Source organism: Miniphocaeibacter sp. (assembly GCF_049276255.1).
GTDB lineage: Bacteria > Bacillota > Clostridia > Tissierellales > Peptoniphilaceae > Miniphocaeibacter.
This window is the reverse complement of record NZ_JBASWB010000079.1, coordinates 1-57,671: the sequence shown is the minus strand read 5'-3', so window position 1 is coordinate 57,671 and position 57,671 is coordinate 1. Positions and strand designations below refer to the sequence as shown.

61 protein-coding genes are annotated in these 57,671 nt (G+C 28.6%); 12 read left to right on the top strand and 49 right to left on the bottom strand.

Annotated elements, in window-relative coordinates; genetic code table 11:
* Positions 1-257 precede the first annotated feature (257 nt).
* Positions 258-860, top strand: coding sequence for a nitroreductase family protein (locus WAO56_RS10870; RefSeq protein ID WP_422142948.1), 603 nt, complete (start codon positions 258-260; stop codon positions 858-860).
* A 271-nt stretch (positions 861-1,131) separates the two neighbouring features.
* On the opposite strand, the gene WAO56_RS10865 is transcribed toward WAO56_RS10870, so the two are convergent.
* The 40 genes from WAO56_RS10865 to rplM form a co-directional block, all read right to left on the bottom strand.
* Positions 1,132-1,332, bottom strand: coding sequence for a hypothetical protein (locus WAO56_RS10865; RefSeq protein WP_422142947.1), 201 nt, complete (start codon positions 1,330-1,332; stop codon positions 1,132-1,134).
* Positions 1,319-1,534: a helix-turn-helix transcriptional regulator gene (locus tag WAO56_RS10860; protein WP_422142946.1), complete on the bottom strand. Its 216-nt coding sequence runs from the start codon at positions 1,532-1,534 to the stop codon at positions 1,319-1,321. The genes WAO56_RS10865 and WAO56_RS10860 overlap by 14 nt, the downstream gene beginning before the upstream one ends.
* 75 nt (positions 1,535-1,609) lie before the next feature.
* Positions 1,610-1,900, bottom strand: a complete 291-nt coding sequence (locus WAO56_RS10855) for a CD1247 N-terminal domain-containing protein (RefSeq protein WP_422142945.1) — start codon at positions 1,898-1,900, stop codon at positions 1,610-1,612.
* A gap of 17 nt (positions 1,901-1,917) precedes the next feature.
* A complete protein-coding gene (gene efp / locus WAO56_RS10850; RefSeq protein ID WP_422142944.1) occupies positions 1,918-2,475 on the bottom strand; it encodes an elongation factor P in 558 nt (185 codons plus the stop codon).
* A 58-nt stretch (positions 2,476-2,533) separates the two neighbouring features.
* Positions 2,534-3,022: a molybdopterin adenylyltransferase gene (mog, locus tag WAO56_RS10845; RefSeq protein ID WP_422142943.1), complete on the bottom strand. Its 489-nt coding sequence runs from the start codon at positions 3,020-3,022 to the stop codon at positions 2,534-2,536.
* A gap of 8 nt (positions 3,023-3,030) precedes the next feature.
* A complete protein-coding gene (locus tag WAO56_RS10840; protein ID WP_422142942.1) occupies positions 3,031-3,378 on the bottom strand; it encodes a YraN family protein in 348 nt (115 codons plus the stop codon).
* A 1-nt stretch (position 3,379) separates the two neighbouring features.
* Positions 3,380-3,994 (bottom strand): ribonuclease HII, encoded by a 615-nt coding sequence (locus tag WAO56_RS10835; protein WP_422142941.1) that lies wholly within the window; start codon positions 3,992-3,994, stop codon positions 3,380-3,382.
* Complete coding sequence (gene ylqF, locus WAO56_RS10830; RefSeq protein ID WP_422142969.1) at positions 3,981-4,844, bottom strand: ribosome biogenesis GTPase YlqF; 864 nt, start codon at positions 4,842-4,844, stop codon at positions 3,981-3,983. Before ylqF ends, WAO56_RS10835 begins: the two co-directional genes overlap by 14 nt.
* Positions 4,845-5,293: 449 nt before the next feature.
* The gene (gene rplS / locus WAO56_RS10825; RefSeq protein WP_422142940.1) at positions 5,294-5,641 is read right to left on the bottom strand and encodes a 50S ribosomal protein L19; all 348 of its coding nucleotides are present in this window, start codon (positions 5,639-5,641) and stop codon (positions 5,294-5,296) included.
* Positions 5,642-5,732: 91 nt separating this feature from the next.
* A complete protein-coding gene (gene trmD / locus WAO56_RS10820) occupies positions 5,733-6,428 on the bottom strand; it encodes a tRNA (guanosine(37)-N1)-methyltransferase TrmD (protein WP_422142939.1) in 696 nt (231 codons plus the stop codon).
* Positions 6,428-6,922, bottom strand: a complete 495-nt coding sequence (gene rimM, locus WAO56_RS10815; protein WP_422142938.1) for a ribosome maturation factor RimM — start codon at positions 6,920-6,922, stop codon at positions 6,428-6,430. The genes trmD and rimM overlap by 1 nt, the downstream gene beginning before the upstream one ends.
* A gap of 6 nt (positions 6,923-6,928) precedes the next feature.
* On the bottom strand, positions 6,929-7,159 hold the full coding sequence (locus WAO56_RS10810) for a KH domain-containing protein (RefSeq protein WP_422142937.1): 231 nt from the start codon (positions 7,157-7,159) through the stop codon (positions 6,929-6,931).
* 23 nt (positions 7,160-7,182) lie between these two features.
* Entirely contained in the window at positions 7,183-7,461 is a 279-nt protein-coding gene (gene rpsP, locus WAO56_RS10805; protein ID WP_422142936.1) for a 30S ribosomal protein S16, read from the bottom strand.
* 30 nt (positions 7,462-7,491) lie between these two features.
* Positions 7,492-8,835, bottom strand: coding sequence for a signal recognition particle protein (gene ffh / locus WAO56_RS10800; protein WP_422142935.1), 1,344 nt, complete (start codon positions 8,833-8,835; stop codon positions 7,492-7,494).
* Positions 8,832-9,203, bottom strand: coding sequence for a YlxM family DNA-binding protein (ylxM, locus tag WAO56_RS10795; RefSeq protein ID WP_422142934.1), 372 nt, complete (start codon positions 9,201-9,203; stop codon positions 8,832-8,834). Before ylxM ends, ffh begins: the two co-directional genes overlap by 4 nt.
* Before the next feature lie 472 nt (positions 9,204-9,675).
* Positions 9,676-10,887: a carboxylate--amine ligase gene (locus WAO56_RS10790; RefSeq protein ID WP_422142933.1), complete on the bottom strand. Its 1,212-nt coding sequence runs from the start codon at positions 10,885-10,887 to the stop codon at positions 9,676-9,678.
* A gap of 149 nt (positions 10,888-11,036) precedes the next feature.
* Entirely contained in the window at positions 11,037-12,767 is a 1,731-nt protein-coding gene (ade, locus tag WAO56_RS10785; protein ID WP_422142932.1) for an adenine deaminase, read from the bottom strand.
* A 159-nt stretch (positions 12,768-12,926) separates the two neighbouring features.
* Positions 12,927-14,627, bottom strand: a complete 1,701-nt coding sequence (locus WAO56_RS10780; protein WP_422142931.1) for a DUF2207 domain-containing protein — start codon at positions 14,625-14,627, stop codon at positions 12,927-12,929.
* 36 nt (positions 14,628-14,663) lie between these two features.
* Complete coding sequence (locus WAO56_RS10775) at positions 14,664-15,521, bottom strand: hypothetical protein (protein ID WP_422142930.1); 858 nt, start codon at positions 15,519-15,521, stop codon at positions 14,664-14,666.
* 18 nt (positions 15,522-15,539) lie between these two features.
* A complete protein-coding gene (locus WAO56_RS10770) occupies positions 15,540-16,499 on the bottom strand; it encodes an NAD(P)H-dependent glycerol-3-phosphate dehydrogenase (RefSeq protein ID WP_422142929.1) in 960 nt (319 codons plus the stop codon).
* A 72-nt stretch (positions 16,500-16,571) separates the two neighbouring features.
* On the bottom strand, positions 16,572-17,930 hold the full coding sequence (locus WAO56_RS10765) for a GntP family permease (protein ID WP_422142928.1): 1,359 nt from the start codon (positions 17,928-17,930) through the stop codon (positions 16,572-16,574).
* A 12-nt stretch (positions 17,931-17,942) separates the two neighbouring features.
* Positions 17,943-18,932: a 4-hydroxythreonine-4-phosphate dehydrogenase PdxA gene (gene pdxA / locus WAO56_RS10760; RefSeq protein ID WP_422142927.1), complete on the bottom strand. Its 990-nt coding sequence runs from the start codon at positions 18,930-18,932 to the stop codon at positions 17,943-17,945.
* 12 nt (positions 18,933-18,944) lie between these two features.
* Positions 18,945-20,240, bottom strand: a complete 1,296-nt coding sequence (locus WAO56_RS10755) for a four-carbon acid sugar kinase family protein (RefSeq protein ID WP_422146363.1) — start codon at positions 20,238-20,240, stop codon at positions 18,945-18,947.
* A 10-nt stretch (positions 20,241-20,250) separates the two neighbouring features.
* Positions 20,251-21,018 (bottom strand): DeoR/GlpR family DNA-binding transcription regulator, encoded by a 768-nt coding sequence (locus WAO56_RS10750; RefSeq protein ID WP_422142925.1) that lies wholly within the window; start codon positions 21,016-21,018, stop codon positions 20,251-20,253.
* A gap of 426 nt (positions 21,019-21,444) precedes the next feature.
* Positions 21,445-22,197, bottom strand: a complete 753-nt coding sequence (locus tag WAO56_RS10745) for an ABC transporter ATP-binding protein (RefSeq protein ID WP_422142924.1) — start codon at positions 22,195-22,197, stop codon at positions 21,445-21,447.
* Entirely contained in the window at positions 22,194-23,258 is a 1,065-nt protein-coding gene (locus WAO56_RS10740) for an iron chelate uptake ABC transporter family permease subunit (protein ID WP_422142923.1), read from the bottom strand. The genes WAO56_RS10745 and WAO56_RS10740 overlap by 4 nt, the downstream gene beginning before the upstream one ends.
* Positions 23,255-24,274 carry an ABC transporter permease gene (locus WAO56_RS10735; RefSeq protein ID WP_422142922.1) on the bottom strand — a complete coding sequence of 340 codons (1,020 nt, stop codon included), beginning with the start codon at positions 24,272-24,274 and terminating at the stop codon, positions 23,255-23,257. Before WAO56_RS10735 ends, WAO56_RS10740 begins: the two co-directional genes overlap by 4 nt.
* Position 24,275: 1 nt before the next feature.
* Entirely contained in the window at positions 24,276-25,307 is a 1,032-nt protein-coding gene (locus WAO56_RS10730) for a siderophore ABC transporter substrate-binding protein (RefSeq protein WP_422142921.1), read from the bottom strand.
* Between the two features lie 484 nt (positions 25,308-25,791).
* Positions 25,792-27,780: an ABC transporter permease gene (locus tag WAO56_RS10725; RefSeq protein ID WP_422142920.1), complete on the bottom strand. Its 1,989-nt coding sequence runs from the start codon at positions 27,778-27,780 to the stop codon at positions 25,792-25,794.
* Entirely contained in the window at positions 27,777-28,460 is a 684-nt protein-coding gene (locus WAO56_RS10720) for an ABC transporter ATP-binding protein (protein ID WP_422142919.1), read from the bottom strand. Before WAO56_RS10720 ends, WAO56_RS10725 begins: the two co-directional genes overlap by 4 nt.
* Positions 28,461-28,546: 86 nt before the next feature.
* Positions 28,547-29,371, bottom strand: coding sequence for a sensor histidine kinase (locus WAO56_RS10715; protein ID WP_422142918.1), 825 nt, complete (start codon positions 29,369-29,371; stop codon positions 28,547-28,549).
* Positions 29,361-30,017, bottom strand: coding sequence for a response regulator transcription factor (locus WAO56_RS10710; RefSeq protein ID WP_422142917.1), 657 nt, complete (start codon positions 30,015-30,017; stop codon positions 29,361-29,363). The genes WAO56_RS10715 and WAO56_RS10710 overlap by 11 nt, the downstream gene beginning before the upstream one ends.
* Positions 30,018-30,208: 191 nt before the next feature.
* Entirely contained in the window at positions 30,209-30,685 is a 477-nt protein-coding gene (locus WAO56_RS10705; protein ID WP_422142916.1) for a flavodoxin domain-containing protein, read from the bottom strand.
* Entirely contained in the window at positions 30,682-31,086 is a 405-nt protein-coding gene (locus tag WAO56_RS10700; protein ID WP_422142915.1) for an FMN-binding protein, read from the bottom strand. Before WAO56_RS10700 ends, WAO56_RS10705 begins: the two co-directional genes overlap by 4 nt.
* Before the next feature lies 1 nt (position 31,087).
* Positions 31,088-31,708, bottom strand: a complete 621-nt coding sequence (locus WAO56_RS10695) for a TetR/AcrR family transcriptional regulator (RefSeq protein ID WP_422142914.1) — start codon at positions 31,706-31,708, stop codon at positions 31,088-31,090.
* Between the two features lie 152 nt (positions 31,709-31,860).
* Positions 31,861-32,670, bottom strand: a complete 810-nt coding sequence (locus WAO56_RS10690) for an endonuclease/exonuclease/phosphatase family protein (protein WP_422142913.1) — start codon at positions 32,668-32,670, stop codon at positions 31,861-31,863.
* Position 32,671: 1 nt separating this feature from the next.
* Entirely contained in the window at positions 32,672-34,321 is a 1,650-nt protein-coding gene (locus WAO56_RS10685; protein WP_422142912.1) for a PTS transporter subunit IIBC, read from the bottom strand.
* 76 nt (positions 34,322-34,397) lie between these two features.
* Positions 34,398-35,087, bottom strand: a complete 690-nt coding sequence (locus tag WAO56_RS10680) for a DUF5714 domain-containing protein (RefSeq protein WP_422142911.1) — start codon at positions 35,085-35,087, stop codon at positions 34,398-34,400.
* A gap of 238 nt (positions 35,088-35,325) precedes the next feature.
* A complete protein-coding gene (rpsI, locus tag WAO56_RS10675; RefSeq protein WP_422142910.1) occupies positions 35,326-35,718 on the bottom strand; it encodes a 30S ribosomal protein S9 in 393 nt (130 codons plus the stop codon).
* Positions 35,719-35,737: 19 nt separating this feature from the next.
* Positions 35,738-36,166: a 50S ribosomal protein L13 gene (rplM, locus tag WAO56_RS10670; protein WP_422142909.1), complete on the bottom strand. Its 429-nt coding sequence runs from the start codon at positions 36,164-36,166 to the stop codon at positions 35,738-35,740.
* Between the two features lie 283 nt (positions 36,167-36,449).
* On the opposite strand from rplM, the gene WAO56_RS10665 reads away from it, so the two are divergent.
* Both WAO56_RS10665 and WAO56_RS10660 read left to right on the top strand, forming a co-directional pair.
* Positions 36,450-37,601, top strand: coding sequence for a glycosyltransferase (locus WAO56_RS10665; protein ID WP_422142908.1), 1,152 nt, complete (start codon positions 36,450-36,452; stop codon positions 37,599-37,601).
* A gap of 83 nt (positions 37,602-37,684) precedes the next feature.
* Positions 37,685-38,089, top strand: coding sequence for a hypothetical protein (locus WAO56_RS10660; protein WP_422142907.1), 405 nt, complete (start codon positions 37,685-37,687; stop codon positions 38,087-38,089).
* Positions 38,090-38,112: 23 nt separating this feature from the next.
* Here WAO56_RS10660 and mgtA read toward each other — a convergent pair whose 3' ends face one another.
* Positions 38,113-40,827 (bottom strand): magnesium-translocating P-type ATPase, encoded by a 2,715-nt coding sequence (mgtA, locus tag WAO56_RS10655; protein WP_422142906.1) that lies wholly within the window; start codon positions 40,825-40,827, stop codon positions 38,113-38,115.
* A 186-nt stretch (positions 40,828-41,013) separates the two neighbouring features.
* Here mgtA and WAO56_RS10650 point away from each other — a divergent pair, with 186 nt between their 5' ends.
* Positions 41,014-42,252 carry a Zn-dependent hydrolase gene (locus WAO56_RS10650; RefSeq protein WP_422142905.1) on the top strand — a complete coding sequence of 413 codons (1,239 nt, stop codon included), beginning with the start codon at positions 41,014-41,016 and terminating at the stop codon, positions 42,250-42,252.
* Between the two features lie 76 nt (positions 42,253-42,328).
* On the opposite strand, the gene WAO56_RS10645 is transcribed toward WAO56_RS10650, so the two are convergent.
* Positions 42,329-42,760: a universal stress protein gene (locus WAO56_RS10645; protein WP_422142904.1), complete on the bottom strand. Its 432-nt coding sequence runs from the start codon at positions 42,758-42,760 to the stop codon at positions 42,329-42,331.
* A 236-nt stretch (positions 42,761-42,996) separates the two neighbouring features.
* Between WAO56_RS10645 and WAO56_RS10640 the strand changes: the two genes are divergently transcribed.
* From WAO56_RS10640 to WAO56_RS10615, 6 genes are all read left to right on the top strand, one after another.
* On the top strand, positions 42,997-43,203 hold the full coding sequence (locus WAO56_RS10640) for a helix-turn-helix transcriptional regulator (RefSeq protein WP_422142903.1): 207 nt from the start codon (positions 42,997-42,999) through the stop codon (positions 43,201-43,203).
* A gap of 1 nt (position 43,204) precedes the next feature.
* A complete protein-coding gene (locus WAO56_RS10635; RefSeq protein WP_422142902.1) occupies positions 43,205-43,642 on the top strand; it encodes a hypothetical protein in 438 nt (145 codons plus the stop codon).
* A gap of 17 nt (positions 43,643-43,659) precedes the next feature.
* A complete protein-coding gene (locus WAO56_RS10630) occupies positions 43,660-43,965 on the top strand; it encodes a hypothetical protein (RefSeq protein WP_422142901.1) in 306 nt (101 codons plus the stop codon).
* A 58-nt stretch (positions 43,966-44,023) separates the two neighbouring features.
* Positions 44,024-44,470 (top strand): hypothetical protein, encoded by a 447-nt coding sequence (locus WAO56_RS10625; RefSeq protein WP_422142900.1) that lies wholly within the window; start codon positions 44,024-44,026, stop codon positions 44,468-44,470.
* Positions 44,471-44,554: 84 nt separating this feature from the next.
* Entirely contained in the window at positions 44,555-45,325 is a 771-nt protein-coding gene (locus WAO56_RS10620) for a MurR/RpiR family transcriptional regulator (RefSeq protein WP_422142899.1), read from the top strand.
* Positions 45,322-46,068 (top strand): MurR/RpiR family transcriptional regulator, encoded by a 747-nt coding sequence (locus WAO56_RS10615; RefSeq protein WP_422142897.1) that lies wholly within the window; start codon positions 45,322-45,324, stop codon positions 46,066-46,068. The genes WAO56_RS10620 and WAO56_RS10615 overlap by 4 nt, the downstream gene beginning before the upstream one ends.
* 32 nt (positions 46,069-46,100) lie before the next feature.
* Here WAO56_RS10615 and WAO56_RS10610 read toward each other — a convergent pair whose 3' ends face one another.
* Positions 46,101-47,636 carry a PTS transporter subunit EIIC gene (locus WAO56_RS10610; protein ID WP_422142896.1) on the bottom strand — a complete coding sequence of 512 codons (1,536 nt, stop codon included), beginning with the start codon at positions 47,634-47,636 and terminating at the stop codon, positions 46,101-46,103.
* A gap of 23 nt (positions 47,637-47,659) precedes the next feature.
* Positions 47,660-48,985, bottom strand: coding sequence for a 6-phospho-alpha-glucosidase (locus tag WAO56_RS10605; RefSeq protein ID WP_422142895.1), 1,326 nt, complete (start codon positions 48,983-48,985; stop codon positions 47,660-47,662).
* A gap of 377 nt (positions 48,986-49,362) precedes the next feature.
* On the opposite strand from WAO56_RS10605, the gene WAO56_RS10600 reads away from it, so the two are divergent.
* Entirely contained in the window at positions 49,363-51,096 is a 1,734-nt protein-coding gene (locus WAO56_RS10600) for an ABC transporter ATP-binding protein (protein WP_422142894.1), read from the top strand.
* Positions 51,089-52,882: an ABC transporter ATP-binding protein gene (locus tag WAO56_RS10595; protein WP_422142893.1), complete on the top strand. Its 1,794-nt coding sequence runs from the start codon at positions 51,089-51,091 to the stop codon at positions 52,880-52,882. Before WAO56_RS10600 ends, WAO56_RS10595 begins: the two co-directional genes overlap by 8 nt.
* 102 nt (positions 52,883-52,984) lie before the next feature.
* Here the strand turns inward: WAO56_RS10595 and WAO56_RS10590 are convergent, their stop codons facing one another.
* The 5 genes from WAO56_RS10590 to WAO56_RS10570 all read right to left on the bottom strand — a co-directional run bounded on the left by WAO56_RS10590 (position 52,985) and on the right by WAO56_RS10570 (position 57,431).
* Entirely contained in the window at positions 52,985-53,413 is a 429-nt protein-coding gene (locus WAO56_RS10590) for a GNAT family N-acetyltransferase (RefSeq protein ID WP_422142892.1), read from the bottom strand.
* A gap of 27 nt (positions 53,414-53,440) precedes the next feature.
* Complete coding sequence (locus tag WAO56_RS10585) at positions 53,441-55,003, bottom strand: putative ABC exporter domain-containing protein (protein WP_422142891.1); 1,563 nt, start codon at positions 55,001-55,003, stop codon at positions 53,441-53,443.
* 1 nt (position 55,004) lies between these two features.
* A complete protein-coding gene (locus WAO56_RS10580) occupies positions 55,005-55,694 on the bottom strand; it encodes an ABC transporter ATP-binding protein (protein ID WP_422142890.1) in 690 nt (229 codons plus the stop codon).
* Positions 55,695-55,805: 111 nt separating this feature from the next.
* The gene (locus WAO56_RS10575) at positions 55,806-56,864 is read right to left on the bottom strand and encodes a YdcF family protein (RefSeq protein ID WP_422142889.1); all 1,059 of its coding nucleotides are present in this window, start codon (positions 56,862-56,864) and stop codon (positions 55,806-55,808) included.
* Between the two features lie 12 nt (positions 56,865-56,876).
* Complete coding sequence (locus WAO56_RS10570) at positions 56,877-57,431, bottom strand: beta-class carbonic anhydrase (RefSeq protein WP_422142888.1); 555 nt, start codon at positions 57,429-57,431, stop codon at positions 56,877-56,879.
* Positions 57,432-57,671 lie beyond the last annotated feature (240 nt).

Below are 57,671 nucleotides of genomic sequence, written 5' to 3'. Positions count from 1 at the left end.
TTGCACCTCCTAAGAAAAATTTAAACAGAGTTTTTACTCATATTCATACTTGAATAATTTACCATAAATCAGCCATTTAGTCAATATTTTATTAAGTATTTAATAAATATAAAACAATAATCAGATTTTATTTTTAATTAAATTTATTAATTTCTGTTAATAAGACATAAAATATTACTAATTAGTGTTTAAACTTTTTAAACTGGGTATACTTACTTATGTAAATGATACTAAATACTAATTAAAGGAGATTTTAAATGAATAGCAATTTATTAGAAATAGAAAGAAAGAGAAGATCAATTTATGGACTTGGAAAAAATTTACCAATTTCAGAAGATGAAGTTTTAGATTTAATAGCAGATATAGTTAAAAATGCACCTTCTGCATATAATTCCCAAACTGGTAAAATAGCAGTCCTATTAAATGAAAACCATGACGATTTTTGGAATATTGTCGAAAATACCTTGAAAAAGAAAATGGGTCCAGACAGGGACTTTTCTAGGACTAAAGCAAAAATAGATGGTTTTAAAGCCTCTTATGGAACAATTTTATATTTTGAAAATAAAAATAAAGTAAAAGAACTTCAAGAAGCTTTTTCTTCTTATGCAGATAAATTCCCACAATATAGTCAACATTCATCTGCAATATTACAAATATTAATTTGGCTAGGCCTTGCAGAACAAAATGTAGGTGCAAATTTACAACACTATAATCCAATAATAGATGAAGAAGTAAAATCCAAGTGGGATATTCCTGAAGAATTCGAACTAGTAGCTCAAATGCCATTTGGCGAAATACTAAGCCCTGCAGGAGAAAAAGAGTTTGATCCAATAGGCGATAGAATTAAAATATTTAAATAATAATTAAACCAGATGAAAATTCATCTGGTTTAATATTTTTTATCTAGTTTTTTAAAAATTATTAAACCTATAATATATTGAAAGATTAGATAAATTATAAGGTAGGCCCATAGAATTTCTATTCCTTTAATCAAGTCTAACACTAAAATTATAGTCGAAGCTATAAATGATAAAAATACTATAATTAGCCCTACTATATAGGTATATCTTCCCGATATATTCCTTAAACTCTCTTTTCTTTCGTCTTATAACTCAATCTCTCTTAACTCCCTTATTTCCTCATATTTTTTAATATTCTTACTGGTTGTCCAATATATATACCTAATAATCGCCCCAAGCCTGATGCTATAAAGGCAAATCCTAGACCAAATATTATGGACTGAAATTTAACGGTATAAAACAATGTACTAATAAGTATCAAAATCCCCAGTAATAGGTAAGTTAAACCAATTATTAAATTATTCTTCTTCATATTTTTTACCCCTTTCGTGAATAAAAACTTCTTCAACGGTTTTCCCAAAAAAATCTGCAATAATAAATGCTAACTCCAATGATGGATTATATTTTCCAGTTTCAATAGAGCTTACAGTTTGTCTGGAAACTCTAATAGCTTTTGCAAATTCTTCTTGACTTAATTTTAATTCCTTTCTAAAATCCTTAATTCTATTTTTCAAATTATCACCATCTTTGACAAGGTTCCTTTATATTATTTCCAATAAAAAAAGATGCTTTAAAAGCATCTAGTTTTATTAATCTTCAAGTACATCATCTTCTATGAATTCATCGTAGTCGTCATAATCATCATAGTCGTCATCATATTCAAATAAGCATTCTTCTACATCTGAAAGATCATCATCCATAAATGTTAAATATTCTTCAACATCTTCAATATCATATGATAAAGCTTCAACTTCCTCTGCTAAATCATCTAATACATCAATCATACCTAATAGAAGTTTACCTGTTTTGCCATCTTCTTCTACGGATATTCCTTCAGCTAGTCCTCTTAAATATGCAATATTTTCATAAATATTATCCATTTTGAACCTCCTAATTTTTATACTCTTGATAAGTATTCGTTAGTTCTTGTATCTATTTTTATTATATCTCCTTCATTAATAAACAAAGGAACTAATACTGTTGCACCTGTTTCCACTGTTGCAGGCTTAGTTGCTCCTGTTGCAGTATCTCCTTTTACCCCTGGTTCTGTATGAGTTACTTCTAACTCTACAAAATTTGGAGCAGCAACAGAGAAAGGACTTCCTTGATAGAACTTAATTGTTGCATTGTCATTTTCTCTTATATAATCTATAGCATCTGAAACTCCATCAGCATCTATTGGAACTTGCTCATAACTTACTGGATCCATAAAATAGTATAGAGAGCCATCGTTATATAAGTATTGCATCTCCTTAGTTTCTATTCTTGCTTCCTGATATTTTTCTGATGGGTTAAAAGTTATATCTTTATTAGCACCAGTCATTACTGATTTAATTTTTGCTCTAACAAAAGCAGCACCTTTTCCTGGCTTAACGTGTTGGAAATCTATAATTTGCCAAACATCGCCATCCATCTCAAAAGTAGTACCCTTTCTAAAATCTCCTGCTGATATCATATGTACCTCCTAAATGTTTTCTTAATTAATTATATCAATAGAAAGAATGCTTAACAAGTTATCTTGCACATTCCGAATCTTTTCCTGTTAATATATTTAGTCCATGGTCTAATTCTGTAATAATATATTCTAAACTTTCCCTTACTGCTTTTGGACTACCTGGTAAATTTATTATTAAAGTATTGTTTCTTATTACCGATGTTGCCCTTGAAAGCATAGCTCTTTTAGTAATTTGTAAACTATATTGTCTTATTGCTTCTGAAATTCCGGGAACTAATTTAGTCGCTATATTAATTGTAGCTTCCGGTGTAACATCTCTTTTGCTAAATCCGGTACCACCTGTAGTTAAAATTAAATCCACCTGCTTTTCATCTGCAAATTCTATTAATTTATTTTCTATAGTATTTTGCTCATCTGGAATAATTTCATAAGTTACTATTTCATATTTATTTTCTAGTAATATTTCTTTAATAACTTTACCGCTTAAATCTTCTCTTTCGCCTTTACTACCTTTATCAGATATAGTTAATATAGCTGCTTTAAACATTTTTCCTCCTATGGAAATGCATTAATAATATGTTCAATGCTTTTTTCATCTTCTATAATTTCTATTATGTCAAATCTTGGTTGTAAATCATATAGATTATTTAATTGAATAAAGGATTCTGCTGTAGAAATAATCTTTTTTTGTTTACTTAAGGTTACAAAATCCCTTGGATAACCAAATTTAGTGTTTTTTCTTAACTTTACTTCCACAAATACAAGATACTCCTTATCTTGTAAAATCAGGTCGATTTCTCCAGTTTTACTACTAAAATTTCTATCTATATAATTATACCCTTTGTCCAGTAAAAACCCCAGTGCTAGATTTTCTCCTTCATTTCCAATAGTTCTAGTATTCATACTAATTTTTCCCTAATAATTTTTTTAAAAAACTATGTCGATGTATAGGCGTTACTCCTAGCCTTAATATTGCTTCCCTATGTTTTTTTGTTCCATATCCCTTGTTTTTTAAAAAATCATAACCGGGATATTTTTCATCAAAATCAATAAACATATTATCTCTAAAAACTTTAGCGACTATTGAAGCACAAGCTATAGGATAACAAATGTCGTCTCCTTTTATTAAGGATTCCTGCCTAATATCTAAATCAATATTCTCTGCATCAATAAATGTAATATCAGGTGAAAATTTTTCTCCATTTTTATCTTTTAAATTTTCTACTGCTATTTTCATTGCAAGTCTTGTAGCTTGTTTTATATTAATTTCATCTATTGTTTTCTCATCTACTACACCTATACCTATGGCTATAGCCCTTTGTCTTATTTCCTCATTTAAAGCTATTCTTTTTTTCTCAGATAATTTTTTTGAATCCTTTACTCCTTCAATAAAATCACCATTTGGCATTATTATAGCACATGAAACTACAGGCCCTGCTAATGGTCCTCTTCCAACTTCATCAACACCTGCAATTTTAAAATTACTATTATAATATTTTGTTAAATCATAATCGAACATCTATATCCTCTACTTTTTCTAAAGTAATTTTCCCCAATACTCCCTTTCTAAATTCATCTAGTATAATATTAGCTGTTTTTGTATAATCTATTTCATTGCCTTTTAAAATAGCACCTCTTCTTAATGCTATTTCATCCATAATTTCCAATGTAGCTTTATTATCTGTATCAATATTATATCTATTAGAAAGTATTTTAGGGTCTATTTTTTGTAAAGTCTCTATTAAAGAAAATGCCAAATTATCTACATCCATTATTTCATCTTTAATAGCCCCGGTGTATGCTAAATTAAGTCCAGTTAACTTATCTTCAAATTTCGGCCATAAAACTCCTGGTGTGTCTAATAATTCCATATTTCCAGAGGTTTTAATCCATTGATTATGACGAGTTACGCCTGGTCTATTTCCTACTTTTGCAGATTTCTTTTTAGCCAGTCTATTTATTAATGTCGATTTTCCTACATTTGGTATTCCTACAATCATTAATCTTATTTTATCTGATAAAATATTTTTTTCTTTGTTTTTTTCAAATTTTTCCTTTAATTGTGACCGACATGCTTTTTCAATATTTTTAACGCCATAACCTGTTACAGAATTTATCATAACAGTTTCATGACCTTCCTTTTTAAAATACTCCATCCATTTCTTATTTTCATTTTCATCAGATAAATCCATTTTATTCATTAATATAATTCTAGGTTTATCATCTAAAATTTCATCTATTAATGGATTTCTACTTGAAATTGGTATTCTTGAATCCACTAATTCTGCAACAACATCTACTAATTTCAAAGATGATTTTAGAGAATCAATGGTTTTTTTCATATGCCCTGGATACCAATTTATATTCATATTATTCATATTTTATTCCTCACAACAAAACTAATTAACTAATTTAAGTTTAATATAAAAAATTCAATACCTCAATTAATTATATAATTCTTAAATATAAATCTTTAAAAAATATTTTACCATATACAAGGATTATTAATTTTCTCTAACTATATTGTAGGCTATCCTAATATTTTAATAAAAAACTAAATTATTTATAACCTACATCAGTTCTCTTCCTTAGCTGTGTTAGGTCATAATACAACTTTTTTTGCCAATCATTCTTCGTATTCTTGGAAAAGAATGTGTTTGACCTACATCAGCTCTCTTCTTTCGCTGTCTTAGGTCATAATACAACTTTTTTTGCCAATCATCCTTCGTATTCTTGGAAAAGAATGTGTTTGACCTACATCAGCTCTCTTCTTTCGCTGTCTTAGGTCATAAAAAAAGCGCTATTAATAGCGCTCCTATTAGAAGTTTTTATATTCTTTAACTTTTGCAGCTTTACCTACTCTATCTCTTAAGTAATATAATTTAGATCTTCTAGCTTTACCTTTTCTTGTAACTTTTAAGTTTTCGATTCTTGGTGAGTGAATTGGGAAAGTTCTTTCAATACCTGTACCATAAGCTACTCTTCTTACAGTAAAAGTTTTTCTTGAACCAGTTCCTTGAATTTTAATAACTGTTCCTTCGAATTTTTGAACTCTTTCTTTTCCACCTTCAACAATTCTATAGTCTAATACTACTGTATCACCAACATTAAAATCAAAACTGTTTTCTCTTAATTGTTCTTGTTCTATTTGCTTGATTATATCCATTTGTAAATCCTCCTAATTTATAAATGTTCATGCTATTAAGCAGAGGACCATCCGTTTTACATAACTTTGTGATTATATCATAATAAATTTTCTATTTCAATTTATTATTTTTCATATATTTTTCATATATATCCGGTCTTTTTTCCTTAGTGTTTTTTAGTGAACTTTCATATTTCCATTTTTCTATTTCTTTATGGTTTCCACTAAATAACACCTCTGGCACTTTAAGTCCATTAAATTCTCTAGGTCTTGTATATACATTATTCTGTAATAACAAATTATAGTGGGAATCTGTTACTGCACTTTCTTCATTACCTAGAACACCTTCTACTAACCTAGAAACTGAATCTATTACTACCATTGCAGCTAATTCTCCGCCAGTCATAACGAAATCTCCAATTGAAAGTTCCATATCAACATAATTATCAATAATTCTAGAATCTATTCCTTCATAATGTCCACATAATAATATTATATCATCATAATTTAATAGCTCTTTGCATAAGTTTTGATCTAAAACCCTACCTTGTGGAGACATATATATTACAATAGAATTTTCTGTTCTTACATCCATAATAGAATCATATACCGGTTGTGGAGTCATTAACATTCCTGCTCCTCCACCGTATATTTCATCATCTACTCTCTTGTGTTTATCTTTAGAATAATCCCTTATGTTTTTTACAACTAATTCTATTTTTTCTTGCTCAATTGCTTTTCCTATAACTCCATAGGTATTTAATGAATTAATAAATTCTGGAAATAAAGTTAATACTTTAAATTTCATTAGAGCATTCCTTCAATAAGTTCAACATAAACTTTTTTATTTTTTAAATCTATTTCCTTAACAAATTCTTTAACTGCCGGTATCATAAATTCTTTTTTATTTTTACTTTCACATAAATAAATATCATTTTTAGAATTAATTAGTACGTCCTTAATATAGCCAACTACCTTAGAATCGTTAATAATTTCCATACCAATTAAGTCAGAAATATAATAGGTATCTTCTGGCAATTCCATTCTGTCTTCTTCTTTTATATATATATATTTACCTTTGAACTTCAATACTTCATTTATATTATTAAAGCCTTCCAGTTTAATATACACCAATCCTCTATACAAACGACTTTTTATTATTCTAACCTTAATTTTTTCATCATCAAGATAAAAATCTATATCGTCTTCAAATCTATTTGGATTATCCGTTAGAGGATAGACTTTCAAATCACCTTTAATTCCATGTGTATTTGTAATATATCCTACTTTTACAAATTCCATAATTACCTACTGTATAATGTCCACTACTACTTTAACGCCATCTTTAATAGCCGCTGCCTTTACTACTGTTCTTATGGCCTTAGCTATTCTTCCTTCTTTACCAATAATTCTACCTAGATCATTAGGATCAGCCTTTACTTCTATTATTAAGGTATTTCCTTCTTCCCTATGTGTTACAACTACTGCATCTGGATTTTCTACTAGTTCTTTAGCAATAGTTTCTACTAATTCAACCATAATACCTCCTAATGGTAGGACTCTTATTCTGATACTTCTTCTGAATTATCGTTTTTAGTTTCGTAAACACCGTTGTTTTTAAATAATCTATTTACTGTATCAGTAGGTTTTGCACCATTTTTAATCCATTTATTAACTTTTTCAGCATCTACTTTAACTGTTTTTGGTTCTGTTAAAGGATTGTAGTATCCTATTTCTTCAATAAATTTTCCATTTCTAGGTGCTCTTATGTCTGCTACTACTATTCTATAAAATGGATTTTTCTTTGATCCCATTCTTTTTAATCTAATTTTTACTGCCATTTATAAAACCTCCAAAATATTGTTTAAAATTTATTTAAAAAAGGGAAGTCCAAATTTTCCTCTTTTTTTCATGCTTTTGCTCATATTACCCATTTGTTTCATCATTTTTCTTGTTTCTTTAAATTGCTTCAATAATTTATTTAACTCAGAAACCGTTGTTCCAGAACCTTTTGCTATTCTTTTTCTTCTACTAGAATCAATTATTTCCGGGTTTTCCCTTTCATAATTAGTCATAGATTGAATCATAGCCTCAATTCTTTTTATTTCCTTATCTCCAAAATTCAACCCCTTTAAAGCTTTTGAATTAACTCCAGGAATCATTCCTAATAGTTCGTCTAATGGGCCCATACTTCTTATTTGATCTAATTGTTCAAGAAAGTCATTAAAAGAATATTTTTGTGATCTAATTTTTTCTTCTAATTCTTTAGCTTTCTTTTCATCTATTGCTGTTTGTGCCCTTTCAATTAATGAAAGAACATCTCCCATACCTAGTATTCTTGAAGCCATTCTATCTGGATGGAAAGGTTCCAGTTCGTCTAATTTTTCTCCAACACCAATGAATTTAATTGGCTTTTCTGCAACATTTCTTATTGATAATGCCGCTCCACCTCTTGCATCACCATCAAGTTTGGTTAAAATAATTCCCGTAACATCTAATTCATCATTAAAGGACTTTGCAACATTAACTGCATCTTGACCTGTCATTGCATCAACAACTAAAAGAATTTCATCTGGATTAACTGTCGACTTAATATCCTTTAATTCCTGCATTAGTTCTTCATCAATATGAAGCCTACCTGCAGTATCTAGAATTACAACATCATTACTATTCTTCTTAGCTTCTTCTACAGCTTGTCTAGCTATTTCTACAGGACTAATTTTATCGCCTAATGAAAAAACAGGCACATCAACTTTTTCCCCTACAACTTGTAACTGTTTTATTGCTGCCGGTCTATATATATCTCCTGCAACTAACATAGGTCTTTTACCTTGTTTTTTCAAATGTAGTGCTAATTTACCGCCATGTGTAGTCTTACCAGCTCCCTGTAATCCACATAATAATATTACAGTTGGTGGACTTGAAGAAAAGTTTATTTTTGCTTCACTTTCCCCCATTAGCTTTGTTAATTCTTCATTAACAATCTTTATAACTTGTTGTCCAGGAGTAAGACTTTCCATTACCTCTGCTCCCAGCGCTCTTTCTTTAACAGTTTTAATAAAGTCCTTAACAACTTTAAAATTAACATCCGCTTCTAAAAGAGCAAGTTTTACTTCTCTCATAGCAACGTCAATATCTTTTTCTGTTAATTTTCCTTTTCCTGTTAATTTTGAAAGTGCATTTTGTAATTTGTCCGATAGGTTTTCAAATATCATAAATAATTATCTCCTGCATTTTCATCTAAGAATTTATCTATTTTAAAAATAATATCCTTATATATTATCTCTTCACTAAAGCTATATTTCAAAGCTAAATTATTTAAATCATCTTTAATGTTTTTTAATAATTTACTTGCATTGTAGCTTTTATTTATTAAATTAAGTTTTTTTTCAAAACCATACAGCCTATTAATAGCTCTTTTTAAATTTTCCGATACAGCTTGTTTAGAAATATTATTTAATTCAGCTATTTCTGTTAAAGATAAATCCTCATTGTAATACTCATCAACCATTTTAAATTGTTTTTTAGACAATAACTCACCATAATAATCAAAAAGTATTGCAACTTCCACTAGCTTTTCCATAATTACCTCTTTTGCACTGTCAACCTTTTACATTGACCTTGTATATTATACTTGCAAAATATTTAAAAGTCAATGATTTTTTTATGTTTTTTACACAAAAATAGCAACTAATAAAATAAAAAATATGCCTATTAGAAAATAATATTTGGCATATGATTTTTATTAAATAATTCCCTTGATTTTTTATACTATTACAAGTTATCCTAAAACAAATCACAGATTTGGGGTTAGGAAGCTCCTTCTTGTTTCCCTTTTTTCTTTCTTCTCTACATACTATACTTTTTACTCTAGGTTTGTGCAGACTGGTTCTTACAAGCTTCTTCGAACCTTGGGTAACTCTTGCATTAGACCTACCGCCAAATCATAGATTTGGGGTTAGGTCTTTCACTGCTTCGTTTACCAAATCACAGATTTGGACTTCGCTGTATCTGACCTACATCTTCTTGCCAAAGACGCAAGAAGTGTCAGGTCATTAATCCCTACCTGGTTGGAATTTTGGATAATATTTTATTGTTCCAAGTCTTCTTCTCCAGTAGTTTAAAAATCTTTTTAAGTTTCTATCTTCTTTATACCATTGAGTAAATTCAAAACCATTTGCTAATAATTCTTTAACATATTCCTTATCTTGTTCGTTAGCATATTTTTTAAGTACTAATGGATCTACATATAGCCATAATTTTTCATTTTTATGGTAATAAATAGGCTTATCTTCTTTATATATAAGATCATCTACAAGAAATGTAACAAAATTACAACCACCTGTAGTCATATAAAAACTGGAACGCCCCTGTCTAATATTTATTTCAAATACTTTATACTTCTTGTCCCTTATATCATATTTAAAATCAAAGTTTGCAAATCCTCTATAGTTAATATCTTCAAGGAATTTTTTACACATTTCATAAATTTCAGGGTTATCCTGTGTTACTAAGGCATTATAATTTCCAATTCCCTCCGGTAAGGATTCATCTAGTAGGCATTTTCCAAAGCACATCATTTTAACCTTACCTTTTGAATCTACATAGGCATTTAAAACAGCCATTGTAGAATGATCTCCTGGAATATAGTCTTGAACTATTAATTCGCCACTATAACCTGCATTATAAATATCATTAATAATTTGATTATATTCTTCTTCATTATTTGCCTTGTAGGCCTTCTTTTTTCCTGGAAAATCCAAATCCAAATATTCTATACTATCATTTGCCTTGACAGCTAAAGGAAATTCAAAAGGAACTTCATAATTATTTCTCATATCTTTAGAAATCACATAGGTGTTTGGATAATTTAAATTATATTTTTCACAAATTTCATAAAAATCTTTTTTATTTTCCAATTGTCTTTGTAATTCTAAGGGAACATAGTTAAATAAATAATATTTTTCCAATAGATCCCTATTTTCTGTAATAAGACTTGTATAGCCATCTGAACAGGAAATAAGTAATAATTTTTTCCCTGTACTTTTATATTTTTCGGCAATTTCTACCATTTTATTTGAAAATACATCCTGTTTATCAAAATCTTTAAAGGTAAAAACTTCTACTATTTTCGAATTCTGTGTAAATGGCAAAGCTTGTTTTCCCAAAGCAATGGATTTTATACCATAGGCTTGGTGAAAGGACCTTGCTACACCATATGCATTTATATCTGTTCCTAATATAATAGGAAGAAAAACTGTATTCATTGTAACTCCTAACAAATTAATTTTTTATACTATATTATAGTAACATAATATTTAATAAACTATTAATATAGTATATTTTATTCTTAAAAATTCCAAAGAAAGTATATACCTTCTTTGGAATTTTTACAAGATATGAAAAGTCTATATTATTATACTTCTACATCAATAAAGTTAAATTTACCTACATCAAACAAGCCTTTATCTGTAAGTTTAACTTCCGGTATTACTGCTAAGGACATAAAACATAAGGTCATTATTGGCTCTACATCTTTATTTATCTTTAAATTATCATAGGCAATTTCATGAATTTCAGATAGTTTTTCATCTACCCATTCGCCTGATTTATCGCTCATAATACCACCTAAAGGCATTGGCATACTTCCAATTACCTCTTCTTTATCTACAACAATAATTCCTCCATTTTGTTTCACCAATTCATTTACAGCAAAATACATATCCCTATCGTTAGCACCAACTACTATAATATTGTGTGAATCATGAGCAATTGATAAGGCTACTGCACCATTTTTTAGACCATATCCCTTTAATAGTCCTGTTGCAACATTTCCTGTGCCCTTGTGCCTTTCAACTACAGCAACTTTTAATATGTCCCTATCTTCTGAATAAACAAATTCCTTATTTTCATCTATAGTTACTTCTTCTACAACTTTTTTTGTTACAACACCACCTGGTTGAATTTCAATTATATTAGCCTTACCTGAAGGTATTTTTAATTTTAATTTGTCCATTGTAAAATCTTTTACATTAAAGCTACTTCTTACAATATCGCTGTTAACTTTTTCTATATCGAATAAATATTTCCCATTTTCAGCTACTTTTTCACCACTAATATATACCTGTTCTACTTTAAACTTATTTAAATCCTCAAGAACTACTAAATCAGCCTTATATCCTGGTGCAATAGCCCCTTTCCTGTATAAGTTAAAACATTCTGCCGCATTTAATGAAGCCATTTGAATTGCTGTTATAGGATCTATTCCAGATTCAACTGATATTCTTAAATGATTGTCAATATGACCTTCTTCTAATATGGTTTTAGGTTGTCTATCATCAGAACAGAACAAACACCTTCTGCTATTTTCCTCTGTAACCTCTTTAATTAACAAGCGTAATTCATGACAAGCAGAACCTTCTCTTAATAGAATATACATTCCATTTGATAGTCTTTCATGCATTTCCTCAGCAGTACTACATTCGTGCTCCGTATTAATTCCAGGTAATATATAGGCATTTAAATCCTTACCTGTAACTCCCGGAGAATGGCCATCTATTAACTTTCCATTCTTTATAGCTAAGTCTAACTTATCTATTACCATAGGGTCTGCGTTAATTATTCCCGGAAAATTCATAAACTCTCCCAGCCCTAGTATTTTTTCTTTATCTATATGCTCTACCATATCCTCTGCATTTATAACTGCTCCTGCATTTTCAAAAGGAGTTGCCGGTACACATGAAGGAATCATAAATTTAATATCTAATTTAGTATTATATGATGCATCTATCATATAATCTAAACCATCTAGGCCATTTACATTTACAATTTCATGAGGATCAGCAATTATAGTTGTTGTACCACAAGGTACTAAAAGACTTCCTAACTCTTCAGGACTTAAATAAGATGATTCAATGTGAATATGCCCATCAATAAATCCTGGAGAAAGGTATTTCCCCTTTAAATCTAATTCTTCTACACCTTTATAATCACCTATTCCAACTATGTAATCTTCAAATATACCTACATTTCCATTAATTATTCTATGGCCAAATACATCTACTATTTTACAGTTTTTTAAAACCTTACTACATGGTGTTCTTCCAGCTGCTGCATCTATTAATGCTTTTAATTTTAATTTATCCATAGTTTCCTCCTATTAAGAAAATATTCTAAATCCTTTCTTATATTATATAGCATCTAATCTAGCTCTAAAAGCAAATACACTAAGATATAATCATTTGTATAATAAAAAACATATCTTAACTCTAAGGTTAAAATATGTTTTTCAACTCAAAATCACTTATTATCGGGATCCTCCACCGACTCCCCCTCCAAAGCTGCCACCGCCGCCGCCAAGACTTGAAAATCCACTTGAATCTGTAGAGGAATAGTCGTAGGTGGAACTTGCATTTGCGGATATTTGTGTAATCATCATAATTGTATAAAAATCATAAAATGAATTATCCATATATTCAGGATAAATATTCTTAAATTCCTTACTTAATTTTTTTACTTTACCAAATAAAGCTGCATAAATCATTATTTCATCTAAAGTATCATAATCTAAATCCTTATTATTTGCACTAGTATAATCATTTATATGGTTTTCGAATTTACAAATATTTGCTGCTAAATCCTCTCCTTTTGAAGTATAGTTAGTCTTAATATATTTTGAAAAAGTTTTTACTTCCCTTGTTTTTTCTAAATATCCTAATTCTATTAACTTCTCTTTAGAATTGTCACTAACATCATCTAATAAATCAAATAAATCTTCATGATTTTTTTGAATCCATTTAGTAAAATCATTTGATTCAAACATATCACTATCATCTACTACCTGTAATAAAAATCCAAAAATAGTATTTTCAAAATAATCTGTAGAAGAATATTCTCTGTCTAGTACTTTAAAAGCCTTTATTTTGTTTTTATCATTCTTTATACCTTCAATTTTCTTTGTTTGTATCCACTTTAGAAAATATGCTGCAAGATAATTTGAAAGATAATTTTCATAATTATCCCTTATAATAATGAATAAATCTTCTAAATTTCCTTTGTAGGGGATTTGACTAGAATATTGCCCTTTATATTGGGATTTTTTTATTTTCAAATTATTTACATTGATGCCTAAATATTTGTCAGATTTAACCCTTTTAGCTTGCCAACCTAACCCAGCTACAAGTAAAGCAATAGCAGTTAAAGCCACTCCTGCGATAAATTTAGGATTTACTTTGTTTTTTACAATTTTAGCTGAGCCTTCACCTTTCCCATCGTTATCTATTGAATAAGAAGTATTTTTAAAAGCTTCTTCTTTTACCTCCATAAAATCCTTATCTATCTTATTAGCTATAGTAAAAATATTTTTATCGAATTTTATTAATACCGTAACATAATGGTCAAACTCCAAAGCTTCTAAAGATGAAAAAACAGCCTTACCATCTTTTACTGATTTTTTACCCATATGGCCCAGTGACCAAGATGAAATGTCATCACTTGTAAAATTATAATCTCCTTTACCTATTGTTATATTAAATTCCTTTGGAGATTCACTTAATTCATTGTTTATAAATTTCCAATATAAAACTTGTGCATCCTTTAATTGTTTAACTAAATTTGTTACGGTATATTTTACTTCAAACCTATTGTTCCCATATTCTGTTATACCATAGCAAAGTTCATATCCATCGGACTTCTCAACTATTCCATACTTTCCTGCCTTTTCTTCAAAAGTCCCATTAATATTCCATTCTTCAACAAACTCCATAGGTTTGCCATTATGGCTAACAGTAAAATCCTTAATTATCGAATTACCCAAATCACCTATTATTATATAATGTTCTGTATTTTTATCATCGTTATAATCCCAGTTACTTGTAATAATCCCATCTCCATTATCCAATAAATCAACATCTATAAACACTGAATTTAATTCTGCTGCAAATGATATATTTGGAGTTAAAATCAAAATACAAATAGTTAATAATAATTTAATATATTTCTTTTTCATATACCTTCCTTTTTTAAATCAATTATTTTATTACTACTAAAATTTTCCCAAATCGTTTTTAATAAGCTTTCTTGTATCTCTCATATCTACTCTATATTTAGGTGCATAATTCAATAGTATCTGCAAGGATTTTTCATTATCACTATAACTTTCATATAGTTTTATTAAACCTGTAGAAAATTCGCTTAACCATAGTAGTGTTTTTAGGTTATAACTAGAATTATTAAAATAATCAGGATTTATTTTTTCTACTTCCTCACTAAAGTATTTACTTATTCCATATATAGAAGAATAACAAATCATATTATCTATTTCTACAGGAATATCGGGTTTACTAATACAATATTTAGAAAACTTTTTTATATAATTTTTATATTGGAAAACTTTCTCTGTTAATTCATTTCCTTTTTCTGTTAGGGAATATATAAACTTATCCTTTATAAATTTATTTTTTTTACTTATTTTTATATAATCCGACTCAACTAATTTTAAAAAAGAATTATCTTTCATATTAATTATATATTTTTGAAATCTCTTAGGATTAATTTTAAACCACTTTGTTAACCCATAAGAATTAAAATAATTATTATTTTTTGAAAGTTCTAAAAATATATTAAAAAACTCCCTTTCAAAACCTCCTATTTTTCCTATCTTCTTATTAAGTATTTCAAAATCTACCCTTTTATTATGAATAGAAATATTGGGATTATAATTTATTTTAATCCTTTTTTCTAAAACCCATTTTAAAAAATAATAATTTATATAATTTTTTATACTATATAAATTATTTTCTCTAAAAATTATATATAAATCTTCAATATTTTCCTTATAGGGAAATTCTTCATATATACCATAATAGTTTTTTCTTACCCTTAACTTATTTTCCAGTTCCATTTATAACCTCTAAAAAATTTAAGCAAATTCATTTTTTATACTTCTTAAAAATAGATTTTCAATTTCTTCTTTAGCATCTCTCTTATTAAAACATACATTATAAACAGCTTCTGTTATTGGTAAATCAACCTTATATTCCTCTTTTAACTTCATCATAGCCTTAGAGGTATAATAACCTTCAGCTAATTTTTCAAACTTTTCTCCCTTTACTAAACTCTCTCCAAATTTTCTATTATTTGAAAATTGCGAGAAAACTGTAGCTTCATAATCACCTAAATGGCAAAGGCCATATGCTGAAAATGGATTTCCACCCATTTTTTCTATTAAACGAGAAACTTCTCTAGTTCCTCTACTCATTAAAGCGCCTTTTAATGAAGTTAACCCTAAACCATCTAAAGCTCCGGCAGCAATACCGATTACATTTTTAGCCGCAGCACCTATTTCATTTCCTAATAAATCATTTCCGTAATAAAACCTAATTAAAGGACTGCTAAACTTTTCAACTAAAAACTTTTTACAAGCTTCGTTTTTAGAATCAATTACCATACAATTTGGTACTCCCTTATAGAACTCCTGAACATGACCAGGACCTAACCAAACTGCAATTCTATTAGAATAATCTACATTGGCTTCAGCAATTTCACTTAATCTTTCAGTTGACTCTATTTCTATTCCCTTCATACAAAGAACAAATATTTTATCTTTTAAGTCATATTCTTTTAGTTCTTCAAGGACATTTCTAAAAACTTGAGCTCCAACTGAAATAACTATAATTTCAGAATCCTTAGTAACTGATAAATCACTTGAAAGTTCAATGCTTTCAGGTAATTCTATCATTCCATTTGTTCTTGTATTTTTAAACTGCTGAAATTTCTTAGAACTTTCCCTACCATATAAAATCACATTATTTCCTATTTTATTTAAATACCAGGCTATAAAAGATCCCCATCTTCCACAACCTATTACAGTTATCTTCATTGCTCCTCCTAATTTTATATATGTAAGTATATTATAACAAAAAAAGGAACCAATAAATTGATTCCTTCCCTTTTAACCGAATATTAAATTTATGATTAATAGCATTATAAAACCTACAGCCCAAGCTATTGTTGATGTTACAGACCAAATTTTTATTTGTTCTTTTGCATCTACAATTCCTAAGGATCTGTTTACAACCCAGAAGAAACTATCGTTAAAGTGACTAAAGAACAAGGAGCCTATACAAGCGGATAATGTAGCAAAAACCGGATCAACATTTAAAGACACCATAATCGGAGCTGTTATAGATGCTGCTGTTAACATTGCAACTGTTCCACTACCTTGAATGAATCTCATTAAAGTAGCTATTAAAAAAGGTAAAAATATTGGAGGAATTGGAGAATTTGCTATAAATCCTGCTATATATTCACCAACACCACTGTCTCTTAAAACTTGACCTAAGGCTCCCCCACCACCAGTTACTAATATAATAATTCCGGCAGATTGTATACCTTTTTCCATGTCGCTAATTACAAAACTTCTATCTAATCCCTTAGTTAAAGTCAATATTGCAATAACTAATCCAATACCTACTGCTACAATTGGAGTTCCAAAAAATACTAAAATTCCACCTATTGTACCCTCAATTTTCATTGCTGTTGACACAGTATTTAAAAGTATTAATATAATTGGTACAACAATTGGAGCAAAGGAAGTAAATACTCCTGGAAGACCTTCTTCTGAATATTCTATAGGTTTTTTCTCTAATTCTTCCCTATTTTCAGGTCTTATCCACTCTTGAGCATCGTCACCCGGTAACTGATAAATTTGTTTTCCCATATATTTAGCATATATTAATGATGAAATCATCATTGGTATTGCAACAACTATCCCCCATAATATAACACTTCCTACATTTGCACCAAATATACCTGCCGCACCAACTGGACCTGGAGTAGGCGGTACTAAACTATGAGTTATAACAAGTCCTGAAGCAAGTGCTATTCCCAATGATATTACAGATTTTTTTGTTTGTTTTGACAAAGCTTTCGCTAATGGTGAGAGAATAACAAAACCTGAATCACAGAAAATAGGTATTGAAACTAAAAATCCTGTTACAGATAAAGCTGCTTCTTCTCTACCTTTGCCGAATAATTTTATAAAAGTATAAGCCATTCTTGTAGCCGCACCACTGGTTTCAAAAATTTGGCCCATCATTACTCCAAAGCCAATAATTATACCAATACTACCTAATGTACTTCCAAATCCATTTGTTATTGCCGTCAAAACATCATTTTGAGGCATTCCTCCAACTACACCTATAAAAATCGAAGCCAATATTAAAGCTAAAAATGTATGAATCTTTGTCTTTAATATTAAAAATACTAATAATATAATTCCTATTATTAATGCTGCAACCATTCTTTCCATAATTTATTCCTCCTAGCTATTAAAATAAGGAGCATATTTTGCAGCAAGTTTTACCGCTTCTATCATACTTACAGCTGAAGCTATGTTTTTCCCTGCTATATCATACGCTGTTCCATGATCTACACTAGTTCTTAAAAAAGGCATAGAATTAGTAATAGAAATTGTTTTTTCAAAATTATATGTTTTTGTAGCAATATGTCCTTGATCATGATAAAGACTTAAAACACATGCATATTGACCTTGTAACGCTTGATGAAATACAGAATCAGCTCCTATCGGTCCTACAACATCATAACCTTCCTTTTGTGCCTGTTCTATTGCCGGTGTTATTTCTTCAACTTCCTCCATTCCAAAAAGTCCATGTTCTCCAGAGTGAGGGTTTAATCCTGCTACTGCCATTTTTCCTTTAACACCAAGTTTGTTTAAAGCCTCTGTGCATCTTCTAATATATTCCAGTACTCTATCATATTTAACAACATCTATTGCATCTCTTAAAGAAAGATGTCTTGACAAAAAGAACACTCTTAAATTTTCAACTTCAAACATAGTTAATGGATCATGAACTCCTGAAATATCTTCTAACATTTCTGTATGACCTATATATGGTATGTTGGCAGCTCTTAAGGATTCTTTATTAATAGGAGTTGTAGCTATTGCATCAACCTCTTTTGCCATTGCTAATTCTCCAACTACTTTAATATATTGATAAGATGCATTACCACAAGTAGCATTTACTTTCCCAAATTCAAAATCTTCTTTAATTAAGCCTAAATCTATTAAATCAATAGTACCCTTTTCAAACTTCGCTTCAGAAACTTTCTCTATTATATTAATATTCATATTAATTCCAGTTACTTCTATTGCTTTTTCTACTACATATTTATCACCTACTAGAATTAAATTACAATTATTAATTGTTTCATCATCATTAAATGTTTTTATTGTTATTTCAGGTCCTATTCCAGCTGGATCTCCTAAAGGTATTCCTATAATTGGTTTCATATTTACTCCTCCTTATTCTTCTCCTAAAGTATTTTTTAATTTTTCTAAACATAATTTCATTGCATTTTTATCTCCAACCATTCCACCTTTGCTTATAATTCTTAAATTGGGAATTTCCCCACCAATTAATCTACCATAAGCAGCTAATGGAATAATTTCTTCCCTTATTTCAACCATATTTGAATTAAGTTCCTTTATTAATTCAACTGTTACATCTCCACCACTTGAAAATACACCTGCAAAAGAAAAATCTTTTACTAATAATTTTGCAGCTATTTCACCTAAACCATGAGAAATCATAATTGAAATATCATCTATAGGCATATTGGTTTCTTTTGAAATTTCAGTTAAATCCAATCTTTTATCACTTGGCTGATAGGGTGTAGTTGTAATAAGTAAAAAATCCTCTTCTTGTAAAAATTTTTCCCCTTCTTTTACAGCCCTATTTATTTCAGATTTATAAGTGTCAATTCCAACTAATTTTAAAGGGTCTATTTTTAAAATATTAATTGGATAACTAAATATTAATTCTTTTATTTGTTCTATAGTAATATCTGTTACTGAGCCTACAACCATTAAAACCTTACTGAATATTTCTTCTTTTTCTAAATATATCTCTGCTAATTTACAAGTAAATGGTCCTGGATCAACGGAAATAAATTTTATTTTACTATTAATAACTGCCTTAGCAATTATTTCTAAATGTTTGTCTGTAAATCCATCAAACAATAATAATTTTGTATTATTGTTATATTTTTCTAAAATAATCTTTTCTAAATAATCAGAGCCCTTTTCAATATCTTCTAAATAAATGCTGTCTATTTTACGATTAAATTGTTTCTTAAAAAGTGTTTCTACATTAGATGAATCAACAGGCGTCTTAGTGTCCTTGCCGGCATCGGTATTTATTAATAAAGACCCGTTTACCACCATAGTACCATTTAAAACAACTCTATCTGTTGATGGATATATAGGAACACATACTGCCATATATTCATCATCTAAAGAATCTAACATAGCTATAGTTTCTATTCCGATATTTCCTCTTAAAGTTGAATCTATTCTTTTACTAAAAAAAACTACATCATTATTTTTAAACTTAGACATGGCTTTTTTTACAATATCGTATGCTTCTTTTTTAAACATAGCTCTTGAATCAGTAGAAATTGCTATAGCTTGAATATTTTCATTTTCTTTATAATTATCTACCGATAAAACGCTTGCACTACTAATGCCTATTTTTTTCATAAGTGAACAATTTGCATTAGCCCCTGTTAAATCATCTGCTATCATTACGTATTCGGGCATAGTAACTCCTTTATGCTATTATTACCTTAATTCTATTTTCTAAAAAATATTTATTATTTTCATAATTTATATTTTTTTCAGTTATTAATACATTAAATTCTTTCATATCAGCTATGAAATATAGACTATTTTTATTAAATTTAGAACTATCTGCAAGAAGAATTTTTTCATTAGAATTTTGTAAAACAATTTTTTTATATTCAACCTTCCCCATAGTTGGAGTATATAATCTATAGTTACTGTCTATATATGAAATTCCTAAAAAACATTTATCAAAATGCAACATTTCTATATTATTTTTTGCAATATAGCCTTGAGTGCTATAGGTTGCCTTAGAAACGTTTCCCCCAATAAAAATCATATTTATATCTTCTCTATTCATCATATAAAATGCGATACTTATATCATTTGTTACGACAGTTAAGTTTTTATATTCTTTTTCTAAAATACTTTCCATTAACATAAATGTTGTTGTTCCAGCATCTAAAAAAACTATATCCCCATCTTCAATAAGTTTATTTCCTTCAATAGCTATTCTTCTTTTTGCCCTTACATTTTCAATTTTCTTTCTCTCATATTTAGTTTCAATATAAGCAGGGTTTCTAGGATAAGCCCCTCCCTTTTCTCTTTTTACTAAATTCAATTCTTCTAAGGAGTTTAAATCTCTCCTTATAGTCATAGCGCTAACTGAAAAAACTTCTGCTAATTTAGTAACAGTTGTAAAACCATTACTGTCTAAATATTTTTTAACCTCATTAATTCTTTTGTTTGTTTTCATAAGATGATCACCTTTGTAACAAATTGTATAAATAATTTTTATAAATGTCAATGGTCTTTTATTCATTTTTTAGCCAATAATACACATTTGTTATATAGTATAACGAATAATTATTCATAATATCTTATGTGTTATTTAAAATTATTTTTTTAAAAAGTTTACTAAACATTAATTGTTTGTTTTTTTGTTCGAATTATATTTTTTTATAATAATTTACTTTTAAAATTAAATTTAAAACATTTTAACAAAAACCTTTATACAGTTTTATTAAATTATATTAATAATATTTCTTTTTTAAATATTTTGTAATAATAGTATATTTCTAAATAAAATATTAATTAAAGAACAAAAAAAGTTGAAAGAACACTCTCTCAACTTTTCATATATTAATTAAAACTATATATTTTAAACAGAAATAATCTACAATTAGTATATTGCAATTGGTCCATAGGGACCTTCTATTATTTCTATTTTTGTTTCAAATACTTCTGTTAGAAGTTCCGGTTTCATAACCTCGTCTATTGTACCAAAAGCTACTATTTTACCATTTTTCATTGCACAAATTCTATCGGAATACTTTGTAGCAAAATTTATATCATGCATAACCGTTAATATTGTTCTTCCAAATTCATTAGCTGCGTATCTTAAATGTTCCATCATTTGAACAGAACGAGCTACATCAAGATTATTTAAAGGTTCATCTAAAAGAACATATTCAGTTTCTTGACATAAAACCATAGCTACATAAGCTCTTTGTCTTTGACCTCCTGAAAGCTCATCTAAATACCTATTTTCTAACTCCGTTAAGTGTAAAAAATCTATATATTTAGAAATAATAGCTTCATCTTCTTCTGTTAATCTTCCCTTTGAATAGGGAAAACGTCCAAATCCAACTAGTTGTCTAACAGTGAGTCTTGTAACAAAATGATTCTCTTGACGCAAAATAGTTAAAACTTTTGCCAAATCCTCTGATTTAACCTTAGAAACATCCATATTCGCCACTTCTATTTGACCTTCATCTATATTTAACAATCTTCCAATCATTAAAAGTGTTGTAGACTTTCCTGCACCGTTTGGTCCGATTAAAGAAGTAATACCAGCTTTTGGTATTTTAATATTTAATGGACCTATATTAACTTCACTACTATAGTTCTTTTTTGCATTATTAATTTTTATCATAAAGTTCCCTTTCTTAGCATTACAATTAAAAAAGTAATTCCACCAAACATTTCTATAATAATAGAAACTACTCCTTGTGCATTAAATACATGGTACATAAAAAAGTATGCACCTGTAATAATTAAAAATCCTATAACAAGAGCCATTGGAAAAATATACCTATGATCATATGTCGGTGCCACTTGATAGGTCATTGTTGCAACTAAAAAGCCATAGAAGGTAAGAGGTCCTACTAACGCTGTTGAAATTGACATTAATATTGAAACTAAAACAAGTGTATAAATAACTCCGGATTTATGATTTACTCCTAAAGTAGTGCTAGCATTTTTACCAAGGGACAGAACATTTAATTTTTTTGAGTAGGCAAATAAAAGAACTGCAACAATTAAAACTATTGGAATTGCTATTGGAAAATACTTTGGATCTGCATTGTTAACAGAACCAAATAACCTTGCCTGTAAAACATCAAATTCCGATGGAGCAAGAAGCCTACGCATAAAAGATGAAACAGATTTTAATCCTGTCCCAATAATAACTCCTATTAAAAGCATAAGTTGTAAATTTCCATATTTTCCGGAAAGTAACCAGCCATAAAGAATTAAGCACATAATAACCATAACAACTATTTGAAATAAGAAAAATCCTATACCCTTTGAGTTAATAAAAATAGTTAAACCACCAAAAAACATAGTTGCTGTGTGTATTGTTGAATATAATGCTTCAAACCCCAACAAAGATGGGGTAATAATCTTATTATTTGTACTGGATTGAAAAGCAACAGTAGAAAGACTTTGGCTTATAGCAGCAATAAGCATTGCAACTAAAGCTACTACCCTTCTTTTAACTACCGGTATAAATGATGGTGAATTTACAGGAACCGGATTGTTATAGACTAAAAGTCCATAGGAAAATACCACTCCCAATATTAATAATGTTATTAACAAAAACCAATATCTTCTTTCATCTTTTTTAGAGCGAAAGGCCTTAGCCGATCTATTTTCATTATGAGAATTTAAATTCAATTTTACACTTTTTCCTTTTTTATATGTTGTTTCGCTCATTTTGCCCTCCGTTGTTGTAGTAACATAATAATGAAAACAATAGCTCCTAAAGTACCAAGCATTAGGGATACAGGAACTTCAAATGGCATAATAATCGTTCTTGAAATAATATCACAAAGTGTAATAATTCCCATACCTAATACACAAACCCACGGTAAATTACTTCTAAGGTCATCCCCTCTATACATAGAAACAATATTAGGAACAATTAATCCTAAAAACGGTAAGTTCCCTATTACTGCCGCAACAATACCCACAATTAAAGAAATTATGCCAGTGCCAAGAATAACAATCTTATTATAATTAGCCCCAAGACTAGTTGCTATATCCTCACCTAGACCTGCCAAGGTCAATCTATCTGCATAAAAGAAAATTAAAATCGTAGCAATAACAATAAACCACAAATATTCATATCTTCCGATTTGTACAGGAGCAAAGGATCCAACAAACCAGGTTTCAATATTTTGTGTCATTTGAAAAACCAAACCTATAAAAGTAGAGATTGCAGAAATTACAGCTCCTAACATCATACCTATAATAGGTACAATTAAAGATGAACGAAGCTTAACCTTTCTTAAAAATAAAAAGAAAATCATAGTTCCTATAAAAGAAAAAATAATTGCACCTGTCATTCTTAACACTAAAGATGGTGCAGGAAAAATCAAATATACGAAGATTAGGCCTAAACCTGCCCATTCTATTGTTCCTGTTGTAGTAGGTTCTACAAGTCTATTCTGTGTAATAAGTTGGGTGACAAGACCGGAAATAGACATTGCCGCACCTGTTAACATCAATGCAGCTGTTCTGGGAACTCTTGTTATAAAAAACATATCCATTCCATCTTCCTGTCCTTGTAAATCATAGACACCTGTAAACAAAGATATTATTCCTAATATAAAAACAAGAATTATGGCCAATATAAAAGATTTTGTCCATAATTTGTTTTTATTATTATTTAGAGGCTGAGTTCTCTCAGCCCCAGTTGTCATTTTCATTCTTCTTCCATACTCCTTCATATTACTTCTTTAAAGAATTTGACATATTTTCAAATAATTCTATATAAGTTTGTATTGATTCATTTGTATAAGTATCTTGTGGTGCATATAATATTTTACCTTCAGAAACAGCTTTAGTATTTTTAAGAGCTGGTGAATTATCTATTACATCTTGAGCAGGAACTGAATCTTCTGATGAAGAAGTTGCTGCATCACGGTCAAGAACAAAAATCCAATCAGGATTACTTTCTGCTATAGCCTCAACAGAAATATCATCTCCTTTATGATCGGAACTAGAACCATCAATTTCTAAAGCAGATTTCCATCCAAAAATTTCATACATAGGTCCCCAAACACGTCCTGATGTTGGAGCTGAAAAACCAATTTCCCCACCTGAAACTACAACACTCATAATTGTATCTGTTCCATTATATGCATTTTTAGCATCTTCTATAGCTTTATCAAAATCGGCTACTAATTTTTCCGCCTCTTCATTTTTTTCAAATATTTTTCCTAATGATTTCGTAGCATTCTCAAGTCCATTTACTAAACTTTCTCCTGCTGCTCCATTTTCACCGGAAACATCAAAGCCAAGATCAATAACAACAGCGTCTGGAACTAAGGCTTTTATTTCTTCATAAAAACTGCTAAATCTTTGTCCTACAATTACTAGTTCAGGATTAACAGCTGCAATAATTTCAAGATTCGGTTCCCTGTGGTCTCCAATATTTTGTACCTTCTCATCGTTAACATATGATAATTCCTTTGGCATAACTTCTTTTGGCGCTGCAGCTAATTCAATATTCCAATTTGCTAATGTTTCAAAAGTTCTATTATCTAAAGAAACAACATTTTTTGGATTTACAGGCACCTCTACAGTACCGTGAATATCTTCTATTTCAACTGTCGAAGTATTTTTATTTTCAACTACTTCAGTAGTATTTTCAGCAGTTTCAACTTTTCCTGCATTTTCATTTGATGAACCACATCCTGTGACAATAACCATTAAAGCTATCATTAAAACAGATAATTTAAAAATTTTTTTATTTCCCATATATATTCTCCTTAATATTTATTAATAAATAATTATACTTTAAATGTAAATTCAACTATTTAATTTCTATAACAATTAAATAATATAAAAATAACCTATATTTAATTAATCCTCCTCCTTATTCTGTTTTAAAACAGAAATAAAATAATCAAATTTAAAATATTATTGATAACTAATATCAACAATGCTTATAATTATATATTCCAATTTAATATTTTTCAACTAAATTGATAAACATTTTCAAATAATAGTCAATAATTTATATCTTATATAGTTTTCTTATTATTTTTTCTGATATTTTATATATTTTATATTATTATGATTTTTTATAAAAAGTTATAATATATGAATTAAAATCCGGTATTAATCTTAAAATATTTTTTTAACTCGGTTTATTATGTAGACTATAAAATATAATTTGAAATATTTTACCCAATAAAAAACCACAGACTTAAATATCACTTTAAGACTATGGTTAAATCTATTATTTTTCTAGACGTATTGTTTCTATAATATTTTTATTTTTAATTTTCGACAGGGAATACTGCATTGTAATCCAAGTTATTGCAAATACTACAACTATACTTATAAGTATCATTAACCAAGGTAGTTTGTAGGGAATTGGAAATGCAGTTCTAATGGATTTACTAATTAAATAGGTGAATAATATTCCTACAGGTAGTCCAATAGCTAAGGATTTATAGGAGTACATAATACTTTCTAAATTTAACATCCGTTTTAATCCTTCTGGAGTCATACCTACACTTTGTAGAACAGCAAACTCCTTAGAACGTACCCTTACATTAGTAGCCATTGTGCTAATTATATTAGTAAGTCCTATTAAGGCCAGTAAGGCTATAAAACTATATAAAAAAACTGTTGCTAGAACAATAGGTATATTCATTACTTTCATAAAATCATCAGTTTTATAAACACTGGTTCTATATCCTAATTCTCCATATTCATAAACATAGGTTTCAGGAAAGACTTCATTCATAACTCCATTGGCATAATCTATAAATCCATCAATATCCTTCGGAGTAGAAAACCAATTATACCCTCTCATTTCTCCTTGTGGTACTACTAATCGCACTATATTTGTATTTGGTACAAATAACTCCCTTGGTATTTCCTCTCTATTTAACTCACCGTGGACTTTAATTTCTTTTATTGAGCCATTTCCTTCTATAAGCTTAAAATTCTTATCTTTAATTTCAAAAGGCTTAATGGAAGCCTGCTTTCCATTATCATTATAGTCATAATAGTTTAAAAGTATATTTGAACCAATGGAAACTCCAGCTTTTTCACATAATTTCTCATAATTTTCCTTATCTACTGTTATAAGTTCCGCTGATAATTCATTATCTGTAATTTCAGATTCTTTTAATACTTCTTTTATAATAGGCCTTAAATTTCCCTTTGGAACAAGGGCATTATAGGTTTCCATATCACCTCCATAAGCAAATATTCTCGTATTATTATATTCTCTTAGTTTTTCTGTAATTTCATCTCCTAGCTCACTATTAATCGGTTCTACTATATTAGCACCTTCTTCTCCGGTTTTTTCACTAATATAGTTATCTACCATAGATGTATAATCAACTATAACTGCAGCATCATTATCCAATGACATCATTTTCATTAAGCTATTAACTTGATTACTTAAAAAACCAAGGTTAATAAATAAAATAACTCCAACTGTTAAAGAAATTACTGTAGAGCGAAGATTTCTTTTACTTCGCTTCATATTCTTAGCCGCAAGAACTCCTTCAAATCCAAATATTTTTCCAATAAGAGGATTGGTTTTCACCATCTTCCTTTCAAGTTTAACCTCTCCTTTTCCCCTTATACTGTCTATAGCATAGGATTTTGCAGCTTTCCGTGCTGGCAGCCAAGCTGATAGTAGTATGGTAGAAAAGGAAATCACTGTAGCAATGACTAAAGCCTGCCATGATATTATAAAATCAAAAACTATAATAAGCTTATGCATCATAATATGTGCCAAACTATTTAATTCACCTAGAAAATGGTTTGCTACTTGAACTCCAAGAAAGGCTAAAAATAATCCAAATAATATTCCTAATGGAATTGAAACCAAGGATATAAAGATACTCTCAGACATAACTGTAGAAACAATTTGTTTTTTTGTTGCTCCAACACTTTTTAATATTCCAAATTGAGTGGTTCTCTCTCCTGCACTTACTCTAAAGGCATTGGAGATTACAGCTACGGACATGGCCACAATTATTATACTTAAAATTCCAACCGGTATAGCTACAGTAGCCATAATTTTAAAATTATTTGTAGCCTTGTTTGCATCTAAAAAGTCCTTAATTAAAGCATAACCACTGGCTCCAAAACTACAAACTGCTGTAATTAAAGCAGTTGAAAGAATAACTCCCACCATTGTCCAAAAAGTTCTTAAACGATTTACCTTTAACTGACTGTAGGCTAGTTTTGCTGTTATTTTCACTGTTTAATCACCTCGTCCCTAAGGATTTTACCGTCCTCTATTGTAATTATCCTATCGGCTTGTAAGGCAATTTTTTCATCATGGGTAATTAAGAGTAAGGTTTGATTATACCTATTATTGGCGAATTTTAAAAGTTCTACAATTTCACGACTTGATTTACTGTCAAGATTTCCTGTCGGCTCATCTGCTAAAATTACTGCGGGGTCGTTAATAAGCGCTCTTCCAATAGAAGCTCTTTGTTGTTGACCTCCTGACAATTCACCTGGTAAATGCTTGGAACGGTTTGTTAAACCTATGGTTTCTAAAACCGATTTTAATTTAGCTTCATCAGGTTTTCTATTATCGAGAAGTCTTGGTAACATAATATTTTCTTCAGCTGTTAATGTAGGAATTAAATTATAAAACTGGTAAATTATCCCTATATTTCTCCTACGAAATATTGCCAGTTCACTTTCTGTAGATTTATATATATCATTACCATCAACAAGTACTTTTCCCGATGTTGGACGGTCCACCCCTCCAATTAAATGCATTAATGTTGATTTTCCTGAACCCGAAGCTCCTATTATAGCTACAAATTCTCCTTTTCTTACATTAAAACTAACATTATCCAATGCAGTAACAATATTGTCACCTTTTCCGTATATTTTAGTTAGTCCTTCGACTTGTAATATTGTCATTTTCTTCCTCCTTTTATTTCTAAAGCTATTTTAACAAGCCTAAATGACTATAAAGTGACTCCTTTTATTTGAAAATGACAATTTAGTCACTTAAAGAATTTTAAGGTAAATGTAGCCCCCTTACCTTTTCCTCCACCATCAACATCTATATCGCCATTTTGTCCTCTTATAATAGCAAGGGCAAGGGGTAGTCCAATTCCGTAACTTTTTTCACTTACTGTTCCTTCAAATCGTTTAAATAAATTTGCTATTTCAAGGTTTGTTATCCCATTTCCACTATCACTAACAGAAATCCAAGTAGCTATGGGATTTTCTCCAAACTCTATTACAATATTTTTTCCAGCAGGAGAATATTCAGAAGCATTTTTAATAATATTAGTTAAAGCCTCAGCAGTCCATTTCCTATCACAAGTTAAAGTGATATCCCCTAAAATTTCAACATTTTGATTTTTCAAATCCAGTAAAATTTCAAGAGGCTCTAAAGATAATCCAATTAATTTCCTTCCCTTTATTTTTTCTCTTGAAAACTCAACAGCTCCCGCATCCAGCTTGGCCATTTTTAGAAGTACAGAAACAAGCCACTCCATTTGAGCAAGTCCTATTTTTATATTTGATATAAACTCCAACTGTTTATCCTTTGGTGCATTTTCAAGTAAATCTGCCATAACCATCATAGAAGTAAGAGGTGTTTTTAACTGATGGGAAATATTTGCTAAAGTTTCTGACATTAAATCTCTCTCGTTATGAAAAGAGTTCACTTCCTCATTTTTTAAAGTAGCAAGAGTATAAATATCATTTTTAAGAATTCCAAAAGGCCCTTCTTTATTATCGCGAATATCAATCATATTTCCGTCTATAATCCTTCTTATATTCTTAGATAGGTTTAGAATTTCTTTCTTGCTAATCCACACGATAGCCAATCCCCCTTACTGTTTCAATTCTTATATCATCTCCAAGTTTTTCTCGTAGACGTTTTATATATACTGTTAAAGTATTGTCCTCTACAAAATTACCTGTTGAATCCCAAATATTTTCTATTATTTGATTACGCGTAAGCATTTGTCCCTTATTTAATGCAAAAACTAATAATAATCTATACTCTAATGCTGTAAGCTCTATTAATTTTTCACCTTTGAAAACTTTCCCAGCAGATGTATCAATTGTTACATTATCTATATATAAATAAGGAGATTGTTTTTTATAACCCTTGTGTATACTTAAAGTTCGTTTTACCCTAGCTAGTAATTCCCTTAAACGAAATGGCTTAGTTACATAATCATCGGCACCACTTTCAAAAGCACGAACAATATTTCCTTCATCATCAACTACTGTTAAAAAAATTATGGCAGTATTTTCCAAATTCTCTCTTACATCAAAACCACTTCCATCAGGTAATTGCATATCTAGTATTGCCAAGTCAAATTTATCCTTTTCTATTGTGTCTCTAGCTTCTTTTACGGATTTACAGTGTAGAATCCTATAGCCTTCTTGTTCAAAAGCATATACCAATCCAGAAGCTATCAAACTATCATCTTCAACTAACAAAATCTTTTCCAAAAAAATTCTTCCTCTCTATATTCTTATTATTTTTTAAGACAAATTTACCAAATTAATCTCATTATACATTATTACCAATATTATTTTATTAAAATATGAAATGCCATGAATAAATTATTCATGACATTAATTTTTTTAAGACTATTTTCTTATAATTCTAATATGTAAGCCACTTTAATTTTTTTATAAAACTATATATTATTAATTAACTCTGCTGTTTTTTCAATATTTTTATCCTGCATTCCAATTTCTCTAGCTTCCAGTTTTTCCGCCATTTTCACTATTTGTTTATCTATAAATCCCATACCCTCTAATTGAATTTCACCACCAAAATTAATTCTATCCCTAACATGAGATAGTAATTCATTAGAAAAGTTTCCAACTAAAAACTCATCTAATTTATTAGGTGTTGTACAACATAAAAATAGTATAACTTTCTTTTTTAACAATAATTTTAAATATTTTTTACAAAAGTTTCTAACTTCTTTTAAAGCCTTTCCCATATATATTGGACTTCCAATTATAACTGTATCGTAAGTACCTAAATCCACTAATTTATCTTTCTTAAGATTTATAATTTCAACATTATAATCTATCCTATTCTCTAAATATTTTACACATTTTTCCGTACACCCGTATTTACTTGAATATACTATTAAAACATTCATTTTTTTTCAACCTCCCTAGAGGAATTTATTAAAGCATTTTCTATTGCCTTTAAAATACTATTGCTACTATAGGTAGCAGAAGAAACAGCATCTACCTTTAATGATTGATTTTTAATTATATCAGCTATTATAGACTCCGCTTTTTTTCCTAAACCATTATCGTGTTGAAGAATTTCTATTTCCCTTATTTCTCCGTTTAAAACACTAACAGCTAATTTTACCTTAATAAGACTATTGTTTACATATCCAATGTACTCTCCATCTTCTACAGACTTAATTTCTATATCTTCTATAGGATAAATAATAGGTAATGATGATTTCCCTAATTTAAAAATTAAAATCCCACAAATACAAACTATTAAGGCAATAGAAAATATTATAAATTTTAATTTTCTTTTCACTCTAATCTCTTTCCCTGTATAATAGTCCATCAAGTAATAATCTTGAATATTTATCTACTAAATTATCCCAATTATCATCTTCATATAGTCGATTTTCTATGGCATTCATAGAAAATCCTATTAAGGATGAAATAATCATAAGTGGCATAAATTCTTCAATTTTTGAAAAGACTTTTTCTTCTTGACCTTTTACCAATAAATTTCCAAGCATATCAATTCCGGTTATTTCTTGATCTTCCCTTTCATTTCTTGGCCCTAACATTGCACTAGTTCCACTTCTAATAACTGCCCTTCCCATTTCCGGATTATCTGTAATGCTATAAATAAACTCTTTAAAGGAAAGTTCTATTTGTTTTTCTATTGATAGATTTTTATTATTCTCCAGGACATTTTTTATATTCTTAACTATTTTTTCATAAATCCCTATTGAAATATCTTCAACTATTTCATTCTTATCCTTATAGTATAAATAAATTGTCGTTGCAGAATATTCTATTTTATCAGCTATTTTTCTCATGGATAGTTTATCGTAACCATCTTCTAGGATTATTTTTACACTAGCATTTAGTATAAGCTTACGCATTTTTTCTTTTTCATTTTCCCTACGTTTTTTACTAACCACTTAACCACCTCAACTTAACACCGTTATTTTACTTAACACTGTTAATATATTCCATTTATTATCTTTTGTCAACTTAATTACCAAATTAAAACATAAAAAAACTAGCCTTAGTCTTAAAACTTTGGCTAGTTTTTTTAATTTTACAATAATATTTAAATTTCTAGTTCAACTTTTACCCCTAAATGATCGGATATTTGCAATTCATCTTTAAAAACGACTTCATATTTTTTTACACCTACTTCTTCTGATAAAAATACAAAATCTATTCTTTTATTACTTGAATCGCCTTTCCAACCAGCAATTTCAGATTCAACTGTATATTCTCCAATTTTTTCCTTAGCTAAATTAAAAGAGTCATAGAAACCACTTTTTAATACTAAATCGTAGCCTTCATTTCTAATATTAGCATCATTATTAAAATCACCTGCTAATATAAATAAATCTGCCTTTATTTCATTTATAATTTCTCTTAATTTTTTCCATTCATATTGAAAGTTACCATCTTTCCACCAAGAAAAATGTAAAGTAAATGCCCAAATATCCTTATTCTTATATTGAATTTTTATTCCAGTTGCTTTTCTGGTTTCTATACTTTTATATTCTACTGAACTTGAAATGATTTTACTTTTTACTTCCAAAATAGGATTTAAAGATAATATTGCAATACCTTCATCATAAATATCATATCCAATATGGGTACTATCCCAAGTATAGTAATAATTTAAGCCTTTACTTTTCAATTCATCTTTTAATAGTAAACCGAAATTATTTTCTTTAAGTCTAGCTAATTCAACTATTTTTTTATCTTTTCTTTCTATTTTATTTGCAGAAATACTTTGATTAACCTCTTGAAGAAAAATAATATCATATTTTTCTTCAAGAATATTATCTACAAATATATTAAATTTTTCTTTTTGATTTTTTTCTAACCAACTATGGGTATTTAATGTTAAAATTTTCATATTATCTATTTAAATAGTCATTAATATCAGATTTTAAAATATCTGCTTTAGGACCATAAACAGCTTGAACTCCTGAATCTTTTTTTATTAGACCCATAGCTCCCTGTTTTTTCCATTCTTCTTCATTTCCTACTAAACTATCATCTTTAATTGAAACTCTTAGTCTTGTCATACAAGCATCAACATCTACAATATTATCTGATCCTCCTAGTAGTTCTACTATAGCTACTACTTGTGAATTTGCATCACCTTTTTCTTTAGTTTCTACTTCTTTATTTTCAGAATTATCATTATCATCGTAATTTCCAAGTCTTCCTGGAGTTGCTATTTTCAACTTTCTTATTAGGAAACTTGCTATAAAATAAGTTCCTACAAAGAAAACAATACATGCTATAACATAATTGATTAAATCTCCCGTTAAACCGGCCTTTATACTAATAGGAACCCTTGTAAGCAATTCTATAGAGCCGAAAGAATGGAGTCTTAAATTAATTATATCTGCTAAGCCAAAGGCTAATCCCTGAATTAAAGCATATGTTCCGTATAATATTGGAGAGGCAAACATAAACATAAATTCTAAAGGTTCTGTTACACCTGTTAAAAATACGGCAATTCCCGCCGAGAAAAACATTGACTTATATTTTTTTCGCTTGTCTAAATCCGTATTTTTATACATAGCTAGGGCTATTCCCATAAGAATTCCCATGGAACCTATCATTTGACCAACTTTAAACCTTGCTGGAGTTATTGAATTTAATAAATTAGTGTACTCTGTCATATTTCCAGCTGATTTTAAATTAACTAAGTCACTTGCCCAAGCTAACCATAAAGGATCTTGACCAAAAACTGCTGTTCCTGCCCCGGTTCCTGTTAAAATAGTATAGGTCCCTCCTAAGGCAGTATAGTTAATAGGAATTGTTAACATATGGTGTAAACCAAATGGCAATAATAATCTTTCTGCCATACCAAATACAAATGGAGCAAGTACTGGTGCCTTGTCACTTGATTCAGCTAACCAAACTCCAAAATAATTTATTCCTGTTTGGATAAATGGCCATACAACAGAAAGTAGTAAAGATATAATTACTGACCATAGAATTACAACAAAAGGCACAAATCTTTTTCCATTAAAAAAGGACAATGCTTCTGGTAATTTTCTAAAATTATAGTATTTGTTGTAGATATTAGCACCTAAAAATCCTGCTATAATACCTACGAAAACTCCCATATTAAGAGCTGGTGCTTCCAATACACTGGTAAAATATCCATCTACAAGTATTTCTTGACCAAATAAAGTATTGGTTACAGCTCCTTCTGTTACTAGCATTTCAGAAGTTACTCCAAATACCGCTCCAGTAATTCTATTAATTAAAATAAATGCTATAGCTGAAGCAAAGGCCCCTCCTGCTCTTTCTTTTGCCCAAGAACCTCCTATTGCAATGGCAAATAACAAATGTAAGTTACCTATAATTGCCCAACCTATATTTTCAACTACACCACCGGTAGTAACTAAAAAGTTTAGGTCCGGACTAATCATTGCAATAAGTTTCCCAATACTAATCATTAATCCTGCTGCAGGCATTACTGCAATTACAACCATTAATGATTTGCCGAATTTTTGCCAAAATTCAAATGATAAAAACTTTTTCATTTCCTTCTCCTTTTAAAATATTTATTAAAAAAGCTTATATTGCTTTATTAATCACATTTAAACAATAGTTATTATTTTAATTATAATAAGGACATCTATTTTTTATACATTGATTATTCTTCTCTTTAAATTTACATTTAATACTTTCATTTTCCATCTTTATTCCCATGTTATCTTCTACGAAATTTATAGCTGTTTCAATGGCTATAAAGGAATTTCTTTTACAACATCTTGGTCCACCTATTTCACTTACTTTTGTCAAGGCTTTTGATGTAGCTAAGTTTGATAATTTCCATGGATTATTTGTTAATGGAGTTGCTCCTGTAATAATACTAATAAATATACCTAAAGATATAGATGCACCACAAGCTCCCCAAAAACCACAAGTACCTCCTGGAACTTGACTTCCTCTTTTTTCCATTTCTTCAAGGGATTTTCTTAAATCAATATTCCCACCTGAATTCTTATAGGCTGTTAATAAGGCTGAACCTACTAAGACATGATGTTCCGGTCCATGCATATGGATAAAGGATTTACTCATAATTTCTTCAGTTATTTCTATTGGATTCTTACTATTTGAATTTATGCATATTTCCTTTATTAATGGAACACCTGAACCATGACATTTATCGCAAACAAAATGACCACTTTTACATTTTGCAGTACTTAATTCTTCCCTTCCGCATATATAACATTTCATGTTAATAGCTTCATTTAAATAAACCAAAGGTTCTTTACAAATTAAACATTCTTCAGATTTTGCCATTCTATCCTCCTTTAATAAATTCCTCTTATTTCTTTATATAACTTTATAGGATATTTAAAACTATAAAAGAATTCTTCTTAATATTATAAGTATCTCTCTATATTAATTATATCTAAATTCATTAAAAATAATGTGATATTAGTTACATTTTTATCAATTTAAATATAAATTATATGAAAATATATCATTTTCAAAACACAAAAAAAGCTCCAGTATAAACTGAAGCTTATAAACAATATTATCTTTTTGAGAATTGTGGACTTTTACGAGCTTTTTTGAATCCGTATTTTTTACGTTCAACTTTTCTAGGGTCTCTTGTTAAGAAACCTGCTCTTTTTAATGTTGGTCTTAATTCTGGATCAACTTCTAATAAAGCTCTTGCTACTCCATGACGAATAGCTCCTGCTTGTCCAGTGTATCCTCCACCCTTAACATTTACAAAAACATCATAACCACCTAAGTTTTCAGTTAAAACTAGTGGTTCTTTTGCTATAACTCTTAATGTATCAAAATCAAAATATTCATCAATTGGTCTTTTGTTTATAATAAATTGTCCATTTCCTGGAACTAATCTAACTCTAGCAACTGATGTCTTTCTTCTTCCAGTTCCTAAATATTGTACGTTAGCCATTTTATATCCCTCCTATTTCTTATATGTCTAGAACTTCTGGTTGTTGTGCTTCATGATTATGGTCTGGGCCAGCATAAACTTTTAATTTTTTATACATAGCTCTACCTAATTTATTATGTGGAAGCATACCCTTAACAGCAATTTCTATTGCTCTTTCTGGTTTTTTTGCCATTAACTCTTCATAAGAAATAGATTTTAAACCACCTGGATAACCAGTATGATGTCTATATTGTTTTTGACCTTCCTTATTTCCTGTTACTCTAACCTTATCAGCATTGATTACTATTACATAATCTCCTGTGTCTATATTTGGTGTAAATATAGGCTTGTTCTTTCCTCTTAAAACAGCTGCAATTTCACTTGCAAGTCTTCCAAGTACTTTGTCTGTAGCGTCAACTACATACCATTTTCTTTGGATATCTCCTGCTTTAGCAACATAGCTTTTCATTATTTCCTTTCCTTTCCTTTTTACAATATTTTTAGCTATTTAGACATCGCTGCTAAAAAGCGATTGTTCTCCCACCAAGCATTTATTAATCGCACCCCTGGCCACTGGCGATTTTGTGAATATTGTTAAAAAGGACTGGAGAAGTCATTTTTAACACCGAATAAGTATATCCTAACTTTACTTATTTGTCAACTAAAATATAGATAAAACCATAAAATTTATACCTAAAATTAAATGTGTTATAATTATACTTAATGTATTTCTATATACAAAAGAGGTAATTATGAAAATTTTATTAGCTACTGACGCTTATTCCGCAATTATAAATGGAGTAACTACTTCAATAAAAAATCTTAGACGAGAGCTTATTTCAATGGGTCATGATGTAAAAATCCTAACCCTTTCTTCTAATCATCATTCTTATATTGACTATGATGATAATGTAGTATATTTAGGTTCTTATGACGTGTCAAGAATTTATCCTGATGCAAGATTTTCTTTATCTTACACCAATCCTTTACTAAATTCAATACTTGATTGGAAACCGGATATTGTTCATACTCAAAGCGAATTTACTACTTTTTTCATTGCAAGGAAAATTGCAAATAAACTAGAAATTCCAATAATACACACCTATCATACCCTTTATGAAGAATATACCCACTATTTTTCACCTAGTGTAAAAGTAGGAAAATACCTTGCAAAGAAATTTACTAAAAGAATATATAATAAAACCGCCTGTATGATAGTGCCTACTTTAAAAACATTTAAGGTTTTAAAAAAGTATGATATAAATGGAAATATTTATATTGTTCCTACTGGTTTATCGATGGATAAATTTAAGATTAAATATCCTAAAGAAGAATTGGAGCTTTTAAAAAAAGAATTAGGGCTACCACTAGAAGCTAAAATTTTAATTTCCGTAGGAAGGGTCGGTAAAGAAAAAAATCTTGAAGAATTAATAAATTATTTAAAGAAAATAGAAATGGAAAATTTTCATCTAGTTATTGTTGGAGATGGACCTAATAAAAATAACCTAATTAATTTAATTGAAATTAATAATTTAAATAATAAAGTAACCTTTACTGGTTTAATACCTAATGAACAATTAAATATTTATTATCAAATGGCTGATTTGTTTGTTTCTGCCTCAACTAGTGAAACTCAAGGCCTAACATATATTGAAGCCTTAGCCAATGGAATTCCAGTTCTATGTAGAAATGATGAATGCTTGGAAAAAACTGTAATAAATAATTACAATGGCTTTAGATATAATAGTTTTGAAGAATTTAAAGAAAAACTTAAACTTATTTTTAATAACGATGAACTATATAATAATTTGTCTAAAAATGCAATAATTAGTGCAAATGAAAATTTTTCTTCTAGAACTTTTGCAAATAAGGTTTTAGAAATATATAAAAAATATATTTCTTAGAATAATTAATATTATTTTAAGATTACTTTTAGGTAAATGGTATATAATATCTTATAAGATTCTAATGTTAGGAAGGGATTTAAATGAAAGAAAAAATGTATAAATTCATGTCCGGTAGAAATGGTCCAAATGCTTTTTCAAGATTTTTATCAATTTTATCGTTAATTGCTATTATAGCAAGTTTATTTTTGGATAATATTGCAAGACAAATACTATTTTGGTTTGGTTTTTTATTAATTATATATTCTAATTATATAGTTTTTTCAAAAAATATTGCTAAAAGAAGTATGGAAAACCAAGATTTTTTAAGGTTAAGAAATAAATTTACTGGAAAATTTAGCAAAATGAAAATGATCTTTAAACAAAGAAAAGAATATAAATTTTTCAAATGTGAAAATTGTAAAACAACTTTAAGGGTACCTAAAGGCAAAGGTAAAATTAAAGTACACTGTAAAAAATGTGGTCATGATATGATTAAAAAAAGCTAGTTTTTAAAAACTAGCTTTTTTTGTTACAGTAATTTTCCATATCGTTTTATATATATATCTTTAACAACTGTCGTTAATATCATATATAGAACTATTGTTAAGGCTAATACATAAAAATATTTTAATGGGAAAGGATAAAGATCAATTAACTTTCCAAATGGCGTAAATGGAATCATAGTTGCAATTACTATTCCTGATAAAGATAAGGAGGTAACTGCAAAAGATGCATGACTTTGGATAAATGGTATTTTCGGCGTTCTAATCATATGGATTACAAGGGATTGTGTCCACATTGACTCTACAAACCAAATTGATTGTGCCATCATCATATAAGTGTCTCTAACTAATTCCTCTGATGGAGGTATTGCATTAAATAGCCTTCCCTCTGCACCTGGAACAAATATAGGACAAATTAAAAAATATGAAATTAAGTAGGTTGCTATATCAAATATAGAACTTGTTGGTCCTAACCATAACATAAAACTTACTATTCCGGAAGCATCCCATTTTTTTGGTTCTTTAATAAATTCCTCATCAACATTATCCCATGGTATAGCTGTACAGGAAATATCATATATTAAATTTAAAAATATTAACTGAATACTTGTCATAGGATTATAAGGTATAAATGCACTTGCTATTAAAACAGAAAATACATTACCAAAGTTTGAACTTGCCGTCATTTTTATATACTTAATCATATTGGCATAGGTTTTTCTACCTTCTATAATACCTTTTTCAAGTACCATTAAGTCTTTTTCAAGTAAAATTACATCTGCAGATTCCTTTGCAATATCTACTGCTGTGTCTACAGAAATTCCTACGTCTGCTGCCTTCATTGCAGCTGCATCGTTTATTCCGTCTCCCATAAATCCGACAGAGTGTCCATTTTCTCTTAATAGTTCTACAATATGGGCTTTTTGAGAAGGAGATACTTTGGCAAAAACTGTAGTCGTTTCAACAGCCTTCTTTAGTTCTTCTTCTGACATATTTTCTATATCTGAACCAGTTAAAAGATTATTTACTTCCAGACCTACCATTTTACAAATAGATCTTGTAACGTGTTCATTGTCTCCAGTTAAAACTTTTACTTTTACTCCATACTCTGCTAGTGCAACTATTGCATCTACTGTAGATTCCTTTGGTGGATCTAGAAAAGCAAGGTAACCAATTAAAACCATATCTTTTTCATCATTTACAGAGAATTCCCCAACTGGTGAAGGATTGGTCTTTTGAGCAATAGCAATAACTCTCATACCGTCATCATTTAATTCCGTTACCTTATTTAAAACTTTTTCCTTAATAGTTTCAGTTAATTCTATTACCTTACCTTCAAATTCAACATATGAGCAAATTGAAAGCATTTCTTCAACTGCACCCTTAGTAATCATTTGAGTTTTACCGTTTTTATCTTCAACAACAACACTCATTCTTCTTCTATTGAAATCAAAAGGTACTTCGTCTATTTTCTTATAAAATTCATCTAAGCCTCTTAAAGATGGATCATCTACCTTTTCTTCATTTGTTGATTCAATAATAGCTATATCCATTAGGTTTTTTAAACCTGTTTGGAAATGACTATTTAAGTATGCATGTCTTAAAACCCTACTATTATCGTTGCCATCTACATCTAAATGATATTCCAGAATAACCTTATCTTGTGTTATAGTTCCAGTTTTGTCGGTACATAGAATATCAATAGAACCAAAATTTTGTATTGAGTTTAAATTCTTAACTATTGTCTTTTCCTTTGACATTGCAACAGCACCTTTTGCAAGACAGGTTGTTACAATCATAGGTAGCATTTCCGGAGTTAATCCAACTCCAATGGAAATTGCAAATGTAAAGGCATGAATCCAGTGACCTTTAGTTATACCATTTATTACAAAAACAATAGGTACCATTATTAACATAAAACGAATTAAGACCCACGAAACCTGGTTTACCCCTTTTTCGAAGGTTGTTACAACAGGTTCTTTTTGTATATCTTTTGCCATCATACCAAAAAGGGTATTGTCACCTGTTGCTACAACTAAACCAAAAGCTGAACCACTAATAACATTACTGCCTAAAAAAGCTAAACTTTTATAATTAGTTAGGGAATCTTCTGTTTCAGCTTTTTTATAGGTTTTTTCTACCGGCTCATTTTCGCCAGTTAAAGATGACTGGCTAATAAATAAATCTTTGGTTTGAATTAGTCTTATGTCAGCAGGAATCATATCTCCTGCAGATAAACGTACAATATCGCCAACGACTAAATCCTCTAATAAAATCTCTCGCTGCTCATTTTCTCTTATTACTGTACATTTGGTTTTTATTAAATTCAATAAGCTATCTGCTGCATTTCCTGAACGAATTTCTTGAACAAATCGAATCATTCCACTAATAATTACCATAGCTGTAATAATTATTACGGAAATTGCGTTTTTGTCTTCCGGATCAGGTAAAATAATATCAGTATAAACTGAAATAATAGCCAAGAAAATTAAAATTCCACTAAAAGGATTAATAAAAGAATCCCATAGTTTTTTAAAAATCGAGTCCTTCTTGTGTTCAGTTACCTTATTATTACCATATTTTTCTCTGCTTTCAACAATTTGTTCTTCACTTAATCCATAATTAGTTGTACCCATTTTATTCATAAGTGAATTAAAATCTTCCATTGCAGCATCATGTAGTAATTTTTCAATATCATTTTTACTGTCTATTCTTGTTTTTTTATTTCTCTTTAAAAACATTTTTAAACACCTCCATTCATTTTATTTTTACTACCTAACCATTATATAGGAAAAGAAAATAATATCATAGTAAATAATAAATTTGTTAAAATATGTAAAATATTTTTAATAAAATTTAATTTAACTATAATTTTAATTTAGTATATAATCATTTTATAAAAAGTTTAAAATATTTAGGAGGCTTAAATGACCTATAATTTAGAAGAAAGTGCTAAGAGGGTTGTTTCAGATTTAAAAGAGTTAAGAGATTTAACATCTACAGAAAATGGAGCACAACGTGTGGCTTGGACACCAACTTGGCAAAAAGCTAGGAACTGGTTTAAAGAAAAAGTTGAAGAATATAGTGCAGAAGTAACCAGGGATTCTGCCGGTAATGTTTGGGCGAAAATACAAGGAGAGTCCTCCGATTCAATTGCAATAGGAAGTCATATAGATTCTGTTCCTAACGGTGGCTGGCTTGATGGAGCCTTAGGTGTTGTTGTTGGTATTGAAATTATAAGACGCTATACAAAAAGTGACAAAAAACCTAAAAAGACCATTTATATTGTAGATTGGGCTGATGAAGAAGGTGCAAGATACGGTCGTAGCTGTTTAGGCTCAGCTGCAGCAAACGGAACTTTAAAAGTAGATAAAATAAAAGACCTAGTTGATATTAATGGTATAAAATATTCCGATGCCTTAAGAGAATATAAGGTAGAACCGGAAAATATGCTTAATGCCTACGAGGAGCTTAAAGTAAAAAATATAAAGGCCTATTTGGAGCTCCATATTGAACAAGGTCCAATATTGGAAAATTTAAATAAGGATGTAGCTTGTGTATATGGAATAGCCGGAGTTGAAAGACATTACATTGACTTTATAGGACAAAAATCCCATGCAGGTTCTTTTCCTACAGAATTAAGGCAAGATGCTTTTTTAGCAGCAGCTGAATCTGCATTGGAATTTAGAAAAATAGCTTTAAAATATAAGGCAGTTTGTACCGTTGGAGAAGTTACAGTAGAACCTCATGTTACAACAATAGTTCCTGGGAAATGTACTATTTCACTAGACCAAAGGACAATAGATGAAAATAATTTAAAAATTATTTTTGAAGAAGCAAAAGACCTTGTAGAAAAAATTTCCAAGAAAAATAAGGTGAAAGCCTATTGGAGAAATATTCATTCCATTCCACCAAAAATATTTAATGAAGAATTAATTGAATTATGTCAGGAAGCTGTTAAAGAAGAAACTGGAGAAGCTACTACTATGCCCTCGGGACCATTACACGATGCAATAGAAGTAGCAAAAATAATTCCAACAGTAATGATGTTTGCCATGTCTGAAAAAGGACTTTCCCATACAAAAGAAGAAAACACACCTGATGAAAAATTAGAAACAGCAATTAGGACTTTTCTTCGTCTAGTCCATAAAACTATGAATAAATAACTTATAATTCAAAATAATGTGAAAAAAGAGATTGTGCTATTTTAAAACACAATCTCTTTTCATTATTTAACTATTTTTATTTAACTAATAAAACTGATTTATCTGTAGAATTTATAACTTTGTTAGAAACACTTCCTAAAAATGTTCTAGAGAAAGCTCCTAAACCACGGTTTGACATTATAATTAAATCAATATCATTGTTATCAGCATATCTTAAAATCAACTCCGGTGGTCTTCCTATTTCATAATCAGTATGTACATTATTTTCATAGTTTTCCATTTTTGTTTTTGCATCGTCTAACATTTTCTTTGTAACTTCAACTGCTCCTTCCGGAACTCGGTTAGTAATCATATAGGAAGTTGTAATAGGATCAATTGCACTGATTTCCTGTACAACAGAGTAAATATATATTTCTGATTGAAATTTTTCTCCTATTTCCTTTGCAACTTCTAAGGCCTTCAATGAATGTTCTGAACCATCAAGTGGAACTAAAATTTTCTTATACATAATCTCAACTCCTTTAAAAAACCTACAGAAATATCCTTCACTAACTATCTACCCATTTTTTTTGAAAAACCTCCATAAACTGCTATTTATTCATATTTTCATATAATTAATAAATATTTTTTTATTAGTTTCCTGACAAATTAAAAAAATTTTAAAAATATGTAAAGAAGTCTTTACATTGCGAACTAAAATTAGTATACTATATGTAAAGATATCTTTACATATGGAGTGTAATTATGAAAGTAAATAACAAAATAAAGGAAATTAGGGAAAAACGTGGAATAGTTCAATTGGATATGGCTGCTGCATTAGGAGTCTCCAGACAAACAATGACGGCTATAGAAAATATGAAATACAACCCTAGTTTAGAACTAACATTAAAAATAGCCAAATATTTTGATTTACCGGTAGAAGAAATATTTAAGCTAGTTGAGGAGGATTAATATGATATTTAATATAATTATTTCAATAATTTTTTTCTTTCTTGCAATTTATTCACTTTATGGTATAGGGGTTATTATTAAAACCACTTTTAAAAGCTATAAAAAAGATTATGATGAATTAGAAATGAAAACTATAAAAGACAGTTTAGCAATTAGCATGATACTTATTGTTATTTTACATTTAATTCAATTAATTTTTAGTTTCTATTCTGTAAAATATAGACCAATTATTACACCTATAACAGATTCAGCCATTAATAATAACATAAATATACATTCACTTTTTTTTGATTGTATATTAATCGGTTTTATTTACAATATTAATAGATTTAGGTATGGTCTTATTGCAAAAAGACAATTTTGGGACCCTATTTTAATTATATTGACAATAACAATAATTTTAACAATAGCTTTTTCTTCTTTCATTATAATAAATTAAAATTAGGAGGTTATCTTATGAAAAGAATGGATGAAATGGAACAAACACATGCTTTACAAGCAATTAGAATTACTCTACTATACTCTATGATTTTTGAAGTTGCTTATTGGGTTATGGAATGTGTGAAGGCAAAGAAATTCATAACTAACGATAGTATTATCTTCTTTCTATTAATTACACAAGGAGTCGTGCTAATACTTTCACAATTATTCTTCAAAAAAAAAGTTGGCAATACTAAAGGTACTTTAGGAATCATCATAGCTTTTGTTTTTGCATTAATAGCCATAACAATTGGATTTTTTCTTATGAATTTAGATGCATAAACAAGTAAAAAATAGAATTAAAAACAAAAAAACCGGAAGTTAAACCAAGGGGGTTTGTATGAAAAATATATATGTAGTTCTTAGTTTGATTATCTTTATATTTTTGTCATTTTATTCTCTTTATGCAATTGCTAATATTATTAAGGCTCTCTATAGAGTCTATATAAAAGAATATGATGAACTTGAAAGAAAGGTAGTTTTTGATAGTTTAATAATTACAGCCTTAGTAATTATCGGGGTACATTTAATTCAATTTATTCTTGGACTAACTATGCCCTATAGCCAATTTGAGCCAATAATTTCTGCTGGTAGCCATAGTGTATTTTTATTTACTAATGACTCTATTGCTCATATAGAATCTGTTTTCTTTGACTTTATAATTTTGAGTTTAACATATACAGTTATGAGGTATAAGTATGGTTTAATAAACATAAAGCAAGTACTAAAACCAATGGTAATTATTTGTATTATTTCTACCTTATCATCTATGTCATTACTATTTTAATATTTTTATTAGAATTTATGCTAGGTTTATAAAAAAATATATAATATAATTAAACTTACAACTACTAAAAAAAGAGGTTATTATATGATTTTTGATTTTTTAGATAATCAAATATTAAAAAACTTAACTAAAAAAGAAAATGAAATATTAAACTATGTTTACAACCATTCTGAAATAGTCTCAAGAATGAGTATTCAAGATTTTTCTTTAAAAATGAATACTTCTACAGCTACTATTATTCGTTTTTGTAAGAAACTAAATCTAAGCGGATTTTCTGAATTAAAATATATTTTAAAAGAACAAAATACTAGCGAATATAATAATTTAGAATTATATATTCAACCTGAAACCATTATTAAAAATCTTTCGCAGGATATAGAGAATACTGCACTATTAATAAAAGAAGATAATATTAAACAAACAATTTATGAAATTAAAAGTACAAAAAGTATACATCTTTATGGTTCTGGTCTTTCCGGTCAGGTATTAGATCATATAGAATATCTGTTACTTTCAGTTGGTAGGCAAAAAGTATATCGTTATGAAACTAATTATTTAGGCTTAAAAATGGCTAAAACATTAAAAGAAGATGATATATTAATTGCTATTAGTTCAAGTGGCAAATTTGCTCCAATGATAAAAATAGTCAATATTGCTAAATTAAATAAAGCTACTGTAATTGCAATTACACCTTCTATTAAAAATCAAATTGCGGATATAGCAGATATTAATTTCAGATTTTTTGGAAATACCAGAAAAAATGATGATGCTGAATTTAGTACAAGATTACCAATGTTTTACATTGTATATATTATTTTTTCATACTATCTCAAAAATAGAGGAGAATTATTTTGAAATCATTTTTATCCGATATAAATACATCAAATTTTTCAGATATTGATTTTGAAATTTTAAATTTCATTATTAATAATACACAAATTGTTTATACTATGAGCATAGAAGATCTGTCTAATACACTATTTACCTCTAAATCAACAATTATTAGATTTTGTAAGAAAATAAATCTTAATGGATTTAGTGAACTGAAATATATTTTAAAAAATGAAAGTACTACTAACGATATAGATGGTTTTAAAAATTTTATGAACTATAATATTAATATGTTTAATAATTTTATAAAAAATATTGAACTTGATAAAATATTAGCTACTGTTAATTTAATAACTAATAAAAACCCACTTTATATTTTTGGAAATAGTTTAAGTGGGATTCCTGCAAAATATCTATATACTGTGCTAAATTCTTTAGATCGAAGATGTGTATTTATTAGTGAACCAATACTAATGAAGAGTATAAGTACTTCTTTAGATGAAAAATCTACAGTCCTAATAATATCTGCAAATTTAAATAATACAATCTATGAAGACATAATAAAAACTACTGTAATCAATAAATCAAAAATCATATTAATAACAAGAAATAAACATAGTAGCCTTATTCCTTATGCAGATATATCACTATTGACTAATGATGAAAATATAACCTATAAAAATATAGATGTTAATTCTAGAATTGGTATAATTACAATTGTCCAAATAATCATAGAATTATCTTATAGAAAGCTTTTGGCTCAATAAAAGCTTTCTATAAGATTCATAAATAAATATACTTAACTAACTATTTTTAACGCTTCTTTTACTGCATTTGCAACTTTTTCAACCTTAGGGCCATATATTATATGTACATGGGTATCTGATGGCTTTACTATTCCCATACTTCCTGTATTCTTAAGAATATCCATATTTATCTTATCCATATTAATAACATCTACCCTAAGTCTAGAAATACAATTGTTTATATTTTTTATATTTTCTTTTCCTCCTAATCCTTCTATTACTTTTATACCAATATTAAGTTCAGTATCATATTTACCCGTATCCGTTTTTACTTGTTTATTTTCGTTGTCATTATCAGCAACATCGATTGATAGATTCTTTTTAGTAAAATACCATTTAAATGTTAAATAATAAATTATAGCATAAAAAACTCCAACAACTATTATCCAATACCATTTTGAACCTGGCTGAAGAACACCCCATATAATAAAATCAATTACTCCTCCTCCAGTATTTCCAACTGTAACTCCTAAAATAGACATTAACATAAATGATAAACCACCCATTACTGCATGAAACACAAATATTGCTGGTGCTATAAACATAAATGCAAATTCAAGAGGCTCTGTAATTCCAGAAATAATACTTGCTGCAACTCCAGCTATCATTAGAGCCTTGACTTTTTCACTTTTTTCTTTTGGAGTTGTTCTGTATATTGCAAAAGCTGCTGCAGGTAAACCAAACATCATAAAAGGCATTTTACCTTGACCTAAAAATCTTGTAAATGGCGTCATTTCACTAATATTTACTTTATCAAAAAATTGTAAAAATATATTTAAACAACCTTCTACCCCTTCATATACCCCACCAACAGCCGTTGTTCTAAATATACCATTGAGAACATGATGTAAACCTGTTGGTATTAATAGTCTTTCTAAAAATCCAAAAGTAAATACTCCAAAAGCACCTGAGTTACTTATTGCTTTTCCTAAATAGGTTATCCCCTGTGAAATTGGTTGCCAAATAAATGGAGCTATTTGACCCATAACTGTCATAGCTAATATTACAACAATAGATACAAATCGTTTTCCTCCATAAAAGGCTATACCTACAGGAAACTCTATTTTATGATATTTATTATGTAAAGTTGCTACGGCTACACCTGTAATAATACCAGCTACTGCTCCCATATCTATAGTCTCTATTCCTAATATTGCGGCAGTATTAATAGAATTAAAATTCATTACATTTGATTGTAGTACACAACTTGCACTTACTAAAAATGTATAATATCCTATAAATCCAGCAAAGGCCGCTATTTCTTTATCTTCTTTTGCAAGACCAAATGAAATAGAAATTGCAAATAATACAGGTATTAATGTAAATACTATTCCTGATATTGTCTTCAATGTATTCAAAATATAAAAAATAGTTGGTTGTTTCAATAAAGGAATAGTTTCCAATACTTGAGTTTTTAAAAGTGCTCCTGTTATTCCTAAAATAACACCACTAGCAGCCAAAGCTGCTATTGGCATCATAAGACTTCTTCCTAAATCAGATAAAAAGTCCATTATTTTTTGTTTTTTCATATTATACTCCTTTTTAAATTATTTTACTTTAAATTAGGCCACATTCCTTTATTTGCATCTATTAATGCATCTAAAATTTTTCTTGCTTTTTTAGCATCATTTACTAATCTATTTATAGTGAAAGCTTCTAATGCTTTTTGATAAGAGTTTTCAAAATAAGCATCCACTAGTAATTTTTCACTTGAGACTTGATTAACTAGTAATCCTAAATAAAATTGAGGAATCTTTCCTATTGACATAGGTCTTGGTCCATTAGTTCCCAATTCACATACAACCTCTACCATTGCATCATCTTGCATATTTACAATAATACCATTATTTTCAACTATTAAAATATGTCTATCATTTTTATTATATGCAATTGAAGTGGCTACATTTATCATCATTTCTGCATGTGCATCACTTATATCTTCAAATTTTTCTCCAAGTTTTCCATCTTTAATAACTGTTTGACATTCTGTGAATACTCTTTTTTCTCTATTTTCTATAACTTCATCCGCTCTGGTAAAATTCGGATCTAATTGTTTTACCTTATATTCAGGATATAAATAATATTGATCATATGTGTTTGGTAGAAATTCTGGAAAATCATTCATTATTGTTTCAACCATACCGTATGTATCTATCCATGAAGGATCTCTTTGTTCTGCATCCTGAGGTAAAAATCCATTTTCTTTTATTAATTTTCTAATTTTAGGTAATAAATCTTCCCCTGTATTTTTATCATACATATTTGTAAACCAACCGTAATGATTTAAACCAAAATATACAGGATCTAAATCTTTCCAATCACAACCTAGTAAGCGGCTACATGAACGTACTACGTTTTCTGGCTGATCACAAATATTCAATATTTTTTTATCATCAGGAAATTCTCTTCTTAACGCTTCTGCTACTATTGCAGCTGGATTAGAATAATTTAATATCCAAGCTTCTGGAGCATAAGTTCTAATATCTTTTACTGCTTTAATCATATCTACACATGAACGTAAACCATAAGCCATTCCTCCTGCTCCACATGTTTCTTGTCCTATTAGCCCCATAGATAATGGAATATGTTCATCTTTTGCTCTCATAGGCAAGCCTCCAGACCTCATTTGCATAAAAACAAAATCCATTCCATTATAAGCTTCTTTAACATCTGTTGTATATGAAAAATCAAGTTCCGGGAATTTTTCTTTAAATAAGATATCACCAAACTTTCCAATAATCTCTTGTCTTTCTTTATCTATATCAAATAATACTAATTTTTTTAAAGGAAATTCCTTTTGCATTCTAACAAAAGATTTTAAAAAACCTGGTGTAAAAGTACTCCCCCCACCTACTATACAAACATTATATTTTTTCATTATATTTCTCCTTAATTATTATTATTAATGATCATTAACTTACTTATAATTCTATGAGAATACTCATTCAATTACAATAGATCGCTAAATTTAGACCTTTTTTTCAGGAATTGAAATTTATTACTTTTTTTGTTACTTTTTTCATATAAAATTATATTTTATATTTATTTTGAAATATAATTAATTATTCAACGAAATTCTTTTTATATAGATATTTTGACTTTTAAACTGATTTTTGATATCTTATTCCTTATCAGGCTATTTGTTTACTAGTTTCTTTAAATAAAAATAGCAATAAAAAGCATTTAAACTAGAGGTAGTTTCCTGCCTCTAGTTTTATCTTTTTATATAAAAAAATAAATGAATTAGGAGGTATTATGAAATTAGTTTTTAGTTATTTTAAAAAATATAAAGTATTTTTAATTCTTTGCTTTATTTGTTCCTTTGGATTTATTTTTACAGAAATTGGAATACCTACTTTATTTGCTAATGGAATAAGTAATAATTTTAAAAATGGTAATACACAATATATATTATTACTTGCAATTAAAATGTATGGCTTTGCTTTTCTTGGATTGATTTTATTATTAATTTTAGCCTATTCTTCTAATAGAATGACTTCTAAAATAGTAAGGGATATTAGAAATGAATTATTCAGCCATATTCAAACATTTTCAAGGGAAAAATATGAAGATTTTAATATTTCCCGTTTATTAACAAATATTGTTAATGACTGTTTTATTATTATGCAATTTCTAATTGTAATAATTAGACTGGGATTTATTGCCCCAATGATGATTATTTCAAGTTTTATTATGATTTATAGAAAAAGCCCAACTATAGCCCTTGCTACTTTAGCTATTGTGCCTATTCTTTTAATTGGAGTATTTTTAATTAATAAAATTACAAAACCCATTTCTATAAAGCAACAGAAAAAACTGGATAATATAAATCTAAATATGAGAGAATCCCTTACAGGTTTAAGGGTTATACGTGCCTTTAATAGACAGGATTTTCAATCTAAAAGATTTGGAAAAATTAATGAAGAATACGGAAGTTTTTCTAAAAAGCTATTTCAATTAATGGCTTTGATTCCCCCTTTATTTACTGTTATATTTTCAATTATTATGATTACTGTAGTATATTTAGGTTCAAATTACGTAAATCAAGGAACTTTAGATTATGGTGCACTTGCAGCTTTTATTGAATATGTCTTTCATGCTTTATTTTCATTTTTAATGTTAGCCAATGTTCTTACTATGTATCCTAGATTTTCTGTTGCAGTTCATAGAATTAACGAAGTTTTAAATGCTCAAACAAATATTACTTCTAAAGATACTAAAATAGAAACTCCTATAAAAGGACATATTGAATTTAAAAATGTAAGTTTCGCCTATGCTGACAGTGCTAAGGAAAATGTACTGGAAGATATTAATTTATCTATTGAACCGGGAGAAACTGTAGCCTTTATAGGAAGTACAGGAAGTGGTAAATCAACTTTAGTTCGTTTAATTCCTCGAATATTCGATGTTACTAAGGGAAATATTTTAGTTGATGGTAAAGATATAAGAGATTATGATTTAGACTATTTAAGAAGTAAAATTAGTTTTGTACCACAAAAAGCTATACTCTTTTCCGGTACAATAAAAAACAACCTACTTTTCGGTAATAGAAACGCTTCAGATGAGGACCTAAACCGTGCTATTGATATTGCTCAAGCAAAAGATTTTGTAGATAGTAAGGAAAATGGAATCTATGAACAGCTTTCTGAAGGTGGAACTAATTTATCCGGTGGTCAAAAACAAAGATTATGTATTGCTAGGGCTTTAACTAGGGATGTTCCTATCTATATTTTTGATGATAGTTTCTCTGCCCTAGACTATAAAACCGATTCTGTTTTAAGAAATAGGTTAAAGGAAGAAATAAAAGATTCAACTTTTTTAATAGTAGCACAAAGAGTTGCAACTATTATGGAAGCAGACAGAATTTTTGTTGTTAATAACGGAAAAATAGTAGGTCATGGTACTCATAAAGAATTATTAAAAGATAATCCTATTTACAGAGAAATTGCTGAATCTCAGCTTTCAAAGGAGGAGTTAGCATATGAATAGTATGAAAAGACTTTTTGTATATTTAAGACCCTATAGATTTAAGTTTGCTAGTTCTATATTTTTTAATATTCTATATACTTTTACAAGAACAAGTCAACCATTTATTATAGGACTTGCTATTTCCCAACTAGCTAAAGATGTTACTTCCGGTAATGAAATTAATTTTAAATATATATTCTATATAATTATAGCCTTAACTGTTACTAGTGCTTTAGATGCTATTGGTGATTATTTATCAAATTATTTACTATCTGATGTTGTACAAAGTAGTATGAAGGATATGAGAAAGGAAATTAATCAAAAGATAAACTTCTTACCTGTTTCCTATTTTGATAGCCACAAGCAAGGAGACCTTTTAAATAGAGTTACTACAGACGTTGATGCAATTGGTAATGCTTTACAGCAGGGACTTTTACGTATTTTTAGTTCTATTTTAATCCTCTTGTTTAGTGTTGTATTTATGTTTATTCGTTCACCTTTATTTGCAATAATAGCTGTTCTAATATTTCCTATTTGTATAGGAATATATAAAATTATATATAGAAAAAGTCAGCCTTTATTTACAGAATTACAAAATTCTTTAGGAGATTTAAATGCCTATACTACTGAACATCTTGCTGCTTATGAAGTAATACAACTATTTGGTCAAGAAGAAGAAGTTATAAAAGGATTTAAAAAAATAAACAAGAAAATAGACCTTGTAGGATTTAAATCGAATCTTATGGCAAGTATTACCAACCCAATACTAAGTCATATAATTCATATTGCCTATATTGGATTGTTTGTAGTAATGGCTATTACTATTTTAGGTAAGCCTTTAGCAATTGGCGGTTTTGTATTAGCTTCCAGTATAGATGTTGGAGGACTTCAATCCTTCGTACAATATATTTGGCAAGCAGGAAGTCCTATTCAAGACATTACTCAATTGTCAAATACCTTCCAAGCTGCATTTGCATCTTTAAACAGAGTTTTTGAATTTTTAGATGAAGAAAATGAAGTTCAAGAAGATTTACCCCTTCCTATTGATACAAATTCCGTTAAGGGAGATATTGATTTTGAACATCTATCCTTTGGCTATAGTAAAGACAAACTACTTATGAAAGACATTAATATAAATGTAAAAAGCGGAGACACAATTGCTATTGTTGGTTCAACAGGAGCAGGAAAGACTACACTAATAAATTTATTAATGCGTTTTTATGATTTAAATGGTGGTTCTATAACAATTGATGGAGTAAATATGAATGAGTTTACAAAAGAACAATTTCGTTCTATGTTTGGTTTAGTCCTTCAAGATCCATGGCTTTACTATGATACAATAGCCAATAATATTAGATTTGGTAAATTAGATGCAACAGACGAAGAAGTAGTAGAAGCTGCTAAAGTAGCTAATGTATATCATTATATAAACACACTACCCCATGGCTTTGACACAATATTAAATGAAGAGTCCTCAAATATTTCTCAAGGTCAAAAACAATTAATAACCATTGCCAGAGCAATAGTTAAAAATCCTAAAATTTTAATTTTAGACGAGGCTACTAGTTCTGTTGACACTAGACTTGAGGTCTTAATTCAAAAAGCGATGGTAAATGCAATGGAAGGAAGAACTTCTTTTGTCATTGCCCATAGACTTTCAACTATTAGAGATGCAGATTTAATTCTAGTAATGAGCAACGGTTCTATTGTAGAACAGGGTAACCACAAAGAGTTATTAGAACAAGATGGAGTTTACAAGGAACTTTATGAAAGTCAATTTGCTAACGGCCATATAGAAGACAATTAAATTACATTGATTTAAATAAATAAAACCAAATTCCTATTTTTAGGTCTTTGGTTTTGTTTTTTATTTTGAATTTATTTTTTTGTTTTAAGATTCTAATATTATTTATATTCTTTTATACAGAAAATAATGGTTATAGCCTTCAGGCAAATCCTCCAATTCCCCATAGACCATATAACCTAAATTTTTATAAAAATCAGGAGCTTGAAAACTAAAAGTATCTACCATAATCATCTTACACTTTTTCTTAATAGCAAAGTTTTCAACTTCTTCTATTAATTTTACTCCAAAACCCTTTTTTCTTATATTTTCATTAATCCACAAAAAATCGATAAAAAGAATTTGTCTTTTAGTTTTTCCTGAAATTCCTCCAAATATTTCCCCTTTTTCATCTTTAATTGTAAAACAAAAATCTTCGTTAATAAATTCTATATCTTCGTCAGATAAATATTTTTTATTATATTCAATTATTTTCTCATGAATATATTCTTTATCATCTGAATTACCATTTAAATCAATAGTTAATTTTTCCAATTTTTTCTCCTAATAATTTAAAATTATTTAATCGCTTATTAATTCCTTTCCATTTAACATGTTTTTACAAAGAAGTATTATTAAAATAGATATTACAAAATTCATAATTAGTGGAATATAATTTGCTATATTCATTAAATCTATAATATTCATACCTGTTACACTTAAAAAAGCTATAACAATTAATGAAGGTATAAAGCAAATAAATATTATTAATGCCCTAAGTAAACTTTCTAATACTTGGTTTGACCTACTTTTTAATATTTTTAAAGACAAGACCGTTCCCGATGTTACTAGTACAGAATAGCCTACAAACATAAAGCTATTGTAAATAATTAAAGCCGGTGATGTTTTCAACAATACTCCCGATATTATAACTGCAAAAACAGTTATTAAGGAAGTTCTTAAAATTGGTGGTATTATTATAGCTATTAATTTCTTAAGTGGTGAATCCGGTATTAAGTAAATAAAGTAGTTTTCCATTTCCTTCTTTATTCCGGTATTTTGTGGTGACAAAAACAAATATATTATTAACATACTTGTAACTGCTTCAAATGACTTACTTAATATACCAAACACAATATATATTCCAACTATTGATACATCTGAAATAGAAACAAATTGACCTGTTTTTTTCAACTCTACTACAGATTTTGATAATATTGCCCAAGCACCATTTAAAAATTTTGATTTCCCAATTTCCTTATGCTTAACTTTTGCAGTTACTGTAGTGTCACCACTTTTGGACTTCCTTCTATATTCACTTATTTTTATTGCATCTTCTAAAGCTTGTTCATAAAAGTTTCCCTTAAAGTTAATAAAAAGTAAATACACAATTATCGCAGGAATAAACACCAATAAAAACCCAATTATTGTAAAAATATATTCCTGTTCTATAAAAGATACCATAGCTAATTTAGCCGGTCCTAAAATCGGTACAAAATAAAATATTTTACCTGTTATAAAAGAGTAAAAACCTTCTTTAATGTCTAACCCACTTTTGAAAATATATACTCCAAGTACTATAGCTACACTTAACACTACTAAAGTTCCAACTATTTTTGATATATTTTTAAATTTTTTATAACAAATTTCCAAAACATATAAATAATCAGTTAATATTAAAAAGAAAAAGTAAATTCCTAAAGTAACTAAAAATGTTAGTAATATCATTAAAGGAGCAAAGCTTACATCTGAAAATGAAACTATTCCTAAAAATAATGATAAGAAAGAAAATAATATACTCTGTAAAATTGTTTGTGCTAATAGATATTTCATCTGTTGTTTTTTTGTAAATGGTCCTGAGAACAAATAAAATGCTTCCTGTTCATAAAACAAGGCTTTTCTTGATGAAAATAACATAGTTACCATCATAAAGGCGGTAAATCCTATAATTATCATTATTGATTTTTGCACACCTAGAGTAGCTGCATAAACGGCTATTTCATCCTTGGCAAATAAGGCACTTACAATAATGAAACCATAGAAGACAACAATTAAAACCGTTATTATAGCACTTGAAGGCTTCCTAAATAAATTTCTAATTACCCCTTTTTGTTTATAAAACCATAATTTTTGTAATGCTGTCATTTTATTCCTCACCTGTATATTTAAAGAAAATTTCCTTTAAAGTACTATCTCCCAGTTCTTCCCTTTTAATATACTTTACAACTCTTCCATGATGTAAAATATATGCTTCGTCCCATTCATGTAACATATCTATAATATGTGTACTCATAAAAATAGCACATCCATCTTCCCTTAATTGATGAAATATTTTAAAAGTATCTTCAATACTTGCAGGGTCTAATCCTATCATAGGTTCGTCTACCAGTAAGGCTTTTGGCTCTATAATTAAGGCTAAAACCATACTTAATTTCTGCTTCATTCCCTTACTTAGTTCTTTTGCTAAAGCTTTTCTCTTACCCTCTAAATTAAATAGTTTAATATATTTATCGGCATTTACCTTATAATTATCTAGTTTATATGCACTAGCTATAAAGTCTATATGTTCATCAACTGTTAATAAATCAAATAAAACAGGAACTTCCGGTATATAGCCAAAGCTCTTTTTAGCTTCTATAGTTTTATTATCAAAACCACAAATTTCAATTTTTCCATCAAAATCCAATAAATTTGCTATTGATTTTATAATTGTAGATTTTCCTGCACCATTTGGTCCCAATAAGACAGTTATTTTCCCAGGCAAGGCTTCTAATATAACATTATCTACTGCCTTAAAGTTCCCATATTTTTTTGTAACTCTATTTAAACTAATCATACTATCACCTTCCTAAAGTAAATATTACCATATTTATTATAATTAAGATTACAATATCCTAACAAATAGGAAAAAACCGTTCAAAAATCTTGAACGGTTTAAATTTTAAGTTTAAAGGTGCATAGTAATTTCAATAATCACTACATATAATAAAAATAATAAGCTTATTAATGCAACTTTTACTATATATGATTTTTTCTTCATAAAAACTATAGCAATATATTCTCTTATCATTGCATTTGGTAAATAATAAAATGCTGTTTTAGCACCTATTCCACTTATATTTAAGCTAACTTGTTTAGCATATATTGCTGCTCTAAATACATGGTAGTTACTTGTTGAAAATATTGCTGTGTATTTATTACCAGAAATAGACTCTATAAGAGCTTTAGAAAATTTAAAATTCTCTAAGGTACTTTTAGACTTATCCTCTAATAAAATATCTTCTTCCGGTATTCCTTTTTCTATAGCATATTTTTTCATAGCTAAGGCTTCGGAAATTGTTTCATCAGCACCTTGGCCTCCAGAAAAAATCAATTTTGAACTTTTGTTATTGTTCTTTTGTTTTTCATAAAATGAAATAGCCTTATCTATTCTACTTCCAAGTAATTTTGAAACTTTATTACCACTAATTAAGCCACTTCCCAATACAATTATATAATCTTTATCGAATTTAGGTTTATAAAACCCATATAATAAAGAAGATACAAAATAATTATAGAAAGACAACATAAAATAGACCAAGAGTATTTCTAAATATATTAAAATATACTTTAATATATTTGGAATTTTTTCAAAATTAAAATTAGCTAAAATAATAAAAAGAAAAAGTATAATTCCTATAAACAAGGTTAGCATATTGGAAAAACTACGCCTCTCCCTTTCAAATACGACTACTGCATTTACAAAACAGCCAACTAATATAATATATAAGCCTAAACCTCCGACAATTAGAAACAAGACTATTGTTATAAAGAATAATAATCTTATTATTATTCCATTATACATTTGTCCAGCCATTAAAATAGAAATAAATACCAAAAATAATAGAGTATTAAATAAAACTCCATTAAAAAGCCTTGTTTTATCGATTTTATAAGAAATAAGCAATATTGCTAGTACAAAAAAGGCAAAACCTATTATAGTTAAAAGTATTGTTTTGTCATTCATTCTTATAACTCCTTAAAAATCTGCATCAACAATTGTTGCAAGTTCTCCTGTCCATGGGTCCATTAAATAACCTCCAATTTTTACATCACTAGGCATTAAGGGATGATTTCTTAATAGCATAACAGTATCTTCTATAGCTTTTGACGTTGAATCAAAACCGCCTAGCCATTTTTCTACATCTATACCACAATATTTTATAGTTTCTATTTCTTCTTTTTTAATTCCCCTACTAATCATTTTTCTTTCAATTTCTAAACCATTAACTTGTTTAGCCCCACATTCCTTGTGCCCAATAACCATTATGTTCTCTACATTTAGTTCATAAACTCCAATTAATAAACTTCTTACAGCTGAACCGAATTTATTGGTTATTATTCCACCTGCATTTTTAATAAGCTTAATATCTCCATTTTTAAACCCTAAGGCAGCTGGTAACAACTCAACTAATCTAGTATCCATACAAGTGACAACTGCTATTTTTTTATTAGGAAATTTATCTGTTTCGTAATTTTTGTATTTTTTCTCTTTAACAAATTTTCTATTATATTCCAATATTTCTTCAATCACAATATACCCCTATTATAAATTAATATTACAATAATATCATGAATGTTACTTTAAGGTAAAGAAAAAGTTTTCATGAAAATAATTTTAATTGGATTATTGTAATATAAAAAGGTTCTATAATTTATAGTGTTGATGGAAATAAATCCATTAGCACTATTTTTTATTGGAATATAAAAGAATAGACAAATTATTCACTTTTCCTATAAAATATATGCTACCACACAAAATATAAAGGAGTGT

Bases quoted from the DNA above. Each gene is read 5' to 3' on its own strand.
- WAO56_RS10870 (WP_422142948.1), top strand. From the start codon at position 258: ATGAATAGCAATTTATTAGAAATAGAAAGAAAGAGAAGATCAATTTAT.
- WAO56_RS10865 (WP_422142947.1), bottom strand. From the start codon at position 1,332: ATGAAGAAGAATAATTTAATAATTGGTTTAACTTACCTATTACTGGGG.
- WAO56_RS10855 (WP_422142945.1), bottom strand. From the start codon at position 1,900: ATGGATAATATTTATGAAAATATTGCATATTTAAGAGGACTAGCTGAA.
- efp (WP_422142944.1), bottom strand. From the start codon at position 2,475: ATGATATCAGCAGGAGATTTTAGAAAGGGTACTACTTTTGAGATGGAT.
- mog (WP_422142943.1), bottom strand. From the start codon at position 3,022: ATGTTTAAAGCAGCTATATTAACTATATCTGATAAAGGTAGTAAAGGC.
- WAO56_RS10840 (WP_422142942.1), bottom strand. From the start codon at position 3,378: ATGAATACTAGAACTATTGGAAATGAAGGAGAAAATCTAGCACTGGGG.
- WAO56_RS10835 (WP_422142941.1), bottom strand. From the start codon at position 3,994: ATGTTCGATTATGATTTAACAAAATATTATAATAGTAATTTTAAAATT.
- ylqF (WP_422142969.1), bottom strand. From the start codon at position 4,844: ATGAATATAAATTGGTATCCAGGGCATATGAAAAAAACCATTGATTCT.
- rplS (WP_422142940.1), bottom strand. From the start codon at position 5,641: ATGGATATAATCAAGCAAATAGAACAAGAACAATTAAGAGAAAACAGT.
- trmD (WP_422142939.1), bottom strand. From the start codon at position 6,428: ATGAAATTTAAAGTATTAACTTTATTTCCAGAATTTATTAATTCATTA.
- rimM (WP_422142938.1), bottom strand. From the start codon at position 6,922: ATGGAATTTGTAAAAGTAGGATATATTACAAATACACATGGAATTAAA.
- WAO56_RS10810 (WP_422142937.1), bottom strand. From the start codon at position 7,159: ATGGTTGAATTAGTAGAAACTATTGCTAAAGAACTAGTAGAAAATCCA.
- rpsP (WP_422142936.1), bottom strand. From the start codon at position 7,461: ATGGCAGTAAAAATTAGATTAAAAAGAATGGGATCAAAGAAAAATCCA.
- ffh (WP_422142935.1), bottom strand. From the start codon at position 8,835: ATGATATTTGAAAACCTATCGGACAAATTACAAAATGCACTTTCAAAA.
- ylxM (WP_422142934.1), bottom strand. From the start codon at position 9,203: ATGGAAAAGCTAGTGGAAGTTGCAATACTTTTTGATTATTATGGTGAG.
- WAO56_RS10790 (WP_422142933.1), bottom strand. From the start codon at position 10,887: ATGAATACAGTTTTTCTTCCTATTATATTAGGAACAGATATAAATGCA.
- ade (WP_422142932.1), bottom strand. From the start codon at position 12,767: ATGGATAAATTAAAATTAAAAGCATTAATAGATGCAGCAGCTGGAAGA.
- WAO56_RS10780 (WP_422142931.1), bottom strand. From the start codon at position 14,627: ATGAAAAAGAAATATATTAAATTATTATTAACTATTTGTATTTTGATT.
- WAO56_RS10775 (WP_422142930.1), bottom strand. From the start codon at position 15,521: ATGGAACTGGAAAATAAGTTAAGGGTAAGAAAAAACTATTATGGTATA.
- WAO56_RS10770 (WP_422142929.1), bottom strand. From the start codon at position 16,499: ATGAAGATAACTGTAATAGGTTGTGGAAGATGGGGATCTTTTATAGCC.
- WAO56_RS10765 (WP_422142928.1), bottom strand. From the start codon at position 17,930: ATGGAAAGAATGGTTGCAGCATTAATAATAGGAATTATATTATTAGTA.
- pdxA (WP_422142927.1), bottom strand. From the start codon at position 18,932: ATGAAACCAATTATAGGAATACCTTTAGGAGATCCAGCTGGAATAGGA.
- WAO56_RS10755 (WP_422146363.1), bottom strand. From the start codon at position 20,240: ATGCCCGAATACGTAATGATAGCAGATGATTTAACAGGGGCTAATGCA.
- WAO56_RS10750 (WP_422142925.1), bottom strand. From the start codon at position 21,018: ATGAAAACAAACAAAAGAATTAATGAGGTTAAAAAATATTTAGACAGT.
- WAO56_RS10745 (WP_422142924.1), bottom strand. From the start codon at position 22,197: ATGATAAAAATTAATAATGCAAAAAAGAACTATAGTAGTGAAGTTAAT.
- WAO56_RS10740 (WP_422142923.1), bottom strand. From the start codon at position 23,258: ATGAGCGAAACAACATATAAAAAAGGAAAAAGTGTAAAATTGAATTTA.
- WAO56_RS10735 (WP_422142922.1), bottom strand. From the start codon at position 24,274: ATGAAGGAGTATGGAAGAAGAATGAAAATGACAACTGGGGCTGAGAGA.
- WAO56_RS10730 (WP_422142921.1), bottom strand. From the start codon at position 25,307: ATGGGAAATAAAAAAATTTTTAAATTATCTGTTTTAATGATAGCTTTA.
- WAO56_RS10720 (WP_422142919.1), bottom strand. From the start codon at position 28,460: ATGACAATATTACAAGTCGAAGGACTAACTAAAATATACGGAAAAGGT.
- WAO56_RS10705 (WP_422142916.1), bottom strand. From the start codon at position 30,685: ATGAATGTTTTAATAGTATATTCAAGTAAATACGGGTGTACGGAAAAA.
- WAO56_RS10690 (WP_422142913.1), bottom strand. From the start codon at position 32,670: ATGAAAATTTTAACATTAAATACCCATAGTTGGTTAGAAAAAAATCAA.
- WAO56_RS10685 (WP_422142912.1), bottom strand. From the start codon at position 34,321: ATGAAAAAGTTTTTATCATTTGAATTTTGGCAAAAATTCGGCAAATCA.
- WAO56_RS10680 (WP_422142911.1), bottom strand. From the start codon at position 35,087: ATGGCAAAATCTGAAGAATGTTTAATTTGTAAAGAACCTTTGGTTTAT.
- rpsI (WP_422142910.1), bottom strand. From the start codon at position 35,718: ATGGCTAACGTACAATATTTAGGAACTGGAAGAAGAAAGACATCAGTT.
- rplM (WP_422142909.1), bottom strand. From the start codon at position 36,166: ATGAAAAGCTATGTTGCTAAAGCAGGAGATATCCAAAGAAAATGGTAT.
- WAO56_RS10665 (WP_422142908.1), top strand. From the start codon at position 36,450: ATGAAAATTTTATTAGCTACTGACGCTTATTCCGCAATTATAAATGGA.
- WAO56_RS10660 (WP_422142907.1), top strand. From the start codon at position 37,685: ATGAAAGAAAAAATGTATAAATTCATGTCCGGTAGAAATGGTCCAAAT.
- mgtA (WP_422142906.1), bottom strand. From the start codon at position 40,827: ATGTTTTTAAAGAGAAATAAAAAAACAAGAATAGACAGTAAAAATGAT.
- WAO56_RS10650 (WP_422142905.1), top strand. From the start codon at position 41,014: ATGACCTATAATTTAGAAGAAAGTGCTAAGAGGGTTGTTTCAGATTTA.
- WAO56_RS10645 (WP_422142904.1), bottom strand. From the start codon at position 42,760: ATGTATAAGAAAATTTTAGTTCCACTTGATGGTTCAGAACATTCATTG.
- WAO56_RS10640 (WP_422142903.1), top strand. From the start codon at position 42,997: ATGAAAGTAAATAACAAAATAAAGGAAATTAGGGAAAAACGTGGAATA.
- WAO56_RS10635 (WP_422142902.1), top strand. From the start codon at position 43,205: ATGATATTTAATATAATTATTTCAATAATTTTTTTCTTTCTTGCAATT.
- WAO56_RS10630 (WP_422142901.1), top strand. From the start codon at position 43,660: ATGAAAAGAATGGATGAAATGGAACAAACACATGCTTTACAAGCAATT.
- WAO56_RS10625 (WP_422142900.1), top strand. From the start codon at position 44,024: ATGAAAAATATATATGTAGTTCTTAGTTTGATTATCTTTATATTTTTG.
- WAO56_RS10620 (WP_422142899.1), top strand. From the start codon at position 44,555: ATGATTTTTGATTTTTTAGATAATCAAATATTAAAAAACTTAACTAAA.
- WAO56_RS10610 (WP_422142896.1), bottom strand. From the start codon at position 47,636: ATGAAAAAACAAAAAATAATGGACTTTTTATCTGATTTAGGAAGAAGT.
- WAO56_RS10605 (WP_422142895.1), bottom strand. From the start codon at position 48,985: ATGAAAAAATATAATGTTTGTATAGTAGGTGGGGGGAGTACTTTTACA.
- WAO56_RS10600 (WP_422142894.1), top strand. From the start codon at position 49,363: ATGAAATTAGTTTTTAGTTATTTTAAAAAATATAAAGTATTTTTAATT.
- WAO56_RS10595 (WP_422142893.1), top strand. From the start codon at position 51,089: ATGAATAGTATGAAAAGACTTTTTGTATATTTAAGACCCTATAGATTT.
- WAO56_RS10585 (WP_422142891.1), bottom strand. From the start codon at position 55,003: ATGACAGCATTACAAAAATTATGGTTTTATAAACAAAAAGGGGTAATT.
- WAO56_RS10580 (WP_422142890.1), bottom strand. From the start codon at position 55,694: ATGATTAGTTTAAATAGAGTTACAAAAAAATATGGGAACTTTAAGGCA.
- WAO56_RS10575 (WP_422142889.1), bottom strand. From the start codon at position 56,864: ATGAATGACAAAACAATACTTTTAACTATAATAGGTTTTGCCTTTTTT.